This window comes from Arcobacter vandammei (assembly GCF_016106035.1).
In the GTDB taxonomy this organism is placed as follows: Bacteria; Campylobacterota; Campylobacteria; order Campylobacterales; family Arcobacteraceae; genus Aliarcobacter; species Aliarcobacter vandammei.
The window spans coordinates 1-57,045 of sequence record NZ_JADKPZ010000008.1 but is presented as its reverse complement, the minus strand read 5'-3'; the positions used below and the strand labels follow the sequence as shown (position 1 = coordinate 57,045).

General features: G+C 28.3%; 64 protein-coding genes and 1 pseudogene. 47 read left to right on the top strand and 18 right to left on the bottom strand.

Annotated features, from left to right (window positions below; all coding sequences use genetic code 11):
- The first annotated feature begins 52 nt into the window (after positions 1-52).
- From IQC44_RS05800 to IQC44_RS05780, 5 genes are read left to right on the top strand one after another with little or no spacing between them, the layout of a single operon-like run.
- The gene (locus IQC44_RS05800; RefSeq protein ID WP_198305404.1) at positions 53-529 is read left to right on the top strand and encodes a Spy/CpxP family protein refolding chaperone; all 477 of its coding nucleotides are present in this window, start codon (positions 53-55) and stop codon (positions 527-529) included.
- Between the two features lie 15 nt (positions 530-544).
- Positions 545-1,222, top strand: a complete 678-nt coding sequence (locus IQC44_RS05795; protein ID WP_198305403.1) for a response regulator transcription factor — start codon at positions 545-547, stop codon at positions 1,220-1,222.
- Positions 1,219-2,445, top strand: coding sequence for an ArsS family sensor histidine kinase (locus tag IQC44_RS05790; RefSeq protein WP_198305402.1), 1,227 nt, complete (start codon positions 1,219-1,221; stop codon positions 2,443-2,445). The genes IQC44_RS05795 and IQC44_RS05790 overlap by 4 nt, the downstream gene beginning before the upstream one ends.
- 10 nt (positions 2,446-2,455) lie before the next feature.
- Positions 2,456-3,586, top strand: coding sequence for a BaiN/RdsA family NAD(P)/FAD-dependent oxidoreductase (locus tag IQC44_RS05785; RefSeq protein ID WP_257120170.1), 1,131 nt, complete (start codon positions 2,456-2,458; stop codon positions 3,584-3,586).
- Between the two features lie 58 nt (positions 3,587-3,644).
- Complete coding sequence (locus tag IQC44_RS05780; RefSeq protein ID WP_198305400.1) at positions 3,645-4,469, top strand: TIGR00282 family metallophosphoesterase; 825 nt, start codon at positions 3,645-3,647, stop codon at positions 4,467-4,469.
- An 18-nt stretch (positions 4,470-4,487) separates the two neighbouring features.
- Here the strand turns inward: IQC44_RS05780 and IQC44_RS05775 are convergent, their stop codons facing one another.
- The 3 genes from IQC44_RS05775 to IQC44_RS05765 all read right to left on the bottom strand — a co-directional run bounded on the left by IQC44_RS05775 (position 4,488) and on the right by IQC44_RS05765 (position 7,902).
- Positions 4,488-6,359 carry a glycoside hydrolase family 17 protein gene (locus tag IQC44_RS05775; RefSeq protein ID WP_198305399.1) on the bottom strand — a complete coding sequence of 624 codons (1,872 nt, stop codon included), beginning with the start codon at positions 6,357-6,359 and terminating at the stop codon, positions 4,488-4,490.
- An 8-nt stretch (positions 6,360-6,367) separates the two neighbouring features.
- Positions 6,368-7,603 carry a glutamate-5-semialdehyde dehydrogenase gene (locus tag IQC44_RS05770; RefSeq protein ID WP_198305398.1) on the bottom strand — a complete coding sequence of 412 codons (1,236 nt, stop codon included), beginning with the start codon at positions 7,601-7,603 and terminating at the stop codon, positions 6,368-6,370.
- Between the two features lie 65 nt (positions 7,604-7,668).
- Complete coding sequence (locus IQC44_RS05765; RefSeq protein ID WP_198305397.1) at positions 7,669-7,902, bottom strand: XRE family transcriptional regulator; 234 nt, start codon at positions 7,900-7,902, stop codon at positions 7,669-7,671.
- Between the two features lie 279 nt (positions 7,903-8,181).
- On the opposite strand from IQC44_RS05765, the gene IQC44_RS05760 reads away from it, so the two are divergent.
- Both IQC44_RS05760 and IQC44_RS05755 read left to right on the top strand, forming a co-directional pair.
- Complete coding sequence (locus IQC44_RS05760) at positions 8,182-8,496, top strand: hypothetical protein (protein ID WP_198305396.1); 315 nt, start codon at positions 8,182-8,184, stop codon at positions 8,494-8,496.
- Between the two features lie 8 nt (positions 8,497-8,504).
- Positions 8,505-8,897 carry a hypothetical protein gene (locus IQC44_RS05755; protein ID WP_198305395.1) on the top strand — a complete coding sequence of 131 codons (393 nt, stop codon included), beginning with the start codon at positions 8,505-8,507 and terminating at the stop codon, positions 8,895-8,897.
- Positions 8,898-8,920: 23 nt separating this feature from the next.
- Here the strand turns inward: IQC44_RS05755 and IQC44_RS11760 are convergent, their stop codons facing one another.
- Positions 8,921-9,814, bottom strand: coding sequence for an AEC family transporter (locus IQC44_RS11760; protein ID WP_198305394.1), 894 nt, complete (start codon positions 9,812-9,814; stop codon positions 8,921-8,923).
- A gap of 120 nt (positions 9,815-9,934) precedes the next feature.
- Here IQC44_RS11760 and IQC44_RS05745 point away from each other — a divergent pair, with 120 nt between their 5' ends.
- From IQC44_RS05745 to IQC44_RS05630, 24 genes are all read left to right on the top strand, one after another.
- Positions 9,935-10,186, top strand: coding sequence for a hypothetical protein (locus tag IQC44_RS05745; RefSeq protein ID WP_198305393.1), 252 nt, complete (start codon positions 9,935-9,937; stop codon positions 10,184-10,186).
- Positions 10,173-10,457: a type II toxin-antitoxin system RelE/ParE family toxin gene (locus IQC44_RS05740; protein ID WP_198305392.1), complete on the top strand. Its 285-nt coding sequence runs from the start codon at positions 10,173-10,175 to the stop codon at positions 10,455-10,457. Before IQC44_RS05745 ends, IQC44_RS05740 begins: the two co-directional genes overlap by 14 nt.
- A 105-nt stretch (positions 10,458-10,562) precedes the next feature.
- Complete coding sequence (locus IQC44_RS05735; protein WP_198305391.1) at positions 10,563-11,198, top strand: biotin--[acetyl-CoA-carboxylase] ligase; 636 nt, start codon at positions 10,563-10,565, stop codon at positions 11,196-11,198.
- Positions 11,195-11,971: a ParA family protein gene (locus tag IQC44_RS05730; protein WP_198305390.1), complete on the top strand. Its 777-nt coding sequence runs from the start codon at positions 11,195-11,197 to the stop codon at positions 11,969-11,971. Before IQC44_RS05735 ends, IQC44_RS05730 begins: the two co-directional genes overlap by 4 nt.
- 20 nt (positions 11,972-11,991) lie before the next feature.
- Complete coding sequence (locus IQC44_RS05725) at positions 11,992-12,846, top strand: ParB/RepB/Spo0J family partition protein (RefSeq protein WP_198305389.1); 855 nt, start codon at positions 11,992-11,994, stop codon at positions 12,844-12,846.
- A 116-nt stretch (positions 12,847-12,962) separates the two neighbouring features.
- A complete protein-coding gene (locus IQC44_RS05720) occupies positions 12,963-13,385 on the top strand; it encodes a F0F1 ATP synthase subunit B family protein (protein WP_198305388.1) in 423 nt (140 codons plus the stop codon).
- Positions 13,386-13,400: 15 nt separating this feature from the next.
- The gene (locus IQC44_RS05715; protein WP_198305387.1) at positions 13,401-13,916 is read left to right on the top strand and encodes a F0F1 ATP synthase subunit B; all 516 of its coding nucleotides are present in this window, start codon (positions 13,401-13,403) and stop codon (positions 13,914-13,916) included.
- The gene (locus IQC44_RS05710; RefSeq protein WP_198305386.1) at positions 13,916-14,446 is read left to right on the top strand and encodes a F0F1 ATP synthase subunit delta; all 531 of its coding nucleotides are present in this window, start codon (positions 13,916-13,918) and stop codon (positions 14,444-14,446) included. Before IQC44_RS05715 ends, IQC44_RS05710 begins: the two co-directional genes overlap by 1 nt.
- A 22-nt stretch (positions 14,447-14,468) precedes the next feature.
- The gene (gene atpA, locus IQC44_RS05705; protein WP_198305385.1) at positions 14,469-15,986 is read left to right on the top strand and encodes a F0F1 ATP synthase subunit alpha; all 1,518 of its coding nucleotides are present in this window, start codon (positions 14,469-14,471) and stop codon (positions 15,984-15,986) included.
- A gap of 10 nt (positions 15,987-15,996) precedes the next feature.
- Complete coding sequence (gene atpG, locus IQC44_RS05700; RefSeq protein ID WP_198305384.1) at positions 15,997-16,881, top strand: ATP synthase F1 subunit gamma; 885 nt, start codon at positions 15,997-15,999, stop codon at positions 16,879-16,881.
- Between the two features lie 21 nt (positions 16,882-16,902).
- Positions 16,903-18,297, top strand: a complete 1,395-nt coding sequence (gene atpD, locus IQC44_RS05695) for a F0F1 ATP synthase subunit beta (protein ID WP_198305383.1) — start codon at positions 16,903-16,905, stop codon at positions 18,295-18,297.
- Positions 18,298-18,317: 20 nt separating this feature from the next.
- On the top strand, positions 18,318-18,695 hold the full coding sequence (atpC, locus tag IQC44_RS05690) for an ATP synthase F1 subunit epsilon (RefSeq protein WP_198305382.1): 378 nt from the start codon (positions 18,318-18,320) through the stop codon (positions 18,693-18,695).
- Between the two features lie 7 nt (positions 18,696-18,702).
- Complete coding sequence (locus IQC44_RS05685) at positions 18,703-19,266, top strand: MotA/TolQ/ExbB proton channel family protein (RefSeq protein ID WP_198305381.1); 564 nt, start codon at positions 18,703-18,705, stop codon at positions 19,264-19,266.
- A 4-nt stretch (positions 19,267-19,270) separates the two neighbouring features.
- Positions 19,271-19,660 carry a biopolymer transporter ExbD gene (locus tag IQC44_RS05680; RefSeq protein WP_198305380.1) on the top strand — a complete coding sequence of 130 codons (390 nt, stop codon included), beginning with the start codon at positions 19,271-19,273 and terminating at the stop codon, positions 19,658-19,660.
- 98 nt (positions 19,661-19,758) lie between these two features.
- On the top strand, positions 19,759-20,391 hold the full coding sequence (locus IQC44_RS05675; RefSeq protein WP_198305379.1) for a TonB C-terminal domain-containing protein: 633 nt from the start codon (positions 19,759-19,761) through the stop codon (positions 20,389-20,391).
- Between the two features lie 5 nt (positions 20,392-20,396).
- On the top strand, positions 20,397-21,671 hold the full coding sequence (gene tolB / locus IQC44_RS05670) for a Tol-Pal system protein TolB (RefSeq protein ID WP_198305378.1): 1,275 nt from the start codon (positions 20,397-20,399) through the stop codon (positions 21,669-21,671).
- A 167-nt stretch (positions 21,672-21,838) separates the two neighbouring features.
- Entirely contained in the window at positions 21,839-22,381 is a 543-nt protein-coding gene (locus IQC44_RS05665) for an OmpA family protein (RefSeq protein WP_198305377.1), read from the top strand.
- A gap of 4 nt (positions 22,382-22,385) precedes the next feature.
- Entirely contained in the window at positions 22,386-23,366 is a 981-nt protein-coding gene (locus tag IQC44_RS05660; protein WP_198305376.1) for a tetratricopeptide repeat protein, read from the top strand.
- A 22-nt stretch (positions 23,367-23,388) separates the two neighbouring features.
- Entirely contained in the window at positions 23,389-24,030 is a 642-nt protein-coding gene (locus IQC44_RS05655; protein ID WP_198305375.1) for an FKBP-type peptidyl-prolyl cis-trans isomerase, read from the top strand.
- Positions 24,031-24,118: 88 nt separating this feature from the next.
- Positions 24,119-25,048 carry an ACP S-malonyltransferase gene (gene fabD / locus IQC44_RS05650; protein ID WP_198305374.1) on the top strand — a complete coding sequence of 310 codons (930 nt, stop codon included), beginning with the start codon at positions 24,119-24,121 and terminating at the stop codon, positions 25,046-25,048.
- Positions 25,041-25,745 carry a 5'-methylthioadenosine/adenosylhomocysteine nucleosidase gene (locus IQC44_RS05645; protein WP_198305373.1) on the top strand — a complete coding sequence of 235 codons (705 nt, stop codon included), beginning with the start codon at positions 25,041-25,043 and terminating at the stop codon, positions 25,743-25,745. The genes fabD and IQC44_RS05645 overlap by 8 nt, the downstream gene beginning before the upstream one ends.
- Before the next feature lie 61 nt (positions 25,746-25,806).
- On the top strand, positions 25,807-27,213 hold the full coding sequence (aspA, locus tag IQC44_RS05640; protein ID WP_198305372.1) for an aspartate ammonia-lyase: 1,407 nt from the start codon (positions 25,807-25,809) through the stop codon (positions 27,211-27,213).
- Positions 27,200-27,700: an asparaginase domain-containing protein gene (locus IQC44_RS05635; RefSeq protein ID WP_198305371.1), complete on the top strand. Its 501-nt coding sequence runs from the start codon at positions 27,200-27,202 to the stop codon at positions 27,698-27,700. Before aspA ends, IQC44_RS05635 begins: the two co-directional genes overlap by 14 nt.
- 95 nt (positions 27,701-27,795) lie before the next feature.
- Positions 27,796-28,293 carry a hypothetical protein gene (locus tag IQC44_RS05630; protein ID WP_198305370.1) on the top strand — a complete coding sequence of 166 codons (498 nt, stop codon included), beginning with the start codon at positions 27,796-27,798 and terminating at the stop codon, positions 28,291-28,293.
- A gap of 22 nt (positions 28,294-28,315) precedes the next feature.
- On the opposite strand, the gene IQC44_RS05625 is transcribed toward IQC44_RS05630, so the two are convergent.
- Positions 28,316-28,699, bottom strand: a complete 384-nt coding sequence (locus tag IQC44_RS05625) for a hypothetical protein (RefSeq protein ID WP_198305369.1) — start codon at positions 28,697-28,699, stop codon at positions 28,316-28,318.
- A 135-nt stretch (positions 28,700-28,834) separates the two neighbouring features.
- Here IQC44_RS05625 and IQC44_RS05620 point away from each other — a divergent pair, with 135 nt between their 5' ends.
- Both IQC44_RS05620 and IQC44_RS05615 read left to right on the top strand, forming a co-directional pair.
- On the top strand, positions 28,835-29,401 hold the full coding sequence (locus IQC44_RS05620) for a precorrin-2 dehydrogenase/sirohydrochlorin ferrochelatase family protein (protein WP_198305368.1): 567 nt from the start codon (positions 28,835-28,837) through the stop codon (positions 29,399-29,401).
- A gap of 1 nt (position 29,402) precedes the next feature.
- Positions 29,403-29,783, top strand: coding sequence for a hypothetical protein (locus IQC44_RS05615; protein ID WP_198305367.1), 381 nt, complete (start codon positions 29,403-29,405; stop codon positions 29,781-29,783).
- A 56-nt stretch (positions 29,784-29,839) separates the two neighbouring features.
- Here the strand turns inward: IQC44_RS05615 and IQC44_RS05610 are convergent, their stop codons facing one another.
- From IQC44_RS05610 to IQC44_RS05600, 3 genes are all read right to left on the bottom strand, one after another.
- Entirely contained in the window at positions 29,840-30,946 is a 1,107-nt protein-coding gene (locus tag IQC44_RS05610) for a hypothetical protein (RefSeq protein ID WP_198305366.1), read from the bottom strand.
- A gap of 729 nt (positions 30,947-31,675) precedes the next feature.
- Positions 31,676-32,341 carry a hypothetical protein gene (locus IQC44_RS05605; protein ID WP_198305365.1) on the bottom strand — a complete coding sequence of 222 codons (666 nt, stop codon included), beginning with the start codon at positions 32,339-32,341 and terminating at the stop codon, positions 31,676-31,678.
- Positions 32,342-32,364: 23 nt separating this feature from the next.
- Entirely contained in the window at positions 32,365-34,980 is a 2,616-nt protein-coding gene (locus tag IQC44_RS05600) for a valine--tRNA ligase (protein WP_198305364.1), read from the bottom strand.
- A 131-nt stretch (positions 34,981-35,111) separates the two neighbouring features.
- On the opposite strand from IQC44_RS05600, the gene IQC44_RS05595 reads away from it, so the two are divergent.
- A complete protein-coding gene (locus tag IQC44_RS05595) occupies positions 35,112-35,777 on the top strand; it encodes a rhodanese-like domain-containing protein (protein ID WP_198305363.1) in 666 nt (221 codons plus the stop codon).
- A gap of 41 nt (positions 35,778-35,818) precedes the next feature.
- On the opposite strand, the gene IQC44_RS05590 is transcribed toward IQC44_RS05595, so the two are convergent.
- Positions 35,819-36,829: an HD-GYP domain-containing protein gene (locus tag IQC44_RS05590; RefSeq protein WP_198305362.1), complete on the bottom strand. Its 1,011-nt coding sequence runs from the start codon at positions 36,827-36,829 to the stop codon at positions 35,819-35,821.
- Positions 36,830-36,913: 84 nt separating this feature from the next.
- On the opposite strand from IQC44_RS05590, the gene IQC44_RS05585 reads away from it, so the two are divergent.
- Positions 36,914-37,831: an MBL fold metallo-hydrolase gene (locus IQC44_RS05585; RefSeq protein WP_198305361.1), complete on the top strand. Its 918-nt coding sequence runs from the start codon at positions 36,914-36,916 to the stop codon at positions 37,829-37,831.
- A gap of 9 nt (positions 37,832-37,840) precedes the next feature.
- On the opposite strand, the gene IQC44_RS05580 is transcribed toward IQC44_RS05585, so the two are convergent.
- From IQC44_RS05580 to IQC44_RS05565, 4 genes are read right to left on the bottom strand one after another with little or no spacing between them, the layout of a single operon-like run.
- On the bottom strand, positions 37,841-38,596 hold the full coding sequence (locus IQC44_RS05580; RefSeq protein WP_198305360.1) for an ElyC/SanA/YdcF family protein: 756 nt from the start codon (positions 38,594-38,596) through the stop codon (positions 37,841-37,843).
- Positions 38,597-38,626: 30 nt separating this feature from the next.
- On the bottom strand, positions 38,627-40,843 hold the full coding sequence (locus tag IQC44_RS05575; protein WP_198305359.1) for a bifunctional diguanylate cyclase/phosphodiesterase: 2,217 nt from the start codon (positions 40,841-40,843) through the stop codon (positions 38,627-38,629).
- Between the two features lie 13 nt (positions 40,844-40,856).
- Positions 40,857-41,498, bottom strand: coding sequence for a transglutaminase-like cysteine peptidase (locus IQC44_RS05570; RefSeq protein ID WP_198305358.1), 642 nt, complete (start codon positions 41,496-41,498; stop codon positions 40,857-40,859).
- A 30-nt stretch (positions 41,499-41,528) separates the two neighbouring features.
- Positions 41,529-42,839, bottom strand: coding sequence for an MFS transporter (locus IQC44_RS05565; protein WP_198305357.1), 1,311 nt, complete (start codon positions 42,837-42,839; stop codon positions 41,529-41,531).
- Between the two features lie 76 nt (positions 42,840-42,915).
- On the opposite strand from IQC44_RS05565, the gene IQC44_RS05560 reads away from it, so the two are divergent.
- Entirely contained in the window at positions 42,916-43,515 is a 600-nt protein-coding gene (locus IQC44_RS05560) for a non-canonical purine NTP pyrophosphatase (RefSeq protein WP_198305356.1), read from the top strand.
- 9 nt (positions 43,516-43,524) lie between these two features.
- Here IQC44_RS05560 and IQC44_RS05555 read toward each other — a convergent pair whose 3' ends face one another.
- From IQC44_RS05555 to IQC44_RS05540, 4 genes are read right to left on the bottom strand one after another with little or no spacing between them, the layout of a single operon-like run.
- Positions 43,525-43,845 (bottom strand): hypothetical protein, encoded by a 321-nt coding sequence (locus IQC44_RS05555; protein ID WP_198305355.1) that lies wholly within the window; start codon positions 43,843-43,845, stop codon positions 43,525-43,527.
- Positions 43,842-44,183, bottom strand: a complete 342-nt coding sequence (locus IQC44_RS05550) for a hypothetical protein (protein WP_198305354.1) — start codon at positions 44,181-44,183, stop codon at positions 43,842-43,844. The genes IQC44_RS05555 and IQC44_RS05550 overlap by 4 nt, the downstream gene beginning before the upstream one ends.
- Entirely contained in the window at positions 44,173-44,460 is a 288-nt protein-coding gene (locus tag IQC44_RS05545; protein WP_198305353.1) for a hypothetical protein, read from the bottom strand. Before IQC44_RS05545 ends, IQC44_RS05550 begins: the two co-directional genes overlap by 11 nt.
- On the bottom strand, positions 44,447-45,211 hold the full coding sequence (locus IQC44_RS05540) for a pyrroline-5-carboxylate reductase (protein WP_198305352.1): 765 nt from the start codon (positions 45,209-45,211) through the stop codon (positions 44,447-44,449). Before IQC44_RS05540 ends, IQC44_RS05545 begins: the two co-directional genes overlap by 14 nt.
- Before the next feature lie 546 nt (positions 45,212-45,757).
- On the opposite strand from IQC44_RS05540, the gene IQC44_RS05535 reads away from it, so the two are divergent.
- From IQC44_RS05535 to cobA, 9 genes are all read left to right on the top strand, one after another.
- Positions 45,758-46,411, top strand: coding sequence for an outer membrane protein assembly factor BamD (locus IQC44_RS05535; protein WP_198305351.1), 654 nt, complete (start codon positions 45,758-45,760; stop codon positions 46,409-46,411).
- Positions 46,412-46,459: 48 nt separating this feature from the next.
- Positions 46,460-48,877, top strand: coding sequence for an endopeptidase La (gene lon, locus IQC44_RS05530; protein ID WP_198305350.1), 2,418 nt, complete (start codon positions 46,460-46,462; stop codon positions 48,875-48,877).
- The gene (locus IQC44_RS05525) at positions 48,877-49,431 is read left to right on the top strand and encodes a rhomboid family intramembrane serine protease (protein ID WP_198305349.1); all 555 of its coding nucleotides are present in this window, start codon (positions 48,877-48,879) and stop codon (positions 49,429-49,431) included. Before lon ends, IQC44_RS05525 begins: the two co-directional genes overlap by 1 nt.
- A 4-nt stretch (positions 49,432-49,435) precedes the next feature.
- The gene (locus IQC44_RS05520; RefSeq protein WP_338078986.1) at positions 49,436-49,834 is read left to right on the top strand and encodes a low molecular weight protein-tyrosine-phosphatase; all 399 of its coding nucleotides are present in this window, start codon (positions 49,436-49,438) and stop codon (positions 49,832-49,834) included.
- A 206-nt stretch (positions 49,835-50,040) separates the two neighbouring features.
- Positions 50,041-50,370 carry a hypothetical protein gene (locus IQC44_RS05515; protein ID WP_198305348.1) on the top strand — a complete coding sequence of 110 codons (330 nt, stop codon included), beginning with the start codon at positions 50,041-50,043 and terminating at the stop codon, positions 50,368-50,370.
- On the top strand, positions 50,360-51,064 hold the full coding sequence (locus IQC44_RS05510; protein ID WP_228286263.1) for a c-type cytochrome: 705 nt from the start codon (positions 50,360-50,362) through the stop codon (positions 51,062-51,064). Before IQC44_RS05515 ends, IQC44_RS05510 begins: the two co-directional genes overlap by 11 nt.
- Positions 51,054-52,469 carry a cbb3-type cytochrome c oxidase subunit I gene (locus IQC44_RS05505; RefSeq protein ID WP_198305347.1) on the top strand — a complete coding sequence of 472 codons (1,416 nt, stop codon included), beginning with the start codon at positions 51,054-51,056 and terminating at the stop codon, positions 52,467-52,469. The genes IQC44_RS05510 and IQC44_RS05505 overlap by 11 nt, the downstream gene beginning before the upstream one ends.
- A 12-nt stretch (positions 52,470-52,481) precedes the next feature.
- On the top strand, positions 52,482-52,646 hold the full coding sequence (locus IQC44_RS05500; RefSeq protein ID WP_198305346.1) for a hypothetical protein: 165 nt from the start codon (positions 52,482-52,484) through the stop codon (positions 52,644-52,646).
- A 143-nt stretch (positions 52,647-52,789) separates the two neighbouring features.
- Entirely contained in the window at positions 52,790-53,530 is a 741-nt protein-coding gene (gene cobA, locus IQC44_RS05495; protein WP_198305345.1) for a uroporphyrinogen-III C-methyltransferase, read from the top strand.
- Between the two features lie 21 nt (positions 53,531-53,551).
- Here the strand turns inward: cobA and IQC44_RS05490 are convergent, their stop codons facing one another.
- Complete coding sequence (locus IQC44_RS05490) at positions 53,552-55,090, bottom strand: methyl-accepting chemotaxis protein (RefSeq protein ID WP_198305344.1); 1,539 nt, start codon at positions 55,088-55,090, stop codon at positions 53,552-53,554.
- A 140-nt stretch (positions 55,091-55,230) separates the two neighbouring features.
- On the opposite strand from IQC44_RS05490, the gene IQC44_RS05485 reads away from it, so the two are divergent.
- Complete coding sequence (locus tag IQC44_RS05485) at positions 55,231-55,614, top strand: PAS domain-containing protein (RefSeq protein WP_198305343.1); 384 nt, start codon at positions 55,231-55,233, stop codon at positions 55,612-55,614.
- Between the two features lie 382 nt (positions 55,615-55,996).
- A pseudogene (locus IQC44_RS05480) lies at positions 55,997-56,887 on the top strand (methyl-accepting chemotaxis protein); the annotation flags it as partial.
- Positions 56,888-57,045 lie beyond the last annotated feature (158 nt).

Sequence of the window (57,045 nt, the reverse complement as noted above, 5' to 3'; positions counted from 1 at the left end):
AGTGTTAAAATCTACTTGTAATAATTTCATATATCAAAAAAAAGGATAGAAGATGAAAAAAATTATTTCAAGTTTAGCATTTGCTTCAATTTTAGTAAGTGGATTGTATGCACAAGAAGGTAAAAGCTGTGATATTAAAAAAGATAGACAACATTGCGATATAAATAAAAAAGATGGAAATAAACACTCTAAACAAGATAATAAAAGAGGTTCTCATTTTGGTGGTGGATATTTAAGAATGTTTAATGAACTAAATTTAAGTGCAGAACAAAAAACAAAAATCAATGATATTATAAAAGAGAGTAGAAAACAAGAGCTATATTTTGGTGATGCTTTCTCTAAAGATAGCTTTGATAAAGCAAAATTTATAAAAATGATGAAAGATAAAAGAGAAAAAAGAGAAGAGATTCAAGCAGATATTTTGGATAAAACATATAAAGTGTTAGATTCAAAACAAAAAGAGCAATTTAAAGTTTTACTTGATTTAAAAAAAGAGAAGATAAAACAAAGCTTTGAAGATAAAAAATAATAAGAGGAATATACTTTGATAAAAATTGCAATGATAGAAGATGATTTAGAACTAGCAGAGGTTTTAGCACAATATTTAAGACAGTTTAATATTGAAGTAGTAAACTTTGAAGAGCCTTTTTTGGCTCTTTCAAGTATCAAATTACAAAAATTTGATTTGATAATTTTGGATTTGACTTTACCTGGAATGGATGGATTAGATGTTTGCAAAGAGCTTATAAAATATGATATACCTATTATAATATCAAGTGCAAGAAGTGATATTACAGATAAGGTAACGGCCCTAAAACTAGGAGCTGATGACTATTTACCAAAGCCTTATGACCCAAGGGAATTGGAAGTAAGAATAAGAACAATTTTGCGAAGATTTAATAAATCTATACAAACAGATGAGCTAGAACAAAAAAAGAGTTTTGTTTTGGACTCAGATAAAAAAGAGATAAAAAAAGATGGAGTTTATCTCAAACTTACAGCTGCTGAATTTGAGATTTTAAGCCTTTTTATAAAAAGAGAGGGCTTTATTGTAAGCAGAGAAGATATTTTTGAGAATTCTGATATTTTAAATAGTGATTATGAAAATTCTGGTTCACTAGCTGTTATTATAAATAGAATAAGACATAAAATTGAAGATAATCCAAGAGAACCAAAACATCTGCAAACAATAAGAGGAATGGGATATAAATTTATACAATGAATAAAGACTCTATAATATTTTCAAGCACTTTAAACTATTTAATAACAATTTCTTTACTTATAGTTTCTTTTATTTTTCTACTCACTTATGAAAATTTTATAAAAGAAGAACAAATTTCTGACAAATATAAACCACTTACTAAAATAGTATTTAAACAAAGAGGTGAACTAAACTTTGAGTTTTTGGCTATTTTAAAAGAGATGAATTATGAGTTAATTCCTAAAGAAAATATTGAAGAAATTTTGGAAACTAGAGATAAAAAACTACTTTTTGCAAGAGGAAAAGCAAGAGATGGTTTTAAAATATTTGCGATTAAAGATAAAAACTATATTTTATTTGAGCAAGGAAGAGAAATATTACTGATAAAAGATAATGAAAGCCCGAATTTTTCAAGTTTTCTCTATATTTTTCTTGTATTTATTTTACTTTTTATTGCAATTACTTTGCTATACATAAAGACTTTAAAAAAGCTTCTTCCACTAAAGGAGATAAAAGAGAATGTAAGTTTACTTGGAAGTGAGAATTTCGATTTTGAGCTTAAAAATAGTGAAAAAAAAGATGAAATCACACTTTTAGCAAATGAGTTTAAAAATACAGCTTTAAAGTTGAAAAATATAAAAGAGTCAAGAAATATTTTTATACGAAATATTATGCATGAGTTAAAAACTCCAATTACAAAGGGAAAATTCCTTTTACAACTTGAAAATAGTGAAGAGAATATAGAAAAATTAAAGATGGTTTTTAACCGTTTGGAAAACTTAATAAATGAATTTGCTACTATTGAAGAGCTTATTTCTCAAAATAAAGAGTTGGAGAAAAAGAGCTATTTTTTGGAAGATTTACTTGATGAAGCAAAAGATATTTTAATGCTAGATGAAGAGTTTGTAGAAAACTCATACTCTAATATTAGGCTTTTTGTAAATTTTAAACTTTTTTCAATAGCTATAAAAAATTTAATAGATAATGCAATAAAGTATTCAGACAATAAAAAAGTAGAGATTAAAACTATAAATGATGATATTTTATTTATAAATAGTGGTAAAAAACTTGAAGGAAATTTTGAAAAATATCTTGAGCCTTTTTATGGTAAATCTTCAAATGAGTCTTTTGGTTTGGGGCTTTATATAGTTTTTAATATTTTAAAGGCAAATGGATATAATTTGCTTTATAAATATGAAGATAGTAAAAATATATTTACTATAAAAAGGATAGAAAATCTTTGATATAGCGATAATTGGAGCAGGTGCAAGTGGATTGATGTTTGCTTCAAATTTAGATAGAAAAAAGTATAAAAATGTTTGTTTAATAGAATCAAATAGCAAAATAGGTCAAAAAATCAAAGTCTCTGGTGGAGCAAAATGCAATATTACAAATGAGCTTGTAAGTTCAAAAAACTATCTTGGAGATAGAGATTTTGCAAAAAATATTTTAGAAAATTACTCAAAAGATGATTTACTAAAGTTTTTAAATAAAAATAGAGTTTTTCCAAAAATAGAGCCAAAAATCGTAAAAGGAACATATTTTTGCAACTCTAGTCAAGATGTAATAGATATGTTTTCACTTCTTACAACTCACATAAAAAAGTTTATGGAAACTAAGGTTTTGGATATTTCACACAAAGAATTTTTTACAATTCATACAAACAAAGGGCAAATAGAAGCAAAAAAAGTTGTTCTTGCTAGTGGTGGATTATCTTTTGCTACTTTGGGAGCTTCAAGTATCGCTTTTGATGTGGCAAAGAAATTTGGACATACTATAAACAGTCTAAATCCTGCACTTGTGGGTTTTACAGTTCAAAAAGAGCAGTTTTGGTTTAAAGAGCTTTCAGGACTTTCAATTTTTGTAAATATTTTTGTAGAAGATAAAAAAGTAGAAGGAAATTTACTTTTTGCACACAAAGGTTTTAGTGGACCAGCTGTTTTAACAACATCTTTATATTGGAAAAAAGGAAAAATAAAGATAGATTTTTTACCAAACAAAAATTTAGAAAAGCTTTTAGTTGGAAATAAAAATATTAGTACAGCTTTGCCTTTTCCAAAAAGATTTATTCAAGAGTTTTTAAAATCTATTGATTTAGAAGATAAATCTTGTTCAAAATTAACTTTAGATGAGATAGAAAAATTAAAGCTTTTAAAAAATTATGAACTTAGTCCAGCAGGAAATTTTGGATATACAAAAGCAGAAGTTACAAAAGGTGGAATAGAAACAAATGAGATAAATCATAAAACTTTTGAGAGCTTAAGACAAAAAGATTTATATTTTATTGGAGAGTGTTTGGATTTAACAGGAGAACTAGGAGGCTTTAACTTTCAAATAGTTTTTAGTGAAGCTTTTTTATGTGCTTCAAATCTAAATAGAGCTTAAATTTAAAAAATTTTAGTTTAATTCATTATAATAAGAAAAAATTTTAAAAAGAAGTTAGATGAGAATAGCATTTATAGGTGATATAGTAGGTCGTCCTGGAAGAAAAATAATAAAAGATAGTTTAAAAACTTTAAAAAATGAGTTTAATATTGATTTTGTAATAGCAAATGGAGAAAATGCAAGTCACGGTTTTGGGCTTACAGTTGAGAGTGCAAAAGAGCTATTTTCAAGTGGAATTGATTTAATAACTGGTGGAAATCATAGCTTTGATAAGAAAAAAGATGTTCAAGTTCTTCTTCAAGGTGGAAATGTTTTAAGACCGCATAATTATCCAGAAGGAGTTATTGGAACTGGGCTTAAAATTTGTGATGTTAAAGTTGGAGAAAATATTGAGAAATTGGCAGTTTTAAACCTAATGGGACAATACTCAATGCCAATAGTTGATAATCCTTTTAATCTTGCAACAAAAGTTATAAATGAACTTCAAGAACAAAATATAAAAAACATTTTTATAGATTTTCACGGTGAAGCAACAAGTGAAAAAAGAGTTATGCTTATTATGTTTAAGGGAAAAGTTAGTGGAATTTGCGGAACTCATACTCATGTAGGAACAGATGATTTACAAATTTTTGAAAATACAGCATATTTAAGTGATATTGGATTAACAGGATGTTGTGATAATGTAATAGGAATGGAAGCTTATGCTCCAATTCAAAGAGCAACAACTGGTTTGGGAAGTCATTTTGAAGTTCCAAACTCTTGCAAATCAATTCTTCAAATGATGGTTATAGATATAGAAGATGGAATTGCAACAAATAGCTTTAAAATAAAGAAATTTTGTAATAAAAGTGATTTAATAATTACTGAAGCTTTTACTTTATAAAAAGGAAAAAATTCCTTTTTATTTTTTGTATATTAGCTTTGAAATCGAGTAAAGAACAAAGATAAATGATATTGCTCCTAAGAAAGTATTATTTAAAATTGTTGCAAACAGTGCTATAAATAGAGCTAATATTGTGAACTTTTTGTTATTTAAAATCAGATTTAAAATTCCAAAAATCAAAGCAATAACACCTAAATATCCAAAATAGATATAAGTCCACATAGAACTTCTTAAAGCACAAATAAATCCACTTGAATCATTGTTACAAGCTGTTGCTAATTCGTTGTTTGTAATAAATCCACTTTTAAAGAGTGATATTAAAATAGCAAAAACTATTCCATAAAAAATCCACTCTTTAGCTTTTAAAATAGACTCTTTTGAACTAAGTAATATTAAAGCAAATACTAAAGTAATAATAAACCAAATATTTGAGAAAATATTTAAAATAGTCTCATTGTATACTGTAATTACAGCATTTACTAATAAACTTGCACCTAAAAGTTTTTCAAATAGATTAAAGTGTAACTCCTTAAATCTTCCAATTAAAGTATAAATAAATGAGATAGCTAAAAGGATAAAACCGTAAATCTCAAAGTTTTCATATCTTCCATTGTAGGCTAAATTTGTTGAGATAATAAATATTAAAATAGCTGCTAGATAAAAAGGAATTCTAGGAATAATATTATCTTTATTTGTTTGTAAAATCTTAATTAATACAAAATTATACATATATAAACAAAGAGCTATAACAACAAAAGCCCAAGAAATCTCAAGATAATTTCTTGAAATTACATAATATTGCTCAATTTGTAGAGTTAAAAGTGCTGCAAAAATAGTGTTTACAATAGAAAAAATAACCACTCTAGTTTTTGATAATTTTTTCTTTCTAAGCATTGTAGAAAATGCTAAAAGCAATCCCAAAGAAACAAGTGCTAAATATAGATAATTTGGAAAGTTTGAAACATCTCCTGCAAATACATTTTTATCATTTCTATCTGCATCAAAAAGTCCCCAATATCCACCAACAGCACCTTCACTAACTCTTTTCCAAGGTTGATCAAAGGCTTCAATTATATTGTAATTCCAATTTCTTTCATCTGCAAGTTTTACAAAATCTCTTACATATTTAGCTTGATTAATTCTGCTAGGATTTGCATCTTCTCTTGCTCTTCCTTCGCTAGGCCATCCTGTTTCCCCAATTAAAATATCAGAAGTTTCAAGCTCTTTTTCAACTTTTATTCTAACATCAGCTAAATGATTTATTGATTTTTCTATGCTCATTGGTAAATCTTCCCAATAAGGTAAAATATGAATTGTTACAAAATCTGTAACATTTTTCATATTTGGATGTTTAAGCCAAAACTCCCAAACATCTGCATAAGTTACTTTTATATTTGGTAAAGCTTGTTTTACTTCAAGGATATATTCGCTTAGTTTTTTCTCACTTAAATCCCCTCTTAAAAGAACTTCATTTCCAACAATAATAGCTCTTACAACTTCTGGATATTGAGTTGCTAGTTTTTTTAGAGTTTCAATTTCATCATAAGATTGTTTTTCATCTTTACTAACCCAAACTCCCATTAACATTTGAAGGTTAAACTCTTTCGCATATTTAGGAATTGCTTCAAGTCCAACTGTTGAGTAAGTTCTAATACAAGAAGTATATTTTGAAAGAAGTTCTAAATCTTTTTTGATATTCTCCTCTTTTAAAACCAAACCTTTATCAAACAAAAAAGGAGATTCATCTTTTCCAAATGGTGCATAAGATACACATTGTAATTTTGAGAAATTATTTGAATCATCTTTTAAAATAGCTTTTTCCCCAAGAAAAAGCCAAAAAAACATAATAGCCAAAGAGCTAAGAAATGTTAAAAAAAGTCTAGTTGTCATATATTTTCCTATTTTCTAATTTGACCTGAGCCATAAATTTTGTACTTAAATGTTGTTAAATCATTTATTCCCATAGGTCCTCTTGAATGAAGTTTATTTGTAGAAATTCCAACTTCCGCTCCAAGCCCAAATTCTCCACCATCAGTAAATCTTGTACTTGCATTTGCATAAACACAAGCTGCATCAACTTCATTTAAAAATTTATTAATAGCAGTGTAATTTTCACTTAAAATTGCTTCAGAGTGTCCTGAACCGTGATTTTGTATATGAATTATAGCTTCATCAATATTTTTAACAATTTTAATATTTAAAATATTATCTAAATACTCTGTATCAAAATCCTCTTCATTTGCTGGAATTGCTTTTATATATTTTAAAGTTTCGCCACAAGCTTTTATTGTTGTATTTTGCTCTTTCAGTGCTTCATCAAGTCCATTTAAAAGATGAGGAGCTATTTTTTCGTGAATTAATAGAGTCTCCAGTGAGTTACAAGCACTTGGTCTTTGGCATTTTGCATTTATTACAATACTAGCAACTTTTCCAATAGCTGCATCTTGATCAACATAAGTGTGACAAACACCTTTATCGTGTTTAATTACAGGAATAGCAGAGTTTTCACTAATAAATCTAATAAGTGCTTCTCCCCCTCTTGGAACTATTAAATCTACAAACTTATCCTCTTTTATTAGTTTTGCAACACCTTCACGGCTACTATCTGGTAATAGTGAAATTACCTCTTTTGGAAGATTGTTTTTTTCTAATACAGTTTGTAAGATTTTTGCTATTGCTTGATTTGAATTTTCAGCCTCTTTTCCACCTTTTAGTACACAAACATTTCCACTTTTAAAGCAAAGTGCTGCTGTATCACTTGTAACATTTGGACGACTTTCGTAAATAATTCCAATAACTCCAATAGGAATAGATACTTTTTGAATATTTAGATTGTCTTTTGTCATCCAACCATCAAGAACTCTTCCCACAGGCTCTGTTTGAGAAGCAATTTGTTTTATAGCATTTGCCATATCTTGAACTCTTTTTTCATTTAAAAAAAGTCTATCTTGCATAGCAGAACTTAAATTCATCTCTTTTGCTACTTGCATATCAAGAATATTTTTTTCTAAAATAAAAGATGTAGAGTTTATAAGTTCATCTGCCATTTGAATTAGAATATCATTTTTTATTGCTGTTCCCAAAGTTGCGATAATTCGGCTACTTTGTTTAGCTTTTTGTAAAAAATCACGCATAAATTTTCCTATAATAATTTTTAATAATATACAAAAAAAAGCCTTTGTTACGGCTTTTATACAATTTATTTTATATTTAATTCTTCACAAATATTACTATTTTTTAAAAATAATTTTAAGTTATCGTATTCCATATTTAAAATATACAAATGTAACCAAGATTTAACCCAATATGGAACACCTCTATTATTATTCCCCCAAGTATTTACACTTTGATATTTCAATCCTAAAAGCTTTGAAAATGACGATTTTGTAAGCTTTGCTTTTTTTAAAAGGTTTTTAAATTCTTCTTTTTCCATCTTTTTCCTTAAAATATTCAAAAGTATATCATATATTTATAAAAAATATATAAATATATATTAAATTAAGCAAATAATTAGTTTAGTTAATATAAAATAAATTATTATAAAAAGGATTTACTATGAAAATAAAAGCTTTTTTGGAAAGTGGAAGATTTGTATTTTTAAAGGTTTTTTGCTTTGATGAGATACAAGAGTTAGCATCAAAATATAAAAGATGGGAATATCTTTCATAAATATTTATATGCTAAAATCTTTTAAAATTTCAAAGGTTACAAAATGGGAATAAAAGATATTTTAAAGGAGAAATCAAAAGAGCTTGTAAATATTGCAAGTGAAAGCACAACTAAACTCTTTGATTATCCAAAAATAAAAAGTCAGCAATTAAAAGATATGATAAATTTAAAAATCAGGGAAAAAGCAATTATTGCAACAAAAGCTAGATTGGTTGAAAATGGAAAAACAATAAATGATTTTAGTGATGAAGATTTAGAAATCATCATTGCAGATGAAGAGAGAAAAATAGTTGATGATTTAAAGACAAAATCACTGGTTGTTGCTCTTGCAGCTCTTGGAATAAACTTTTTTGTATAAGGTGAAAAATGTTTAAACAAGTTAAATCAGCTGTTTTTTGGTACTACTTATATAAATTTAGAAAAAGAGCAATTTTAATCTTTTTTCTTCTTTTGGTTGCTCTTTTTTCTGGGCTTATTTATGGTGATGTTGTTGAATATTTAAAACTTACACAAAATATTGATTATCTAAAATATGTACTTTTTGCAAAGTGGTTTATCATTCTTTTTAATATTTTATTCTCTATTTATTTAATTTTAACAATCTTTAAAAAAGATGAAGAAGGGAAAAAAACAAATATTAAAAAAGAAGATAAGAAAGAGCCAAAAACTTCAAAAGAGAGAGATTTTACACAAAGAGAAACAGAACTTCTACACAAAAAAAAGCTAAAAACAAAGGCTGATTTGTTACTAGAAAAATAGATATTTTAGCTTAAGATTTATTCTTAAGCTAAATATTGAACGAATAATGTAATTGTAAACAAACTTGCAATTACTCCTAAAACCAATGAGTTTATAGCTATTTTCTCATCCAATCCACCTTTTATTGCCAAAACTGCAGCCATAGTCATAGGTGGCATAGCAACTTCAATAATTGTTACTTTTACCCAAGTTTGATCTATTCCATAAAAATATTTGAAAGTAAAAAGTACAATAATAGGCACAACAATCATCTTTAAAACTACAGCGACACTTACTATATGTAGCCTTGCAAAAATATGTTTTAACTCCAATTTCATTCCAATCGCAATCATAGCAATAGGAACAAGAGTTGAACCTAGATTTTGGCTTGTATAGATTAAAAACTTTGGTATTTCAAAATTTTTTAGAAAAATTGTAAGAAAAAACATAATCATAGGTGGAAATAAAAATATGGATTTTGAAATAGAAGCTAAACTATTTTTCTTTCCACTTCCCCAAGTTATAATAAACATTCCAACAGAAACTAAAAGTAAAAATGAGCCAAAAATATCATAAATCAGACCATAAACTATAAAATCTTGTCCATAAAAAGCATCTATATATGAAAATCCTATAAAAGATGTATTTCCAAAAGTTGCCATAATCATAAAAGTTGCTAAATAGAGCCTATTTAATCTCAATAATTTACCAATTAAATATGATAAAAAAAGATTAAATAAGATAATTCCTATAAACATAAAAATTAGCCCAACAACTCTTGAATCTAAAGTTAAAGGATATATTTTTGAAAATACTATTGCTGGAAGTGAAAAATATATTATAAAATCAACTAACTGTTTTGAGTTATCTTGAAATATAATTTTGAATAAATATCCTAAAAGTAGATAAATTGCTATTGGTAAAACTGGATCTAGCACAAAAACTCCTTAATAAATGAAGCTTAGATTATAATTAATATAATCTAAGCTTTAGCTGTAAAATATTTTAATAAAAAATAAATATGATATAATCAAAGTTCAATTTTAAAAAGGATTTTTATGAAAACTATACAGCTAGAAATAGATGATAATAATTTTGAAACTTTTATGACTATTATTAAAAATCTAAAAAATGGAATGATAAAAAATGTTGAAGTAAAAGATAATAGTTTTGAAGAAAGAAAACTCTATTTTAAAGAGTGTTTAGAAGATATTGAAAACGGTAAAACAGAACTTCTAACACAAGATGAGTATCAAAATAGAATGAACAGTTTTAGAGAAGATTTAAAGCAAAAATATGCAAATAATTAGAGATACAAAATACCTAATAAAAATTCAAAGTATTGTAGAATATATAGCAAAAGATAGTATTTTTAGGGCTTTTGATTTTTTGGATAGCTTAGATGAACAAATAAATAATTTACCAAATATGCCTTTAAAGTGTAGAAAGTCTATCTATTTTGATGATGAAAATATAAGAGATTTAATATTTAAAGGTTATGTAATTCCATATAAAATTGATATAGATAAAAAGCAAATTACTATCATTGGTATAAATAAATATAAAAAAAGCATGTTTTAAGTTTTAAAAATAATTTAACTAATTCTCGATATATGGTTTTTGAATGATACAAAGAATAAAATTTATGTAGTGTTTTAAATAATAAATTAAATAAAATAGGTAAAAATGAAAATTATAAGATTAAATGAAGTTGATTCAACTCAAACTTACCTGAAAAACTATATTGTAGAAAATGGTTACAAAAATCCTTTGTGTATTGTTACAGATTTTCAATCTGCTGGAATTGGTAGCCGTGGAAACTCTTGGACAGGGAAAAAAGGCAATCTTTTTTTCTCTTTTGTTTTAGATAAAAATTTACTTCCAAAAGATTTGCCACTTCAAAGTGCTAGTATCTATTTTACATATATTTTAAAATTAATTTTAAAAAAACAAGGTTCAAAAGTTTGGATAAAATGGCCAAATGATTTTTATATAGAAGATAGAAAAATAGGCGGTACAATCACTACTTTAAGTAAAGATTTATTATATTGTGGAATAGGGCTGAATTTACAAGAAATATCCGATGAATACGGTGCTTTAGATATAAAAATAGAACAAAATATTATACTTGATGATTATTTTAAAGAGATAGAAAAAACTATTTCATGGAAGCAGATTTTTAGTCTATTTAAGATAGAATTCCAAAATAGTAAGAAATACAAAACAACTGTGGATAATCAAAAAATATCATTAAAAAATGCAATATTAAATGATGATGGTTCAATACATATAGAAAATAAAAAGGTATTTAGTTTAAGATGACAGAAATTATTTCAATCGCAAATCAAAAAGGTGGAGTAGGTAAGACTACAACAGCCGTAAATCTTAGTGCTGCTCTTGCACTTGAAGGCAAAAAAGTACTTTTAATAGATGCCGACCCACAAGCAAATGCAACAACTTCTTTAGGTTTTCATAGAGATACTTATGAGTACAATATTTATCATGTGATGCTTGGAACAAAAGAGTTAAGTGAAATTATATTAGATTCTGAAATTGAAAATCTAAAAGTTGCACCTTCAAATATCGGTCTTGTAGGAATAGAAAAAGAGTTCTATAAAAATACAAAAGAGAGAGAACTAGTATTAAAAAGAAAAATTGATACAGTAAAAGCTGATTATGATTATGTAATTATAGATTCACCTCCAGCATTAGGACCAATTACAATAAATACTTTAAGTGCATCAACTTCAGTTTTAATTCCAATTCAATGTGAATTTTTTGCACTTGAAGGTTTAGCACAACTTTTAAATACTATAAAGTTAGTAAAACAAACAATAAACCAAAATCTTCAAATAAGAGGATTTTTACCAACTATGTATAGTTCTCAAAATAACTTATCAAAACAAGTTTTTGCAGATTTAGCTCAACATTTTGAAAATAAGTTATTTAAGGTTGATGATGAATCTTATGTTGTAATTCCAAGAAATATAAAACTAGCAGAGAGTCCTAGTTTTGGTAAACCAATTATGCTTTATGATACAAACTCTGTTGGAACAAAAGCTTATACAAATCTAGCAAGAGCAATTGCTGGATAACTTAAATATTAGGAAAAAATATGGCACTAGGAAGAGGATTAGGAGAACTTTTAGGTGAGGTTGAAACTGCTTATGAAAATTCAACTTCAGGGATTAATCAAGGAATTAGAAAAATTGATGTCTCTTTAATAAAAGCAAACCCAAATCAACCTAGAAAAATATTTGATGAAGAAAAACTTCAAGAGTTAAGTGAATCTATAAAAGAACATGGACTTTTACAACCAATAGTAGTAATTGAAAATGATGATGCAACATTTACACTAATTGCAGGAGAAAGAAGGTTAAGAGCTCATAAATTAGCAAATTTAGAGCAAATAAAGGCAATTGTTGTAAATGAAGATGAGTTAAAATTAAGAGAGTTGGCTCTTATAGAAAATATTCAAAGAGATGATTTAAATGTTATTGAATTGGCATTTTGTTATGCCCAACTTTTAAACGAACATAATATTACACATGAAGAATTGTCAAAAAAAGTCTTCAAAAGTAGAACATCTATTACAAATACTCTAAGACTTTTACAACTATCTCCTTATGTTCAACAATCAATAGCTAGTGAAAAAATTAGTGCAGGTCATGCAAAAGTTATGTTAGGACTTACAAATGATGAGCAAAAAATGGTTTGTGATACAATTATTGGTCAAAAATTATCAGTTAGAGAGACTGAAAAATTAATCAAAGATTTAAAAGATAAAGACCAAGTAAAAGATAAAAAGATAAAAAATTTTACAAAATATGATTTCAACTCTTTAAATAATTTAGTTTCAAAACTAAAAGATGATAAATTGAAAGTAAAATTAGAAAAAAACTATTTTAAAATCGAGTTTAATTCTCAAGAAGATATTGAAAAAATATCTAGCTACTTTAATCTACAATAAAATAAAAAAATCAAAAAATAAGAGTTAAATATTCCTATTTAATAAAAATTTATAGTTAATTTTGCTAAAATATTAGTGTTTTAGTTAAACTAAACTGTAAAAATATGGAGGAATGAATGTTAGACATAAGTCCTGTACTATTGCTTAGCTCTGGTATCATCTTTCTTTTAGTTGTTGCTAGACTAAACAGTTGTCTATTCAAGCCTATATTGAAGCATATGGATGAAAGATCAGCATCTATCAAAAAAGATATGGAAGATGCGAAATCAAATAGTTCTGATGTTGATGGGCTTTTAGCTGAAGCAAATGATATTATTGCTAAAGCTAAAAAAGAGGCTGCTGTTATTAGAGAACAAGCCTACAAAGAAGCGAAAGATAGTGCTGATGTTAAACTTGCAAGTGCTAAATTAAATTTAGAAGCAAAATCTGCTGAATTTGCTAAAAACTTACAAGAAGAGACTAAAGCTCTTAGAGACTCTTTATTATCATCAATGCCTCAATTTAATGAGAGCTTAAAAAATAAGCTTAGCTCAATTTAAGGGGAAATGGTGAATATGAAAAGAGTTTTATTACTAGGGTTGGCGATAGCCCCTGTTGCGATGTTTGCAAGCGAAGGTGCGGATACAAACTATGATATAGTTCAAAGAACCGTTAACTTTATAATATTTGCTGCGATTTTATGGTATTTACTTGCTGATAAAATTAAAGCATTTTTTGCTAGTAGAACTTTAGGAATTCAAGCTGAGCTTGATAAAGTTCAAGATACTTTAAAAGCTTCTCAAGACAAAGTTGCTGATGCACAAAAAAAGCTTGTAGATGCTAAAAAACTAGCTTCTGAAATTATTGATGGTGCGAAAGCAGATGTTGATTCTATTAAACAAAAAGTTTCAGCTGCAATAGATGCTGATATTGCAAACTTAAACAAAAACTTAGAAGAGTCAAATAAAGTTGAAGTTTCAAAAGCTAAAAAACAAGTTGTTGGTGAAGTTCTTAATACGCTATTAAGTTCTGAAAATATTAAACTTTCTCAAAATGAGTTAGTAAATATTATTCTTAAAAAGGTAGCATAATGAAAGATTTAGTAGCAAAACGATATGTAAAAGCTTTAATTGCTGGTAGAAGTAAAGATGAGATTACTCTTATTAGCAGTAATTTAAACCAAATAGCTTCAGCATTTTCTAGTGAAAAATTTAACTCTATTATTACATCTGCTGAAGTAAATAATAGTAAAAAAGTTGAATTAATTCTTTCATTAGCAAGTAATGTTGATAATACATTAAAAAACTTTATTAATCTTCTTGGTGAAAAAAGAAGATTTGAATTATTACCATTTGTTGCAAAAGATTTAACAAATGAAATTGCAAAAATGAATAATAATTATGTTGGAGTTGTATATACAAATGAAGCATTGTCTTCAGATTTTGTATCTTCAATTGAGCAACAATTTAGTAAAAAATTTGATGTTAAATTGTCATTATCACAAAATGTTGGCGATTATGATGGTATTAAAGTAGATATAGATGGACTAGGTGTTGAAATATCTTTTTCTAAAGATAGATTAAAATCTCAGTTAATCGATCATATTTTAAAAGCAGTTTAGAACTTATAAAGGAGAATATTGAATGGGTGCAAAAATTCAAGCAGATGAAATCAGTTCAATTATAAAAGAAAGAATTGATAACTTTGAATTAAATGTAGATGTAAACGAGACAGGTAAGATTGTATCTTATGCTGATGGTATTGCTCAAGTTTATGGTCTTAAAAATGTTATGGCTGGTGAACTTGTAGAGTTTGAAAATGGTGAAAAAGGTTTAGCTTCTAACTTAGAAGAGTCTTCTGTTGGTATCGTTGTTCTTGGAAAAGGTGATGGTCTTAGAGAAGGTACTTCTTGTAAAAGATTAGGTAAACTTCTTGAAGTTCCAGTTGGTGAAGCTTTAGTTGGAAGAGTTGTTAATGCTCTTGGTGAACCAATTGATGGTAAAGGTGCAATTAATTCAACTGAAACAAGATATGTTGAAGAGAAAGCTCCTGGAATTATGTCAAGAAAATCTGTTCATGAGCCATTACAAACTGGTATTAAAGCTATTGATGCATTAGTTCCAATTGGAAGAGGGCAAAGAGAGCTTATTATTGGTGATAGACAAACTGGTAAAACAACTGTTGCTATTGATACAATTCTTAACCAAAAAGGTGAAAATGTTATTTGTATTTATGTTGCAATTGGACAAAAATCATCTTCTGTTGCTTCAGTTGTAAGAACACTTCAAGAAGCTGGAGCTATGGATTATACAATTGTTGTAAATGCAAGTGCTGCTGATTCTTCGACTTTACAATTCCTTGCACCATATACAGGTGTTACTATGGGTGAGTACTTTAGAGATAATGGAAAACATGCACTGATTATTTATGATGATTTATCTAAACATGCTGTTGCATATAGAGAGATGTCATTAATTTTAAGAAGACCTCCAGGAAGAGAAGCATACCCAGGGGATGTATTCTACCTACACTCAAGATTACTTGAGAGAGCTGCTAAAATGAGTGATGAAAAAGGTGCTGGTTCTATGACTGCGTTACCAATTATCGAAACTCAAGCAGGAGATGTTGCTGCATATATTCCAACAAACGTAATTTCTATTACAGATGGACAAATATTCTTAGAAACAAACCTATTTAACTCAGGTATTAGACCTGCAATTAATGTTGGTTTATCAGTTTCAAGAGTTGGTGGAGCTGCACAAATTAAAGCTACAAAACAAGTTGCTGGAACATTAAAACTTTCACTTGCTCAATATAGAGAGCTTGAGGCATTTGCACAATTTGCTTCAGATCTTGATGAGGCAACAAGAAGAGAGTTAGAGCTTGGGCAAAGAATGGTTGAAGTTTTAAAACAAGGTGTTAATAAACCTCTAGTTATTGAAAAACAAGTTGTAATTATTTATGCTGGTACTAAAGGGTACTTAAATGATATTGCAGTTAAAGATGTTGTAAGATTTGAAAATGAATTACATGCATTTATTGAGCAAAAATATTCAAATATTTTAGATGCAATTAAATCAAGTCAAAAAATTGATGACAATACAGAAGCTTCACTAAAAGCTGCATTAGAAGAGTTTAAAACTGTATTTAATGCAAAATAAGGATTAGCAAATGGCTAACTTAAAAGAGATAAAATTAAAAATAGGTAGTGTTAAGAATACAGAGAAAACTACAAAAGCTATGAAGCTTGTATCTTCTGCAAAACTTACTCGTACAAGACAATTGTCTGAACAAGCAAGAAGTTATGCAATTAAGATAAATGAAGTTCTTTCTGATATTGCTGCTAGAGTTAGCAAAGTTCAAGACGAAGGAAATATTGGTAGAGCATTTGTACAAAATGACACTCCAAAAACAGTTGATATTGTTTTTGTTACTGCTGATAAAGGACTTTGCGGTGGTTTTAATATGTCAACAATTAAAACAGTTAGTAAACTTATTGCTGAATATGAAGCAAAAGGTACTAAAGTAAGATTAAGAGCTGCTGGAAGAAAAGGTGTTGATTTCTTTACTTTCCAAGGTAAAAATTTGGAACAAAAAGTAAGTGATTTAAGTTCAGCACCAGATTATGAAAGAGCTTCTAGTTTTATTCATAGTGCAGTTGAAGATTTCAAAAATGAGCTTACAGACAAAGTTATTGTTGTTTATAATGGTTTTTTAAATATGTTAACACAAGAGATTAGAGTAAGAGAACTTTTACCAGTTTCTTTGGAAAAAGTTGAGATTAGTGAATCTTCTTCTATGTTAAATATTGAGCCAGATGATGATGACGAAGTTTTAAGAGAATTAACTGATAAATATATTGATTTCAATATGTATTATGCACTAATAGACTCACTAGCTGCTGAACACAGTGCTAGAATGCAGGCTATGGAAGCTGCTACAAAAAATGCAAAAGAGAAAGTTAATAGTTTAACAGTTGAATACAACAAAGCTAGACAAGCTGCAATTACAACAGAGCTGATAGAGATTATCAGTGGTGTTGAAGCATTAAAATAATTTAATAAGGAGAAGACCTATATGAAAGGTAAAGTTATTCAGGTAATGGGTCCAGTAGTTGATGTTGAATTTGACGGATACTTACCAGAAATTAATGAAGCTATAGATGTTACTTTAGCTGATAAAACTAAAGATAGATTAGTATTAGAAGTTGCTGCTCACATCGGTGATGGAAGAGTTAGAACAATTGCTATGGATATGACAGATGGACTTGTAAGAGGACAAGAGTGTGTTGCTACAGGTGGACCAATTAAAGTTCCAGTTGGAGAAGCTGTTCTTGGAAGAATTTTCAATGTAATTGGTGATCCAGTTGATGAAGGTTCAGCAATTCCAGCTGATGTAGAAAGATGGTCAATTCATAGATCTGCTCCAACATTTGAAGAGCAATCAACAAAAACAGAGATGTTTGAAACAGGTATCAAAGTTGTAGATTTACTTGCTCCTTATTCAAAAGGTGGAAAAGTTGGTTTATTTGGTGGTGCAGGAGTTGGAAAAACAGTTATTATTATGGAATTAATCCATAATGTTGCATTTAAACACTCTGGATACTCTGTATTTGCAGGAGTTGGTGAGAGAACAAGAGAAGGAAATGACCTTTACCATGAGATGAAAGACTCAAATGTTCTTGATAAAGTTGCTCTGTGCTATGGACAAATGAGTGAACCACCAGGTGCAAGAAATAGAATTGCATTAACAGGTCTTACAATGGCTGAGTACTTCAGAGATGAAAAAGGTCTTGATGTACTTATGTTTATTGATAATATCTTTAGATTTGCACAATCAGGTTCTGAGATGTCTGCACTTCTTGGAAGAATTCCATCAGCGGTTGGATACCAACCAACACTTGCAAGTGAGATGGGAAAATTACAAGAGAGAATTACATCAACTTCTAAAGGTTCTATTACTTCTGTTCAAGCAGTTTATGTACCAGCGGATGACTTAACGGATCCAGCACCAGCTTCTGTTTTTGCTCACTTAGATGCAACTACAGTTCTAAACAGAAAAATTGCAGAAAAAGGTATCTACCCAGCAGTTGATCCACTAGATTCTACTTCAAGAATTTTAAGTGCTGATATTATTGGATTAGAACACTATAATACTGCAAGAGGTGTTCAATCTGTATTACAAAAATACAAAGATTTACAAGATATTATTGCAATTCTTGGTATGGATGAGTTATCAGAAGCTGATAAACTTGTTGTAGCAAGAGCTAGAAAAATCGAAAGATTCTTATCTCAACCATTCTTCGTTGCAGAAGTATTTACAGGAAGCCCAGGTAAATATGTTGAATTAAAAGATACTATCGCAGGATTCCAAGGAATTTTAGATGGTAAATATGACAACATTCCAGAAATGGCATTCTATATGGTTGGTGGAATTGACGAGGTTCTAGCTAAAGCTGAGAAAATGAAATAATAGACCAATTAAGGCTTAATATGGATACAATTAAATTATCAATAGTTACACCAAACGGAAAGATATTTAATGGTGATGTAAAATCTGTAACTCTTCCTGGAAAAGAGGGAGAGTTCGGAGTTCTTCCTGGACACTCATCATTAGTATCAACATTAACTGTTGGTGTTATTATTATTGAACTTGAAAATACTACTGAAGCTGTTGCTATAAACTGGGGACATGTTAAGGTAGATGAAAAATCAGTTGATGTTTTAGCAGATGGAGCTATTGCATTAACAAGCGGAAAAGATTCTGAAATTGCTAAAAACATTGAAGCTGCAAAAGAGTTAGTAAATTCTGTAAAAGATTCTAATATCTCTATGGCAGCAGTTGAAGCAAAAATCAACTCATTCGCATAAAAAGAATATGATAAATACATTACTAAATTATTTGGCAAATAGTAGCGCTATAACTTATATAGTTTTAGCGCTATTGTCAATTTATCTAATAGTTACATTTTGGATTTTCTTTTATAGAAATAGTGCAATAAATGCACTGATTAATAATGAAAAAAAATCTTTAGAATCTTTAACTTCAAGAGATACAATATTCTCACCACTATCTGCACTAAATAAGTGTTCAAATAATTCAACTTCAAAAGAGTTACTTCATGCTTGTGAAATTAATATAATTAAAGATGCAAGTGTTGGTATTTCATGGTTGGCAATTATATCTTCAACTTCACCATTTATTGGTTTATTTGGAACGGTTGTAGGAATTCTTGAATCATTTGCAAAATTTGCAAATCAATCAAAAGTTGCATTTTCTATTATAGCACCAGCAATTAGTGAAGCATTAGTTGCAACAGCAGCAGGTATTTTAGTGGCAATATTCGCTTATACATTCCATCAAATTTTATCAAGAAAAATTTATGAATTAAATATTTTCTTAAAAGCACAATCTGAAATTATAATAGCAGCTAAAGGGTAATCAAGTGTATGATATTAATCAAAAACCAGATTTAAATATTACTCCTTTAGTTGATATTATGCTAGTTCTTCTAGCAATTTTAATGGTTACAGCACCTGTAATTGAGTTTGAAGAAACTTTAAATCTTCCAACAGGAAGCAAATCTCAACAAGCACAAGATGTTGCGAAAATAGATATTATTATTACAAAAGATAGAGTTGTAACACTAAATAAAAATAAGGTTGAAATATCAAATTTTGCGGATAATTTTTTACTATTTTCAAAAGGCAAAGATCAAAGTACTCCAATTTATATAAGAGCTGATAAAGATTTAAAATATGATGATATTGTTTTTGTTTTAAAATCAGTTAAAGAAGCTGGTTTCTTTAAAGTTGCATTAGTTACAGATGGGTAAAGATGAGAAATAATTCTTCATTTCTGATTTCTGGAATTATTGCATTTTCTATATATTTTTCTTTCTGTTTTTTGGTGTTATTGTACATATATTCACCAATGAAAGATACTATAAATATTACACCAACATCAACAGCTATAGAACTTGATATGATAGAAGAGATAGCTGATAAAAAAATGGTTGAAAAAAAAGTTGAAAAAATTATAGAAGAGAAACAACCAGAAAAGGCTACATCAAACTCAAATGAAAAAAGACCTGATTTAAAGTCTTTATTTGCAAATGTAAAAGAGACTTCAAATAAGGTTGTTAAAGAAGAGGTTAATAATGTTGAAAAATCTATTGACCCAAAAAGATTTAAATCTAAGTTTGAAAAAGAGAAAAAGTCAAATAATGTTAAAATAGATAAGTTATTAGAAGATGAAAAAACAGCAACTAATACAAAGACTAAAAGTTCATCAAAAGGTGATAAAAATGATGATTATGGTAGCAAAATATATGAAATGCTATATTCAAGAGCACCTATTAGTGAAGATAAAAGTTTAGTTATAACTGTTTTAGTTACAATTTCAGCAAACGGTAACTTTGATTATAAATTTGTTAAGAGATCAAGTAGTGAAGCTTATAATACATCTATAAGATTATATCTTGATGATCAAAAAGATATTGCTTATCCAAAACCACCAAGTGGTCAAGCAGTAAAGTATACAGTTGATTTTAAATTTGAAGGATAGAAATTATGTTAAAAATAGTTTTGTTTATTTCATTGATATTTAGCACAGTTTTTGCAAATGTTGATGGACATATTGATATTGTAAAGAGAACTAACTCAATACCAAAAGTAGCAGTATCAATGGCGAGTGATTCAAGTAGTGATTTCACTTTAAGTAGATTGAAAAAAAGTTTAGAAGATGATTTAAATGTAAGTGGGCATTTTGATTTATTAAATGTTGGTGTTCCACAATCAACATATGATAGTACACCTGATATGTTAGCTCTTTCAAATCAAGGAGTTGCTTTATTTATTAATTTAGCTTCTCAAAGAGAGTCAAATGGTGGATATACTTTAAAAGTAAAACTATTTGATGTAAATCAAAGAGCTTTATTATTGGAGAAAAATTTTACAACTTCTCAATTAGATAGATCAGTATTTCTAGCTCATAAAGCAGCAATATCAATAAATGATTTCTTTAAAGCACCAAGTATTGCTTGGATGGAGAAATTTGTAGTATTTGCTGTTTATAAAGGTGCTGGTAAAGCTGATATTATGATTGGAGATTATACATTAACATATAAACAAACAGTTGTTAGTGGTGGATTAAATATTTTCCCAAAATGGGCTGATAAAGAGCAAAAAAGTATCTATTATACCTCTTATAACTATAAAAAACCAACTTTAGTTAAGTTAAATATTTATAATAGAAGTAAAGATATTATTATGGATTCTGATGGAATGCTTGCTTGTTCAGATGTAAATGCTGATGGAAGTAAGATTTTAGTAACTGCTTCACCAACAGGGCAACCAGATGTTTTTCTATATAATACAAAATCAAGAAGTAAAACTCAAATTACTAAATATGGTGGAATTGATGTTGGTGGTCAATTTATAGAAGATGATTCTAAAATTGTTTTTGTTTCAGATAGATTAGGTAATCCAAATATTTTTTCTCAAAAAATAGGTTCAACAGCAGTTGAAAGAATGGTTTATCATAGTAATAATAACTCATCAGTTACTTCAAATAGAAATAATATAGTTTTCTCTAGTAAAGATTCTGATAATGAACTAGGTGGGAAAAGCTTCAACTTATATTTGATAAATAGTAAAACAGATAATATGACTAGACTCACAAGTAGTGGAGTTAATCAATTTCCTAAATTTTCTCCAGATGGTGAAACTCTTTTATTTATAAAAACTTATGGTGGAGTTAGCTCTTTAGGAATAATAAGATTAGAATTTAATAAATCATTCTTATTCCCATTAAAAGGTGAAAGAATCCAATCTATAGATTGGTAAAATAACCATAAAAAGGCTAAATATTTAGCCTTTTTTCTATTTTTTTAATAAACTCTAAAATATCAAGCAAATTTCATAAAAAAACATCTTTAAAATAAAAAAAACTAAACAATAATTAAGCTTTAATTTAATAATATTTCACAAATATTAAATTTCAAGGATAAAATATGAAAAAATTAGGTCTTTACTCTGTTTTAGTTTCAGCTTTACTATTTACTACAGGTTGTAGTGAAAAAAATGCTGAGTTAGAAACTGATAACTCTGCTGTATCAACAGATAACTCTGCTTATGACAACAGATCAGCTATTGAAGATGGAAGCTTCTCTGCTTTAGAAAAAGCTGCAAATGGTAACTATTATATGATTAATGGTCAAAAAGTTTTAATTGAGCACATCTACTTTGGATTTGACAAATATAACTTAACTGCTGATAACAAAGAAAAAGCAACAAACAATGCTTCTAAATTATCTCCATTAAAAGCTGATACTACTGTAAAAGTATTCGGTAATACAGATGAGTGGGGAAGTGATGAGTATAACTATGCTTTAGGTTTAAAAAGAGCAAACTCTGTTAAAGATGTTTTAGTATCAAATGGTGTATCTGCTAATATCTCTTTAATTTCTTTAGGTGAGAGCAATCCAGTTTGTACTGAAAAAACTAAAGATTGTTGGGCAAAAAACAGAAGAGTTGAACACGAATTAAGTAAATAATTCTATGACTAAATACTTTCTATCTTTATTAGTAGTATCTTCTATTTCCGTAGCTGAAGAAGTTTCAGTTTACGGAAATTCTAGTAGTTCATCATATGGGCTTAGTTCAACTGAGAAACATATTATGAAAAATCAATCAAATATTAGTGATTTATCTTCAAAAGTTGGTGATCTTAAAAGTTTAGTTGATTCAATTAATAATAGATTAGAAGGTTTAGAGTCTACATCTGAGGGTGATTCTAAAAGATTAAATGCAACAAGTAAGAAGGTTGATGATTTAATTAGTAGAGTAAATTCATCATCTTTAGATGTTGATTCATCAAGTTCTTCATCAAACCAAACAGCAGATTCAGATTTAACTGCAACTGTTAATAACTTAAAAGCATCAGTTACTAAACTTACAGCACTTGTAAATAAAATTAATTCAGAATATGTCTCATCAAATGAACTAGAGAAAAATATGAAGCAGTTTATTACAAGAGAGGAGTTTGAAGCTCTAAAAAAGTCATTAGGCGTTAAGACGCAAACTGTAACACCTACAAAATCAAGTGATAAAAAAGATACTGCTGTTCAAACTGATACAACTGTAGTCACTGCAGTTGCTGAGCCTAAAACTGCTGAAGAAAAATCTAAGTTTATGGCTGAAGCTAAAAAGGATTATGATGCAAAAAATTATAATTCTGCACTACCTAAGTATCAAAAACTTGTAGATATAAATTATAAACCAGCTGAAAGTAATTTTTATTTAGCTGAAATGTGGTATGTAAGAAAAAAATATGATGTTGCAATAAATCATTTTAAAAAATCTGCTATGTTAAATGACAAAGCAGCTTATATGCCAACACTATTATTGCACAGTGCTATTTCATTTGAGAATACAAAAGACAATGAGAATGCTAAAAATTTTTATAGTACTTTAATTGATCTTTATCCAAATAGTTCACAAGCGAAAGATGCAAAAACTAGATTATCGAAAATAAAATAAATTTTATAATAAGGAATTTTAAATGTCAAACAAAGTAATTGGAATTGAATATACATTAAAAGATGCAAAAACTGGTGAGCAGTTAGATACAAATGTAGGACAAGCTCCTTTAGAGTTTGTTTCTGGAAAAGGGCAAATTATTCAAGGTTTAGAAGATAAACTTGTAAAAATGTCTGCAAATGAAGAAGCAGATGTTTTAGTTGAACCAAAAGATGGTTATGGTGAGTATAATGACGAAGCTGTTCAAACTTTACCAAAAGAGCAATTTGCTGGAATTGAATTAGTTGAAGGTATGAGTTTATTTGGTTCAGGTGAGCAAGGAGAAACTATTCAAGTAGTTGTAAAATCTTTTACAGATGATGAAGTAACTATTGATTACAATCACCCAATGGCTGGAAGAACTTTAATGTTTACAGTTGCAATTTTAAGTTTAAGAGATGCAACAGATGAAGAAGTTCAAACTGGTGTTGTTGGTGGATTTGCTGCTATGGGTGGTGGATGTTGTGGAGGTGGCGGACATAGTCACTCTCATGGTGGTGGATGTGGAACTGGTGGAGGTTGCGGATGTGCAAGCGGACACGAGGAAGATGACCATGACCATGGACATAGCCACGGTGGTGGATGTGGAACTGGTGGTGGACACGGTGGATGTGGTTGCCACTAATTAGTTTTACTAAATTTTAAGAACTATAAATATTGCCCGAGTGTAGTGATACATTTGGGCAATTTAATTTTAATAAGAGAGGATAAATATGAAAAAAGTAGCTTTTATATTCCCTGGTCAAGGTAGTCAAACAATAGGAATGGGAAAAGATTTTTTTGAAAATAGTGATATTGCAAAAGAGATGATAAAAAAAGCAAGTGAAAGATTAAATATAGATTTCCAAAAGCTTTTATTTGAAGAAAATGAAAATTTAGGAAAAACAGAGTTTACTCAACCAGCTATTTTACTTGTAAGTTGTATTGCCCTTGCAGTTTTTAAAGAGAAGTTTGAAGTTGAACCAGAATTTGTAATGGGACACTCTTTAGGTGAATTTTCAGCTCTTGTATCAGCTGGGGCTATTGATTATTTAGATGCAATAGAACTTGTAAATAAAAGAGGTACTTTTATGGCAGAAGCTTGTGAAGGTGCAAATGCTGGAATGATGGCTCTTGTTGGGATTGATGATACAACTGTTGAAAATATTTGTAAAGAGCAAAGAGAAAAAGGTCTTAAAGTTTGGCCAGCAAATTATAATATGGATGGACAACTAGTACTTGCTGGATTAAAAGCTGATTTAGAAAGCCTTGTTGATGTATTTAAAGGTGCTGGTGCAAAAAGAGCTTTGGTTTTAGATATGAGTGTTGCTTCTCACTGTGAACTTATACAAAGTGCTGTTGAAAACTTAAAACCTTACTTAATAGAATTCTTACAAGATGAGTTCTTACCAGTTGTTGCAAATGTTAGTGCTAGTTCTTACACTTCAAAAGATGAAGCTATTGATTTATTAGCTTCTCAACTAATAAGCCCTGTTAAATATAAACAATCAGTTAAAGCTTATGAAGATAAAGTTGATTATTTTATTGAGTTTGGACAAGGTGCTGTTTTAAAAGGTTTAAATAAAAAAATCACTTCAAAACCTACATTAAATGTTAGTGATATGAAGACATTAAATGAAACAATTGAGGCTTTAAATGCATAAATTAGCAATAATGGGAGCTATGCAAGAGGAGATAAATCCTCTTTTAGCATATTTTAAAGATTATAATATTGTTGAGTATGCAGATAATAAATATTATGAAGTAAGTTATAAAGGTCTTGATATTGTAATAGCTCATTCAAAAATTGGAAAAGTTTTTGCAACTTTAACTGCTTCTACACTTATTCAAAAATTCTCTTGTGATACACTTCTTTTTTCAGGTGTTGCAGGTGCAGTAAATCCAAAACTAAATATAGGTGATTTAGTAATTGCAAATCAACTTTGCCAACACGACCTTGATATTACAGCATTTGGGCATCCTCATGGTTTTGTTCCAGGTGGAAGTGTATTTGTAAATAGTAGTGCAGAATTAAACACTATTGCAAAAACTGTTGCAAATGAGAATAATTTAGAAGTTATTGAAGGGATTATTGCAACTGGAGATCAATTTGTTCACTCAAATGAGAGAAAAGAGTTTATAGAAAAAACTTTCAAAGCTGATGCTCTTGAAATGGAAGGTGCAAGTGTTGCAGTTGTTTGTGATGCACTTAATATTCCATTTTTTATCTTAAGAGCAATAAGTGATAGTGCAAATATGGATGCTGGATTTGATTTTGATGAATTTTTAGAAAATAGTGCAAAAATATCTGCAAATTATTTAATAAAAATTGTTGATAAGCTAATAGAGGAACAAAACTAGTTTAAAGCTATTTTGTGTAGTATTATTCTATACTTCTTTTAAATTATTTAAAAGGATTAATATGGATAATTTACACAGAATTGAAAGAGATTTTTTAGGTGAAAAAGAGATTGAAAACGATAAATATTATGGTATTCAAACTTTAAGAGCAAAAGAGAATTTTAATATTACTACAATTGGAATTTCGATATTTCCAAACTTCATAATATCTTTAGCAAAAGTTAAAAAAGCTTGTGCATTAACAAATTTTGAGCTTGGTGATTTAAGTGAACAACAAAAAAATGCTATTGTTCAAGCTTGTGATAGAATTATAGATGGTGAATTTCACGATCAATTTATAGTAGATCCAATCCAAGGTGGAGCTGGAACTTCTACAAATATGAATGCAAATGAAGTTATAGCAAATATAGCTTTGGAGATTTTGGGAGAGAAAAAAGGTACATATAATATAATTCATCCAAATAATGATGTTAATATGAGCCAATCTACAAATGATGCCTATCCAACGGCAATTAAAATAACACTTTATGAATTGATATTTAAACTTCAAGATAGCCTTAAAATTTTAAGAGATGCTTTTAAAAATAAAGCCTTTGAGTTCAAAGATATTTTAAAAATGGGACGAACACAACTTCAAGATGCTGTTCCTATGACTTTAGGGCAAGAGTTTAAAACATTTGCAACAATGATAGATGATGATATTTTTAGACTTACAACAGCTCAAAATTTATTAAAAGAGGTAAATTTAGGAGCAACTGCTATTGGGACAGGAATTAATACAAAACCTGAATACCAAGAAAGAGTAATTTATCATTTAAAATGTGTTACTGGAACTGATTATTATAAAGCAAATGATATGATTGAAGCTACTCAAGATACAGGTTCTTTTGTTCAGATTTCTGCTATGTTAAAATCTATTGCAATAAAAGTATCAAAAATTTGTAATGATTTAAGGCTTCTTAGTTCTGGTCCTAGAGCTGGATTAAATGAGATAAATCTTCCGCCAATGCAACCAGGTAGTTCAATAATGCCAGGAAAAGTAAACCCAGTTATGCCAGAAGTTGTAAACCAAGTTGCTTTTGATGTTATAGGAGCTGATGCAACTATTTCAATAGCAAGTGAACATGGGCAATTACAATTAAATGTATTTGAACCAATAATTGCTTATAAGCTATTTATATCTATAAATATGATGAGAAGAGCATTTGAAAGTTTGGCTGATAAGTGTATAAAAGGAATTACAGCAAATGAAGAGATTTGTATGAATAATGTTTTAAATTCGGCTACACTTGTAACTTCTTTAAATCCAATTTTAGGATATGAAAAGAGTTCAGCAGTCGCAAAAGAGGCATTACGAATTGGAAAAAGAGTTTATGATATTTTATTAGAGCAAGAACTATTTACAAAAGAAGAACTAGATGAGTTACTTCAGCCAAAAAATATGGTTCATAACTATGACAAAATCTAAAATTACTGTAATAAATACGGGTGGAACTTTTAATAAGATTTATAATCCAATCAATGGAGAACTAGAAGTTTCAAAAGATAATAAAGCTTTAGATGAAATTCTAAGCTTTTGTTATAATATTGATTTTGAAATTATAAATATTATTTCTAAAGATAGTTTAGATATGAATAATCAAGATAGAGAACTTATAGTTAAAACTATAAATACATCTAAGAATAGTCAATTTATTGTAATTCATGGAACTGATACTATGGATTTAAGTGCAGCATTTGTTGATAAAAATGTAAAAGATAAAAAAGTTATTTTTACAGGAGCAATGCTTCCTATATCTATAAATAAAATAGAAGCAACTTTGAATTTTGCAAGTGCTATTGGGTTTTTGAACTATAATATAGAAAATGGTATCTATATATCAATGCATGGAAGTGTAAAAAAATACTTAAATATTCTAAAAAATAGGGAAATAGGGCAGTTTTTAAATTGCTAATTTATAAATAGTTTTATTATTAAATAATTTGCTCTTTTTTATGTTTTGTTTTGATACTATTCGCAAAAAATTTGGCAATTTTCAAAAGGGAATATATGGAAGAAGTTGAAAAAAAGAGTTTTATAGAAAAGGTTTTTATAAGTGTAAATAATATTGATAAAGTCCTTGAAAGTAAGGTAGATACTATACTTTTAAGAGTTATCAATATGCTTAAATATGTTTTCATAGTTATAATGATAACTTATTTAGCTGTTTGTCTTTTTAGTTTGGGACATAAACTTATTTCATTTACTATTGTTCAAGGTGCATTAGATTTTGCCTCTGTGAAGATAATTTTAACTGATGGATTATTTACTTTGATTGTAATTGCAATTGTAAAGACTCTTTTTATTAAAAATGGCTTTGATTACTCTTTAACATTTTTAGAAATTGCCTTTGTTGTGATTATTAGAAAGTTGATTTTACTTGAAACAATACCTAGCGAGACTACTCTTTTAATAGCTTTAGGAATTACATCTTCTACATTTTTTATTTTGATAATTTTTATACATAATCTAAAAAGAAAATGGCTAAAAGAAAATCTACAAAAATAGGCAATTTTTAATTTGCCTATTTCTAATTTTTCATATTCTCAAGCATTTTTACACATCTTGCACTATGAAAACTTTTAAAATATTCTTGATTTGAAAAAACATTGTCTTTTAAATCCCAACCCAATGTATCATTTATCATAATAGAACGAGAAAACTCTTTTTTCGTTCTATTCTCACAAAGTATAGTTTCACCCTTTAAAAATAGTGTTTCAACTTCTAGCATTCTTGAAGTTGTAACTTTATAGTGAATCAAAATAGCGATAGAAAAAAATATGAAGACAAGTGGAAATACTTTTTTAAAGCTATTTTTTGGAGAAAATTCTCTTGTTGTTACAATTGCTGTAACTACTAAAAAAAATATAGCTATCAAAATATATGCAATTTCAAGTTCTAAAAATAGTCTCATTTGCCCCTCTTGAGTATTTTGTTTTTCGGATTATAACTGAATATTCAATGTTAAAGATTGATATTAGTTAAGATTAGATTTTTTAATATACATTAGAATAAAATCCAAATAAAATATTATGAATAAGGATTTTTTATGGTATATTTTCCAGCTTTTTTAAAATTTGATGATAAAAAAATTTTAATAGTTGGTGGTGGAAATATAGCTCTTGAAAAGCTAGAACATCTTTTAAATTTCTCTTCAAATATTACTTTGATTTCTAAAAAATTTAATGTACAAATAAAAGATTTAATAGAAAAGAACTCTTTAAAATGTTTTCATAAATTCTATGAAAAAGGTGATTGTAAGAGTTTTGACATAGTTATTGCAGCTATTGATGATCTTTCTTTACAAGAGCAAATATATGTTGAAACAAGAGATTATAATATACTTTGTAATTGTGTTGATTTACAAAAATATTGTGATTTTATCTTTCCTGCATATATAAAAAAAGGTGATTTAACAGTAGCAATTTCTACAAGTGGAAGTTCTCCCGCATTTGCAAAAAATTTTAAAGAGTACTTAAAGAATATAATTCCTAGTGGAATAGAAGATTTTTTAAAAGAGCTAAAAGAGTTGCGAAGTACTCTTCCAAAAGGGAAAGAAAGAATGCAGTTTTTAGATAAAAAGGTTAAAGATTATATAAAAAGTTGGGAGAAATAGTATGGGAAAATATACCAAAAATATTGTACTTATAGGACTTGTTGCCATATTTTTCGTTGTTGGGTTTATTGGTTTTAAAGACTCTTTACCAGAAGAGAAAAATGCTAGAGTTTACTCTATTTTACAAGAATATTTACCTTATACAATTGAAAAAAGAACAGGTGGATTAGCAATAGTTTATAAAGATGGAAGAGAGAAAGAAAAACCAAAAAATTCTGAAATTTTTCATATAACTGATAAATTAGATAAAGATTGGGGTAAAGAGTATTTAAGACTTGAAAGTAATATTCTTATTGTTTTGGATAAAGATAAAAAAGAGCTAAGAAAAATTGAATTAAATAGCAATGAAATTTTATGGGTAAAGAGTTTTTTTGGGATTTAAAAATTTGGATGAGTTATAAACCTTCCATATTTTTTATTATCTATATTTATACCTATTTAAACCAAAATATCTATCGAATTCACAACTCCAAGCCCAGTTCCATCCTCTTTTATAAAAATCCCGTTGCTTTGTGAACTTGCCAAAGTGCTATTTATTCCATCAATATATTTAAATCCACTTTGAACATCACCTAAATATATAGCTCCAACATTTGCATCAAGAAGTGAGATTAAAGAACTATTTCCCTTCTCATCAAAACTCCAAATTTTAAGCTTTGAAAAAACTTCATCAGCTTCATCTATAAAACCGTTTTTATCGCCATCATAAAGGGCAAGTTCTTTAAATCCATTTCCACTATTTGGTCCAAAAAGTTCATTTCCATTATCTATTTTTCCATTTTCATTTTTATCCAAAACTAAATATCCAGCACCTGCTTTTAGATATGGTATCATCTCAGTTGCTCCGTCGTTATCCAAATCAAAAGCAAATTTTAGACTGCTTAGATTATCAAATGGATTTACATCCTCACCAAAATTTACAACCAATGGATCTGTAAAAATATCTTCTCCAACTACAACTCTAAGGCTACTTTTTTCATAAAACTCTTTTGAAAATGATATATCCAAACTCATATCATAGCTTTTGTTTGGAGTATTAAATTTTATTTTTGCACCAAAATCAATACTCTCTTTTTGATAATACTCATTTTTTGTCTCAAAAATAATCCCTTTTAGCTCTTGCTGTGTTTGATTTTGGTTTGAGTTTGCATTTATATATGGGTTTAAGACAAATCTTTGTGCTGAACTTTCAGCCTTAACCTCTTTAAAATTAAACTCAAAACTGCTACTTTGGTTTGTTGTAGATTTTGGGTACAAAGATACACTTTTATTTGTAAGCCTTTCTAAAAGCCTTTCAATAATCAGCTTTTTTATCCTATCTTCTGGACTTAACATATCTTCTGAATTTACAACTGCTCTTGATGATTGTGTACTTTGGCTATGTGAATATTGAAAATTTAAACTAAAAGCTTCCGATTTTGTCTCTGCTCTTGCAAAAGGGTCCTCTTTTGCTCCATAGTGTTTTTGCACACTTTCAGTGTATGAGTGTTTTGATATTGATTGAGATTGTGAATAAAGTTCTACTTGTGAATTTTGTATAATCATCTTATATCCTTTTTATCTAATATTAAGAATTGTAAGAGAAAAAAGGAATAATGTCAAGCTTTACTATTTTATCAAAGGAGTGTGGGAAAATAATTCGGGAATTTATAAAAATATTACCGTTAGGCAATTTCATAGCATAAAAAGATTTTTACTTTTTTTCAAGCTTCTCTTACTTTTCTTTTCCGAAAGAAAAGTAACAAAAGAACTCGTTTGCTCGTTCCAAAATAGCTAAAAAATTCATAACAAGCCTAAAAACTCAAAACTTGCAAACTAAAGTTTGCTTCAAACAGTTGAGTTTTCTTTACGGCTTTTATATAAATTTTGCTTAACACTATTTTGAAAATGCAAACTTTTTTCTGTAAGACAATTTTGATTTTGCTAATTTATAAAAATATGGTTGTAATTTTCGGAACTAAGAACTTGTTCTTAGCTAAAAAGTAAATCTTCTCAAATAAATTTTTTACTAAGGATAAATCCTTAGTTCCAAAGAAAGTCAAAATTTTATTGCCGTTAGGCAATACCACTGCTTTAGCAAGGGACACTTTGTTTTTTTAGGATAAAGATTTTTGAGATAAATTTCGTAAAAAAAACTCAACTGTTTGAACGAAGTGAGTTTTGAGTTTTTAGAAATTTATTGAGAAAATCCCTAAAAAAGCAACTCGTGTCCCGATTTTCTTTTGTTACTTTTCTTTGTAAAAAGAAAAGTAAGAATAGTCTGTAAAAATATATTTATATTTTTTCTTTACAATCAAAGAATTCACAAGCCTTACTACCAACATACCAAGTTAATCCTTTATTAGCTGAAAAACCTATAATTACACCTACTCCAAATGGAATAGATTTTTCTAAAGCTTTTCTAGTAAAGATAATTCCTAATTTCTTGAATATTTCTTTTACTGCTTGAAGGGTCGCTCCTTTTAAATATTGATTAACTAAATTAGTAAAAGCTTTTGTACCTATTGACTTTGCACCACTTTTAGTTGCTTCATTTATAGCACCAAGTCCAGCAATTAGAAAGCAAAGTCTTTTTTCTTCTTCAATCAATATATCATAATCATAAACAGTTGCTAATGCCATTGTCATCTCAACTTGAAATTTAATACTCGCAACTGCATCAGCACTAGCTCCTCCTGCAATAGCGACAGCTGTACCAATACCAGGAATAACCCCTGTTAAAGCTGTTGTAGCACCAGTAAAAGCAGAATAATAACTATAGTTTGATATTATTTTTTTGGCAACAAGACTACGAATATCTTTTTCATTTTTTTTTGGATACTCTTTTTTAAAATTTTCCAAAACTTGTAATGTTTCTTTTTTTATATCTTCTGGCTTAGCTAATATTAATTCCACAGCCTTTAAAAAATTTGGTTTTTCAGTTTCAACGATTTGTCCCATAATAATTCCTTTTCTTCTAAATCTTAATCCAAACTTTTAAGTTCAGCCTCAATTTTTTCAAGTCTAGTTTTTACTTCATCAAGAGCTTTTTTGTTCTCTTCTATTACATTTGCAGGTGCATTTGCCACAAATCTTTCATTTGATAACATACCATTTAATTTATCAAACTCTTTTTGTGCTTTCTCTTTTTGTTTTTCAAGCTTATAAATAATTGGTTGTAAATCTATCTCAAGTCGTGGAAGATAAACTTCAAGATTATTTGAAACATCTGTTATAGAGTTCTCAACTTTTGCACTTACAAACTCAATATTTTCAACTTTTGCTAGTTTTTCAATAAATGGTTTTGCTACATCTGTATCTATTTGCTTATCTAGTTTTATATAAGCTTTTTCGATTTTTGAGTTCCCCATATCAATAACAACTTTTGCTCTTCTTATAGATACAATAGCCTCTTCAATAATATCAAACATATTTTCTATATTTTCATTTTCAACTATATCTTTTGGAAAAGATAGAACCATCAAAGAAGATTCAGTTTCTAAAGTTGTACCACTAAGTTTATGATACAGATAATCAGAAATAAACGGCATAAAAGGGCTTACCATTTTAAGTGTCTCTTTAAAAATAGCTCCAAGCTCTTTAATACTCTCTTTTGAAGCTTTACTATACTCAATTCCCCAATCACAAAACTCAGTCCAAACAAATCTATAAAGAGTACTTGCAGCTTCATTAAACTTATATGTTTCAAGAGAGTTTCTTACCTCTTTTACAGCTTTTGCTAAACGGCTTTGCATATAAAGCCCAAGTGGTGTAGAGATTGTTATATCTTTTAAATCATCAAATTTACTCTCATTTAGTTGTAGGAAATTACTTGCATTATAAAGCTTATTTGTGAAGTTTCTAAACTGCTCTAGGTTTTTCTCTCCTAGCTTTATATCTCTTCCTTGAACAGCCAAATATGCTAGTGTAAATCTTATAATATCGGCACTATGAGTTTCAACCATATCAAGAGGATCTATCACATTTCCTTTACTTTTAGACATTTTTGCACCATGTTCATCTCGTACAAGAGCGTGCATATAAATATCTTTAAAAGGCAATTGTCCCATAAAATGCTCACCCATCATCATCATTCTAGCAACCCAGAAAAACATAATATCAAAACCAGTAATAAGCAAAGAGTTTGGATAGAAATCTTTTAAATCATCTTTTGTAAATGTATTTTCCATTTGCCCTGCATTTCCCCAACCAAGTGGTGAAAATGCCCATAAAGCACTACTAAACCAAGTATCAAGTACATCTGGATCTTGATGAAGCTTTGCACTTTTACACTTTGGACACTCTTTTGGCTCATCTTCTTTTGTAGCCCATTGGTGGTTGCACTCATCACAATAAAAAACAGGTATTCTATGCCCCCACCAAAGTTGCCTTGAAATACACCAATCTCTTAGCTCGTCCATCCAAGCTCTATATGAGTTTAGCCAATGTGGTGGGTGGAATTTTGCTTCACCAGCATAAGTTTTTTCTATTGATTTTTTTGCCACTTCTTTGCTTACAAACCACTGTTTAGAAATATATGGCTCAACTATATTTTTACATCTATAACAATGCCCTACTTGATGATTATGCTCTTCGATTTTTACTAAATGCCCTGTTTCTTGAAGTTTTTGCACTATTATTTCTCTGGCTTTTAGTCTTTCTAAACCTTCAAATTCCCCACATTGCTGATTTAAAATACCTTTTTCATCAAAGCACTTTATAAACTCTAAATTGTGTCTTTTCCCCACTTCATAGTCGTTTGTATCGTGTGCTGGAGTTACTTTTACAACTCCTGTTCCAAACTCCATATCAACATGAGAATCTGCAATAATTTTTATTTTTCTATCAATTAAAGGTAAAAGAACCTCTTTCCCAATCAAACTTTGGTATCTAGTATCATCTGGATGAACCATAACTGCACTATCTCCAAAATATGTTTCAGGTCTTGTAGTTGCAACCGTTACAAACCCTGAACCATCAGCAAAATGGTAGTTCATATGATAAAATTTACCATTTACCTCTTCGTGTTCAACTTCAATATCACTTAAAGCTCCATCGTGAGTACACCAATTTACCATATAGTTATTTTGAGTTATCATTCCCTCGTCATATAGCTTTACAAAGGCTTCTTTTACGGCTTCTTTTAAGCCCTCATCCATAGTAAATCTCTCTCTACTCCAAGCAGGACTTACTCCTAGTTTTCGCATTTGATGAACGATTGTACCACCACTAAACTCTTTCCATTTCCAAACTCTTTCTAAAAAAGCTTCTCGTCCTAGCTCCTCTTTTGTTGTACCTTCACTTAAAAGTTGTTTTTCTACAACATTTTGAGTTGCAATTCCTGCATGGTCCGTTCCTGGTTGCCAAAGAGTTTTAAAGCCATCCATTCTTTTGTATCTTGTAATAATATCTTGCAAAGTAAATGTCAAAGCATGTCCTATATGTAAGCTTCCTGTTACATTTGGTGGTGGCATCATAATTGCAAAATTCTTATTTGGCTCTTGAATAGCCTTATTTCCGTCTATTTCAAAATAGCCTCTTTCTTCCCAAATTTTATAAAAACTATCTTCTACTTTTCTTGGTTCATATTTTTCACTCATAAAAATGTCCTAATTGTGTTACTAAAATAGGCTAGATTTTATCCAAATTTTACTTAAGTCCCCAATAACTTGCTCTTTTGGAAACTTTTAGTTAAAATCATTTTTATATATTTTAAAATTAAGGAGAGAAAATGTTTAAGATATTTTTAGGAAGTATGGTTGTTGCAAGTTCTATATTTGCAGCTGATTTACAAACAACAGGTGTTGAAGTAACTTTAGATGACGGTAAAAAAGCAACTATAAAAAGAGAAGCTAAACCAAAAGAGTGTGAGAGTGTGGCTTTTGATCCAAAAGATATTTTTGGAGGAGTAAATCAAGCAGCAGCAACTGTAGATGAAAATTGTAAAAGAAGTTTTGTTACATATTTTGGAAAAATTTCTCCAATTAAAGCAGCAGAAAATATTGAAACTTATGGAGAATTAGAAGTTTTAGAGTTTATTGAAAAAGCAAAATCAGATAAAAATCTACTTTTAGTAGATAGTAGAACTGAAAACTGGTATAACCACCAAACTATTGCAACTGCTGTAAATGTTCCATATATTTATACAAAAAAATCTCAATATCCAGATGAGTTTAAAGAGGCTTTAGATACTTTTGGAGTTGTAGAAAAAGATGGAAAATATGACTTTACAAATGCAAAAACTATATTAATGTTTTGTAATGCAGTTTGGTGTGGACAAAGTCCTGAAGCTATGAAAGAGCTAATTGCTATTGGTTATCCACAAGAAAAAATGAAATGGTATAGAGGTGGAATGCAATCTTGGTTAAGTGTTGGACTATCAACAGTTAAACCATAATATTAATACAAGCTTTTAGCTTGTATTAAATTTTTTCTATATTACTTAGCTTTTAAAACCTTATCAAAAATATCAACTAAACTTTCATCAATTTTTCCAAGACTTGCCTCTTCACTCATAATTTTTATTGCTTCTTCATGAGAATACTCATCTCTATAAGCTCTTTTTTCTCTTAAAGCACTATAAATCAAAAGAGTGCCTAATAATCTATCTTTAAAGCTTAAATCTTTTGCAAATAGTCCTTGAAAATATCCACTTCCATCAACTCTTTCTTGAACTTTTATACAAAGTTTTGCAATATCATCAAACTGCATTATCTGTTTTAAAACTCTATTTGTATGGTATGGATATGATTTTATAATCTCTTTTTCAGTAGCAGTTAAACTCTCTTTTTTCTCTAAAATATCTTTACAAATATATAATTTCCCAATATTTTGTAAGCTTGAAGCAATCTTAAAAATCTCTTTGTCTTTATGCTCAAACTCAAAAAAATCAGCCATTTTTTCTGCATATTCAAGAAGTTTAGAGTTTTTGTTTTCAAAATAGTGAAGCTCTTTTGTCATATCAAAAATATCTTCAAATTTTAAAACTGTTGTAAAATCTTGTAAATTTGAGTAGATGAAAAACACTATCTCATCACTGTTTTCTAAATCTAAAAAGAATTTTAGATTTTTACAAAGCTCTAAATAGGCACTTTTTATGCTATCTTTATATGAACTATTTTTCACAAACTCTATTGATTTTGACCTATTTTCAATGCTGTTTTTTACAAAATCAAACTCTTTTAAAATCTCGTTTGAGAAATTTAAAATATCTAAAATCTCTTTATCTTCTAAACAAGATTTATCTACAAAAACAAATTTTTCTAAAGATTGAAATCCTAAATCAAAACCAAGTGCTAAAGATGTAATATCTGCTAATTTTTTATCTTCAAGCTTTAGCTCTTTTGCAATATTTAAAGATAGATAAGCTCTTTTTTTACTATTTAAAGCTTCACTAAAAGCTAATAAAAAACTGTTTAAATTAAAAATCATCTCTCTTTTTTTATCCATTTTATGCCCTTTATATCGTTGTTACATATTTGAAAGTGATATTACTATATAATAAATTTTTATTATATTAAAGGAGAGATTTATATGTTTAAAAAAATTGCTGTTTCAGTAGCACTTTGTAGTTCGCTTTTTGCATTTGATTATAATTTAGAACCTGTAAAAGTAAATGACTCAACTTGGTGTTTTTTTGGAAAAACTGAAGTTCCATCTAAAGAAAATGGTGGATTTATGGCAAACTCTTGCTATATTGATGCAAAAGACTCGTATGTTTTAATAGATAGTGGAACTAGCTATAATTTCGCTTCACAAGCTTATGAAGCTATGAAAAAAATCAAAGATTTAAAAGTAAGTGATATTATAGTAACTCACGAACACGACGACCACTGGATGGGAAACAGTTTTTATAAAGATAAATTCAACTCAAAAATCTATGCTCCAAAATCTATAAATGAAAACTATGATGAGAGTTCAAAACCTAGAATTTTTGAGATTTTAGATAGTAAAGAGATGGAAAATACAAAGATTATCAAAGCTGATGTAGTTATAAGTGAAGATACAAAAATAAATATTGGGAATAAGACAATTAATATTATTGCTCTTCCACACAAAGCTCACACAAGCGATGATTTAATGGTATTTGTAGATGAAAGTAAAACTATGTTTACAGGCGATATTATAATGAATGAAAGAATCACTTCAAATAGAGATGGTTCAGTTGTAGGAACTCTAAAAGCTATTGATTTAATCAAAACTTATCCTTTTGAAAATTTAGTTGCAGGGCATGGAATTAATACTGGAAAAACTGCACTTGAACATACAGAAAAATATTTCACACTTTTAAAAACTAGAGTGCTTGATGCAATTGAAGATGGGCAAACTGCTTCAACTATTTCAAAAGTTGTAACGATGGATGATTTTAAAGATATTGCTATGTTTGATGAATTAAACAGTAGAAATGTTTTTGATGCTTTTACAGAGTTAGAGTTTTATGATGAAGATTAAAAAGGGGAGTTAAATCTCCCCTTTTATTTTGGAATATAAAATTCCTAAATATTCATGAATTGCTAGTTCAACTTTTTTTATATTGTTTGAATTAAAATAGGAGCTGGGATAACTTGTATGATAGGCTTTATGCTCTGTTGGACTAGGGATTATATTTAAGCCATTCTTTTCAAATATCATTGAAGCTCTTTTCATATGACTAGCACTTGTTACTAAAATTATTTTTTCATTATTTACTATTTTCTTTGTTTCAATAGCTTCATCAAAAGTATCTTTTGGAGTATCAAGAGTTATAATATCATTTTCATTTACACCTAAACTTATAGCTAATAATTTTTGCATTTGTGCATGTGAATTTGGGTCATCAAAACTATAACCTGACACTATTAATTTTGCTTTTTTATTATTCATTTCTAAATTTTTGTAGTGTCTTAATCCTTCTATTAGTCTATTTACTGCTGTTGCTTTTACTTGTGAAGTTATACTTAAATTATCATCACTTTTATGTGCATTTCCTAAAACTAAAATATAGTTTACATTTGGTGTATCTATTAAACTTGGATATATATTTTCAAGAGGAGCTAAAATCATATTTGAAATAGTTTGATTTGATATTAAAATAAACCATAAAATAGCTATAAAAAGTAATATTTTAGCTTTTTTATAAGAGTTTCTTAGTAAAAATACAAAACTTATAATAAGTAAAAAAAGTCCAATAGGAATAGGTAGAATAAATGCAGAGATAATTTTTTTTAAAATAAACATAATATTTTAAATCAAGTCAAAAGACTTGATTTACCTACTTGCAGCAAAAAGATTTAAGTTTTTAATATATTTAAAATCTTCATCTTTTTGTACATTTTCTGCTAAAACTTTAATATTTAAAAGATTTGAAATTTCAGCAATAGACTCTATGAAGCTTTGTTTAGAAAAATCTACACAAACATCATTTGTATATTCTCTAGCTAATCTTAAATAGTCTAAATTTAGCTCTTTTATATCATTTAGTGAAATAAATCTTGTTTCATATCTTTTTATTATAACTTTAGCTCCCAATGATTGCATTTCACTAGCAAAGAATTTGAATTTTTCTATATTTTTTGCAACAGCATAAGCTGTAACAGAGAAAACAAGTTTAGAAACAATATTTTTATTCTCTTTTAGTTTTTGCTCAAGCCAAGCTATAAATGCAGTGTTATTTATAGATTCTAAAGATAAATTTATTGCAATATCATATTTTGTATCATTTACCAAAATATAATTTATTACTTTTTCAATTACCTTTTTATCAAAATCCATAATTTTTTCATATTTTTCAGCAATTGATACAAATGTTCCAATTGGAATATCGTTATTATCTTTGTCTTTTATAGAAGTAAATGCTTCTTGCATAATTATCTCTTCACTATTACATTTTGTAAAGTTTCCAATATATTTAACTGTGAAATTTGAGTTTTCTATTGTATCATTTACAAACTCTCTCCAACTTTCCATATCTTTTACAAGTTCATTCTCTTCGCTTATAAAAATCTCATTTTGTCCAATAATTGTCGCTTTTTCATAGGCTTGATTTGCACTTTGTAAAATTTGTGCTGTTGTGCTAAATGGATTAAAAATTGCAGCTCCTATATGTGCAACATCTTTTTTATCAAATTGAGTTCCTAGTTTTTCAAATTTAGATTTTAAAATATTTGCAAAACTTTTTATATCTTCAGAAGTAAAATCTTTTGCGATTAAAGCAAATTCTGAACCAAAAAATCTATATGCTAAAGTTTTTTTATTTTCATTTAGTGTTGTATTTTGTAAGATTAAAGCAAACTCTTTTATAAAATTATTTACTTCACTTGAAGTATGAGATTTTGCAAAATCTCCTAAGTTATCTATTTTTATTGTTAAAATATAAGCCTTTGCTTTGTCTATAAAAAGCTGTTTCATATCTGTTTCAAAAGTTTGTCTAAGTGGAAGATTTGTTAATTCATCTTTTGATAATTTTTTAGACATATTCTCAATATTTGTGTTTAATCTCTCTATTGTAGCTTCTATTTTGCTTGACATATCATTAAAAGCAGATGATAAATTTGCAATTTCTGTTGTACTTGAAGAAGATTTTATTTTTGCAAACTTACCTTCTGCTATTGCATTTGCAGAGTTTTCCAACTCTTTTAGTGGTTTTAAAAGATATTGAACAAATAGATATAAAATTATAATAGATACAATAAATGCAAGAAAAGAGTATAAAATAGCACTTTTTACTTGACTGTATAGTTTATTATATGCTTCTCCAGGATTTGCACTTACAAATAAAATAGCACTAGTTTTCCAACCATCACTAATTTCTGTATATTGCTCTTTTAAATCAATAGGAATTAAGTTTATAAACCATTGTGGAACTGAGTCAAATTTTATATCTCTATTTACTTGAACTAAAATTTTGTTTAAATTTAAATTTGCATTTGTATTTACAATAATTCCCTCTTGATTTGTAGCTTTGAACTTAATATCCAAAGAGATTGAGCTAGTATTTGTTGATTTTGGAACAAAAGTATAAATATCTTCGCTAGGAGTTATATTTTTATTATCTTCATTTGGAGTTGAACCGTTTAAAGTGATTAACTCTTGCATAAAATCATCACTTTGAGTTAAAGTATCAATAGTTCCAATATTTGGGTCTATTTCTATATCTGAAACTTGCCAAATTGAGTTATTTAAATCTTTTGAAGCTTTTATTAAATCACTCTCTTTTATTGTAAAAAGTGCATCTTCAAGTCTTATTTCTTTGTAAAAACCACTATTTGAAACAGCATTTATAGTTGCTTCTATCTCGGGATTACTTTTATTATTAATCAGAGTTTTTAGATTAAATCCCAAAGTTGTGGCTGTATCTTGTGCCTTTGAAATAGATTCAGTTTCTAAATACTCTTTTGTATTTTTAACACTAATGATGAAATTACCCGCAAATATCATAAAAAATATAAATGATATTATTAGGTAAAGTTGTTTTGATAAAGACATATTTTGCTCCTAATTAAAATCTACTCATTAAATCTTTCCAAGATTTAAGATTATTTTCTCCAGCCCTTGTCTCTCCTACTGTTTGAGATTGCCAAAGACCACTTGCATTAAAACTATAAACTGGTTTTAAATCAGTTCTTTTTGAAGCTACTTGCAAAGTTTTATTGATATTATCTAAAATTACAGGTTCTGCTCCAGCTTTATGATAGTAAGATAGTACCATATGAGCTTGCTCAAAATTACTATTTCTTTTAGAATAACTAACATAGGTAATTCTAAGTTTACTATCAGGAACTCCTAGTTTTATTAGTGAAAAATATTTTGCAATTGCATAATCTTCACAATCTCCACCATTTGTTCCCATAAATTCAATAGGTGTTGCCCAGTAATCTTTTTTCTTCCAATGTGCCATATCTGTTTTATATGGAATTTTATTAAAAAAATCATTTACCATTTGAAGCTGATTTAAAATAGATTGGTTTTTTGCCGCCTCAATCATAGAGTCCCAAGACTCTACTCTTTCTCTAGCAGAAGTTCCATATTTTTGCTCAATTTTTACTAAATCTGAACTACTTATATGGAAGCTTTTTTGAGCATTTGAGTATAGAGATAAAAGAATAAAAAGAGTAATTTGAACTATAAATAATTTTTTCACTCTTTATTCCTTTTTATATTATTTTGCATTTTATTTTAGAAATGATTTTATTTCATCTTCAGTGATATTTTTTTCATCAAACTTAATTGCAACTATATTTTCTGTGTTATTAATATACCATTCATCAATTTTTGAATTATCATTTAAGGCATTTTTATTTAATTTGTATTCATTTAAATCTAAATATATTGTTTTTGTTTTAGATGGATTTGGCATAGTTATAATTAAAATTAACCATAAAACACAAATAACTGCAATAATAATAGCAAATGATGATAAATCAAGAGTATCAAGCATAATTCCACCTAAAACTCCACCAACAAATGTTCCTAAATAACCAAAAGAGTTAAATACTCCTAAAACACTCCCTCTTTGATGAACTTTCGCAAATTTTGAAGTAAGTGATTGCATAATTGGTTCGTGCATATTAAAACCAACAAAGAAAATAACAACACCAATAGAAAATACTAAAGCACTAGAGCTAAATCCAATTATTAAATATGAGATAAGGAAAAAGATAATTCCTAAAGATAAAATTTCTCTAAATTTTCCTTTTTTCTCTGCAATAATAGCTGCAGGTGCCATTGATAAAAGCCCAAAAATCATAGCAGGAAGATATACATACCAAAGCTCACTTTTATCCCAATTGTAAGTTTTTGTAAGAATAATTGGAATTACTAAAAATGCGAATGTCATTAAAGCTTTTTGAAAAAAGTTTGTTATGTGCATTCTATTTATATTTGCATTTCCTAAAACATCTTTTAGATTTAACTTTTCATTGTAAGTATGTGTTATTTGTGGAGGATTTGGAACTTTTTTTACTAAAATATAAATAGAAGCTAAAGCTAAAATCATAGTTATATAAAATAGTGTTGGAACTCCAATAAATCCACCAATTAAAGGACCAGCTATCATAGCAACTGCAAAAGCAAGACCTATAAACATTCCCATCATAGCCATAGCTTTTGGTCTTTCGTGTTCTTTTACAACATCACTAATCATAGCTGTAACAACAGCTCCAATAGCTCCTGCTCCTTGTAAAAGACGACCTAGCATTAAAGTAAAAATATCTGTTGCAACTGCACAAATTAGTGAACCAATAGCAAAAAGAAAAAGACCCATAATAATAGTTCCTTTTCTTCCCAATTTATCACTCATAATACCAAAAGGTGTTTGGAAAATAACTTGAGTTAAAGCATAACCACCAACAACGATTCCAACTAAAGTAGAGTTTGCACCTTCAAGACTTAGTGCATAAACAGATAAAACTGGAAGAACAATAAAAAGCCCAAAAAACCTAAGAGCAATAATAAAGCTCAAAGGCATAACTGATTTAATCATACATAATCCTAAATATATTATAATTTTGGCTTGATTATATTTAAAATTCTATAATAAGCGAATAAAAGGATAAAAATTGAGAATAGTTTTGGCATCAAATAACCAAGGAAAAATAAAAGAGTTTAAAAAGCTTTTACCAAATGATGAGGTTTTGGCTTTTGGAGAAATTTTAGGAAAATTTGAGATAGAGGAAGATAAAGATACATTTAAAGGAAATGCAATAAAAAAAGCACAAACAATTTATGATGAACTTCAAAAAATTGGTTTTGGTGAAGCTTTAGTAATCTCTGATGATAGCGGTATTAGTGTTCCAGCTTTAAATAATGCTCCAGGAGTTTATAGTGCTAGATATGCAGGGCTTAATGCAAGTGATAAAGAGAATAATCTAAAATTAATATCTGAATTAAATAAACTAAATTTAGAGAAAACACCTGCATTTTATACAGCTTGTATAACAATAGTTTATAAAAATGAAGTTTACACTGTTCATGGTTTTATGTATGGAGAGGTTTTAAATAAAGAGTTTGGAGAAAATGGTTTTGGTTATGATCCTCTTTTTATTCCAAAAGGTTTTTCTAAGACTTTGGGAGAGCTTGAATTTGAAGTAAAACAAGAGTTTTCACATAGAAATAATGCTTTAAAACTAGCAAAAAAAGTTTTAGATGTTATTTTATAATCATAAAATTTACTCTATATTTATAATTTTTGTAACTCTTATATCATAATCAAAGGCTTTTACATATAAATTCATATTTTTATTATCCTTTGATTTGATAGCTTTTATCTCAAAAAAATCATCATCTATTTCTAGTGATTCAATATCTTTTAAATCTAAACTTTTTAAATATTCTTCCAAAAAGTTTAGATGATTTTTTGCTTGAATATATAAAAATTGATTTTTTAAATTCTGGCTTTTTATAGCTTTTGTTTGTAAAATTTGAAGTGATACATAACTAAAAGTAGAAAGAAGAATAATTGTAAGAAATAGGGTATAGGCTTTTTTCATAGTGAAAAACTCCAGTTTTGAGATATTTTATTATCATAATTTATAAAAATCTCTATACTTTTTCCATTTTTTGATATTTGAAAATCTTCAACTTTTGTAAGTAAAATTTCATTATCAAAATATAAAATAGTATTTGAAAATGATAATTTATCTATATCTTTTATGTTTTTCTCTATAAAAATTTTAGTACTTCTTAAATCAATTTTTGTTTTTTCATTTGTTTGGATATTTTTATTTTCTATAAAAATCTCTTTTAGATATTTGCTTGAAAAAATTATTATTACACTTGAAATTATTAAACTTAGGATTAATTCAAAGAGAGAAAAACTATTTTTCATATTTAAAAAGTTTTATATTTTCATCTTTGTAAGAGTAGATATTTAGCTCTACTTTTTCAACAATATTACCATTTTTTGTAATTTCAACTTGTTTTGAACTTTTATTGAAATTTGTGTAATTTTTACTATTAAAACTATTTTCCAAACTATTTAAAAGCATATAAATTTTATCTTCATTTAAATTATCTTTTGAAATTTGATGAAATATTGTTACAGAAATTAGTAAAATTGTAATACTAATTACTGTTTCAAATAGAGTAAAACTATTTTTTTGCAAGTTCACAAGCTTTATTATAAGCTTCTTCAATAGCTTTAATCATAGCATTTCTAACTCCATACTCTTCAAGTGCTGCATATCCAGCTGCTGTTGTTCCGCCTGGACTCATAACAGAGTCTTTTATAAATGATGGATGAGAGTGTTTTAAAAGAGCTGAAGTTCCACTAAATAGACCTTGAACCAATTGAGTACTTAAATGTCTATCAAGTCCAGCTTTAACAGCTCCATCAGCTAATGCCTCAGCAACCAAAGATAAAAATGCTGGTCCACTTCCTGCAACCGCTGTTGCAATATCTAGTTGATACTCTGTATGAACCCAAACACATTGACCTGTAGTTGAGAAAATTTTCATAGCTAAATCTTTTGTCTCAATATCGCCTGTTATTGTAGTCATTGACTGTAAAACACTAGCCGCAATATTTGGCATAGCTCTTGTATAAGTTTTTGCTTTTACCTGTTTTTTTAAGAAATCAAGTCTTGTTCCTGCTAAGATAGATATTAAAATATTTGCAGTTCCTGTAAGTCTTACAGCTACACTTTCAAGTGCAAAGGGTTTAACACAAAAAAGTATATTTTTACCACTAATATCCTCTTTATCTTCAAGTTGTTTTATCTCTATTTGAGGGATTTTCTCTTTTATAGCTTTTAGTTTATTTATATCTCTTCCAATCATTTCAACTTCATAGCTTTTTATTAAACCTATGGCTAAAGATTGAGCCATAACACCATTTCCAATAATTGTTAATTTCATAGTTTGCCTTAATTAATTTTTCAAAGATTATAGCAAATCTAAGTTTGATTTAGTACTTATTGTTAAAAGTTAAATAATAAAATTTATATAAGCATTTTAATATATTTTCTTACTTAACAAAACTAAAATCAACTGAATAATAAAGAAATAAATAAATTAGGGATAATTTAAAACACATAGCAAGAGTGCCTAATTCTTGCTATGCAAAGTCAAGTTTACGACTATTTAAACAGCACTTTTTAATCTCTTCTTTAAAGAAAATCAATAAAGTGGAGCAAATAGTGATAAAAATTGTTAAAAAATCCATCACGGACTCCTTGTTTTGGTAGAGTCCCTTTCCGACTCCGTGCAACAAAAAAGCCCCAGTCTAAAAGACCAAGGCTTAATCCTCTACCACAAGGAAACTTAACTTTATCTAAGCATAGGCTTTAGCTTAGGTTATTAAAATTTTAACAGATAAATATTAAATATTTCTTTAATTCCTAATTTAAAAATAAAGTATTTTTTAGATAACATATTGCTTTTATGATATTTAAGGAAGATAAAATGGTAAAACACCTAAAAATAAAAAATATTTTGTTAATACTAAGTGCTACACTTGTATTTAGTGCTTGTTCTTCAAAAAGTGAACAAGAGTACAATAAACCAGCACTTTATTGGTACAATAAAATGATGAAGCAAATCGGAATGAATGATTTAGATGAGGCTGATGATACTTATACATCACTTGAGAGTGAACATAGAAACTCTCCATATATCCCAACAGCTCTTTTAATCTTGGTAAATGCTCATATGGATGAAGAAGAGTATGCTTTAGCAAACTTCTATTTGGATGAGTATATAAAAAGATTTAGCTTGAGTAAAGATATTGATTATGTAAGATATTTGAAAATAAAAGCAAACTTTATGGGATTTAAAAATCAACATAGAAATCAACAACTTTTAGATGATACTATTGTTCAAATAGAGGAGTTTAAGAATAAATATAAAAACTCTCCATATATGCCACTTGTTGATACAATAAATGCAAGAATTTATATGGCAAAAGCCTCAATAGATAAAGAGATAGCAGATTTATACGAAAGAAGAGGGAAAACAGAAGCTTCAAAAATTTATCAACAAAAAGTTGAAGAATCTTGGGTTGAACATAGCGAGATAGAAAAAGTAGATGTACCATTTTATAGGTCTTTATTTGAATAAAATTTATATATTTTAAAAGTATGAATATATTTTAGGAGTTAATAAGATATGCAATTAGAAAATTACGATAATTTTCCACAAACAATACCATTAATCATAGAAGATGAGTTGTTTTTATACCCTTTTATGATTGCACCAATTTTTTTAAGTGATGAACAAAATATAAAAGCAGTTGAAAATGCAATAGAGTTTAATAAGCTTGTAATAGTAGCTGTTTCAAAAAAATCAAATGAAAAAGATAGAGAAAAAGACTCTTTTTATGATATTGGTGTTATTGGAAATATTATGAGAAAAGTATCTTTACCTGATGGTAAAATAAAGGTACTTTTTCAAGGTTTAGCAAAAGGGAAAATTGTAGATTTTAATATTTCTAAGCCTTTAGTGGCAACTGTTGAAAAGATTGAAAATGAGCCTTTTAAAGAGGAGAGTGTTAAATCTTTAATTGAAGTTGTGCTTGAAAGTGTTAAAAAATTATCAAGATTAAATAGCAAATTTCCAATGGATTTAATAAAAACAATTGAAGAAAATGATGATGCTTCAAGAGTTGCTGATTTAATATCATCTGTTTTAAATCTAAAAAAAGATGAAGCTTTCAAACTATTTTCACAAACAAATTTAGAACAAAGACTTTTAGATATTGTTGAGGTTATAAATAAAGAGATTGAATCATATAAAATTCAAAAAGAGATAACTCAAAAAGTAAACTCAAAAATAGAGAAAACTCATAAAGATTACTTCTTAAAAGAGCAGATTAAGGCTATTCAAAAAGAGTTAGGAGCTGATAATCAAAAAGAAGAAGATATAAAATCTTATAAAAAGAGATTAAAAGCTAAAAAATGTTTTATGGGACAAGATGCTTATAAAGAGACAAAAAGACAAATTGAAAAATTAAGCAGAATGAACCCTGATTCTCCTGATGCTTCACTACTTCAAACTTATGTAGAGTTGGTTTTAGATATTCCATTTGGAGAGTATTCAAATGATAAAATTTCAGTTGCAAGTGTTGAAAAACAGTTAAATAAAGACCACTATTCACTCGATAAAGCAAAAGAGAGAATTTCTGAATATTTTGCGGTAAAACAACTTCTTGAACAAAGAAATATTAAAGATTTGAAATCAAAAGGTACTGTTCTATGTTTTGTAGGACCTCCAGGTGTTGGAAAAACATCACTTGCAAACTCTATTTCCCAAGCACTAAAAAGACCACTTATAAGAGTTGCACTGGGTGGAATGGAAGATGTAAATGAGCTAAGAGGTCATAGAAGAACTTATGTAGGAGCAATGCCAGGACGACTTATAAAAGGATTAATTGATGCTAAAAAGATGAATCCTGTTATGGTTTTAGATGAGATTGATAAACTAGGAACTAGTCATAGAGGAGATCCAACTGCTGTTATGCTTGAAGTTTTAGACCCAGAGCAAAATCACGAATTTAGAGATTTATATCTTAATTTCCCAGTTGATTTATCGCAAGTTATTTTTGTATCAACAGCAAATGATATTAGAAATATTCCAGCACCACTTAGAGATAGAATGGAGTTTATTGAGATTAGCTCATATACTCCAAATGAGAAATATCATATTGCAAAAGATTATTTAATTCCTCAAGAGCTTGAAAAACACGGACTTTCTAAAAATGAAGTAAGTATAAATAAAGCAACAATTGAGACAATTATTTCTAAATATACAAGAGAAGCAGGAGTTAGAAATCTAAGAAGAGTTTTCTCAAAACTATTTAGAAAAGTTGTAAAACAGCTTTTAGGAGATGAGAGCTTACAAAAAGTAACAATTTCTCAAAAAGATTTAAAAGCTTATCTTGATAATCCTATTTTTGAAATAGACCCTGCTGATAAAGAGAATTTTGTTGGAATTACAAATGGTTTAGCATGGACTAGTGTTGGTGGAGATATTTTAAAAATTGAAGCAATAAAATTAAAAGGGAAGGGGGACTTAAAAGTAACAGGAAGTTTAGGTGATGTTATGAAAGAGTCTTCAACTATCTCTTACTCTGTTGTAAAACTTTTAATTGATGAAGGTACTTTAAAAATTGATGAAAATTTAATTCCAAGAACATTTAAAGAAAAAGATGAAAATACAAAACTTGATATTAGTGAAATATATAAAAGATATGATATTCATCTTCATGTTCCTGCAGGTGCAACACCAAAAGATGGACCAAGTGCTGGAATAACGATGGCACTTGCAATTGCTTCAATTTTAAGTAATCGAAAAATAAAAGCTGATATTGCAATGACAGGAGAGCTTACTTTAAGTGGAAAAGTTCTTCCAATTGGTGGTTTAAAAGAGAAATTAATTGCAGCATTTAAAGCAAAAATGACAAAAGTTTTAATTCCAAGAAAGAATTTTGAGCGAGATTTAGATGATTTACCACAAGAGGTAAAAGATGCTTTAGAGATAAAAGCAGTTGATAGAATCGAAGAAGTTTTAAAAGAGGCATTAATTTAATGATGAAATTTTCAAAAAGTGATTTTACAGCTACAAATATTATTATTTTTATTACTGTATTAGCCTATATTGTTCAGATAAATATCTCTCAAGGCTCACTTTTTATGGGATTAAATCTATACTTTTTGGTTGGTGGTTTTTATTGGCAACCATTAACTTCAATGTTTTCTCACGGTGGAATTGCACATCTTGGAATGAATATGTTTGTTCTTTGGCAATTTGGAAATCTAATCGAAAAGGCAAGAGGAAGTAAAAGTTTTGTTACTTTATATTTAGTAACAGGAATTATTACTTCTTTATTATCTTTTTTATATATCTTTTATGTTGATATGCATGTAAATTTGGTTGGTGCAAGTGGAGCTATTTGTGCAGTTTTAGGTTATATTGCATATTTTGATAAAGCTCAAAGAAGTGGAATAATAACTTGGATTTTACTAATCTCTGTTGCACCACTTCTAATTGGACTTCCAATAGCTTGGTATGCTCACTTTATAGGTTTATTTGTCGGATTTATTTATGCAATTATTGACAAAGCTATATTTCTAAAAAGATAAAAAGATGAAAAAATCTATTCTTTTTGTATGTTTAGGAAATATTTGTCGCTCTCCTTTAGCTCATGGAATTGCACAAGATTATATAAATAAAAATAAGCTTGATATTGTTGTTGATAGTGCAGGAACTGGCTCTTGGCACATAGGAGAAGCTCCTTGTGAAAAATCAATAAAAGTAGCACTTCTAAATGGAGTTGATATATCAAAACAACGAGCAAGGCAAGTAACAAAAGAAGATTTTAATAAGTTTTATTTGATAGTTGCTCTTGATGATAATAACTTACAAGATTTAAAAAAACTTGGCTGTACAAATTTAGTAAAGCTTGGAGATTTTGGATATGAAGGTTCTTGTATTCCTGATCCATACTACTTTAAAGAGTTTGAAGAATTTAAAAATGTGGCTTAATGAAAAAAATGTATATATTATGATAGAAACTTGTGTTAAAAATCTAATTAAAGATAAAATTTAACTATAATCTTCTTTTTTACTTTTTAAATATCTGCTTAATCAATAATTCTATTAACTTTTCATTGATTTTATTGATATTAATCAATCTTAACTTTTTTCAATCTTATATAATATCAAGAGATAAAAGTATAAAGGAGTCACAAGTGTTGGACGAAGTTATAAGAACTAGACCTGAAATTGCATTAGATGATTTTTTACCTATATTTTTATCATCATCTTTAGTACTTGTATTTGGTGCTTTTTTTGTAGGTATTTATACCTTAGTGAAAATGGGTTATTTAAAAAGATTTTATATGCCTTTTGCATATATTTTTTGGATACTTCAGGCTTACTGTATGTATTTTATGGCTACAAAACTTCAAGTAGGACCATTTGTAGGAAAGGTATTAGTAATTATTATGATTGCATATTTTACTTTACCTCATTTGTATTACTATTTAACAAGTAAAGCAGAAGAAGAGTATGAGAAATAATAAAAAAAGGGGGAAAGTAGCAATGTCTAAAAAAGTGTCTGTATGGACAGATAATCGTTTTTGGCAAAGGTCAGCTGCTTGGGTTACTGGTATGGCAGCAATTCTCTTGATTTGGCTAACATTTGACACAATGAGTCAAATTCAAATGGGAACACAAGCAGATTTAGATAGTGGTATAACAAAAAGAGTTCCATCTCCTACAGTAATTAACCATAAAATATCTTATGAGATGAGTGATAAAAGAGGCCATGAAGTACCAGTAGTTGGTGAAAAAGAGAAGTTTTTTGGTAGAGACGATTATAGTGAAGAAGAGGCTATGGCTCTTCTTAATTTAGGTAAATTAGCTTCTCAAGCAAAAAACTGTATGAATTGCCATACTTTACTTGGAAATGGTGCATATTATGCTCCTGATTTAACTAAAGCTTGGTTAGACCCAAAATGGGATTCATATATGGCTAGAATGGATAAACAAACTAAAGAGGAAGCTATTGCTGAATTTTTACAATATCCATCTGATAATCCATCAAATGCTAGAATGATGCCAAATTTAGGTATTACAGCAGATGAAGCAAAAGCTTTAGTAGCATTTTTGAAACATATGTCATCAATAGATACAAATGGTTTCCCAAGAAACTTTGGAAGAATGACTGAAAACAAAGATGGGAAGATAGAAGGAGGAATCCATGGTAGATAATATAAAATCTCAATCAAAACAGTTAGGAAAAATGTATTTTATAGTTGCAGCTATTTTATTTGGTGCACAAATATTATTTGGATTAATTGCTGGAATTCAGTTTGTATATGATGGATTCTTATTTGAAATTTTAGATTTCAATGTTGCTAGAATGGTACATATTAATGCACTTGTCGTATGGCTTTTATATGCAATGATTGGTTCAGTTTACTATTTACTTCCTGATGAGACAAAAATAGAAACAGTTGGAATTGGTTTAGGAAAACTAGGATTTTATGTATTAACTTTAGCTGTTACAGTTGTAGTTTTAGTTTATATTTTAGTTCAAGTAGGACCAGCAAATGAGACTACTATTTGGTTTATTAATGAAGGAAGAGAGTATATTGAAGCTCCAAGATGGGCTGATATTGGAATAGTTGTTGTTGTATTAATCTTTTTAGCAAATGTTTATTTAACAGCAATTAAAGGTGAAAGAACAGGAATTATTACAGTTTTAATGGCTGACTTACTAGCTCTTGCTGGATTATATTTAGCAGGAATGTTCTATACAAATAATATCTCAATTGACCAATACTGGTGGTGGTGGGTAATTCACCTATGGGTTGAAGCTACTTGGGAAGTTTTTGTTGCAGCTGTTATTGGTTGGGCATTAATTAAAGTTATTGGTGCAAATAGACAAATTGTTGAAATGTGGTTATGGATTGAAGTAGCAATGCTATTTGGTTCAGGAATTTTAGGAATTGGACACCACTATTTCTGGATTGGAACACCTGAGTATTGGTGGGAAATTGGAGCTTTATTCTCTGCACTTGAACCAGTACCTCTAGTTGCTATGTTTGTGCATGTTATGTATGATTGGGGTAAAGAAAAAGGTTTCCAAGAAGGAAAAGGCGAAAAAGCTCAAATGAACAACACTCCAGCATTCCTTTGGTTTTGTGCAAGTGCATTTGGTAACTTCTTAGGTGCTGGTATTTGGGGGTTCTTCCACACTTTACCACAAATGAATATTTATACTCACGGTACGCAATTTACTTCAGCACACGGGCATTTAGCTTTCTTTGGAGCATTTGCAATGGCGATGATTGCAATGTTTTATATGGGAGTTCAAGGAAGTAAAAAAGAGTTAAAAATGACAAAACTTACGAAATATGGTTTTGCATTAATTACTATTGGTGTTGTTGGTATGACTGTAGCTTTAACAATAGCTGGATATGGTCAAGTTATGATAGAAAGAGCACAATTTGGTGCTACTTGGGATGCATATTTTATAGGACAAAGTAGTCCTTGGTATATTCAAGCTATGGGTTGGAGACTTGTTATGGGTCTTGTTACTTTTGTAGGATTTATATGTTTAGTAGCTGATTTACTAACAATAAAAAATGCAAAAATAAATCAAGAAGCATAAAAGGAGGTTATTATGTTTACAGAATTTACAGATATAGTGCCTAGTTTCTTTGGTTGGTTAAATCAAGGACCTATGACTTTGACACTATTTTTACACTCAGCTATAGTTTTACCTATGTTTTTTATCTATAAACAAGAGAAAAAACGATTAGAAGACGAGTCAAAAAAAGATAAATAATTTATAGTGGCTTTTATGCCACTATAAAACTTCTCAATAAAACACTACAAAAAATCAAAAAATATTTTCTTAAGCACTATTTTGATAAAAGACTAAATTAAAAAATATTTATAATATTTATAACTTTTAGTTAAGGAATTTTTTTGAAAAAGGTATATTTAACAGGAGCTGGTCCTGGAGATATTGAACTATTAACACTTAAAGCCGCAAGAGTAATAGCCCAAGCAGATGTAATAATATATGATAAATTAGCAAATCCAGAAATTCTAAAGATGGCAAAAATTGGGTGTTGTTTTATTTTTGTTGGAAAAGAGTTTAAGAAACATTTAATTCCACAAGATGAGATAAATGAGATAATTTATCAAGCTTCTTTGAAATATGAAAATGTTGTGAGATTAAAAGGTGGAGACCCTTTTGTATTTGGAAGAGGTGGAGAAGAGGCACTTTATTTAAAACAAAGAGGGGTAAAGTTTGAGATAATTCCTGGAGTTACTTCAAGTATAAGTGTTCCTGCATATGCAGGAATTCCAGTAACAAATAGAGGTATTACTTGCTCTTTTAGAGTTGTAACAGGTCATGAATCTTCAAATAAAATATATAGTCAAATAAATTGGGAGAGTTTTATTGCTGATGAAACAATAGTTTTTTTGATGGGAATACATAATATGGAGTATATCTCTTCTCAACTAATAAAAATTGGAAAACCTTCTACTACACCTTGTGCAGTTATTTCAAAAGGAACTACAAAAGAACAACTTGTTATTGTTGGGACTTTGCAAGATATTGCCAAAAAAGCAAAAGATATTCCAACTCCAGCAATAATTGTAGTTGGGGAAGTTGTAAATTTAAGAGAAGATTTAAAGTGGTTTGAAGAGTTGCAATAAATTTACAACTCTTTGAATTTTTTATTTTAGATTTTTTAAAGTATCAATTAATTTATTTGATATATTTATTAAATCATTTGAACTACTTTTTGTAATTTCAGCCTCTTTTTGAGTCTCTTTTGCTGAATTTGAAACTTTTTGCATAGTCTGTGAAAGTTCAGTTAAATTTGAATAGCTATTTTTTGCACTATTAGATAGCTCAAAAGAGATATTTTTTTGTTCATTCATAGAAGATGAAATATCTTTTGACATACTATTTATTTTCTCAATCGTATCATCAATACTATGAATTGAATCAAGAGACTCTTTTACCAAAGATTGAATAAATTCAATTACACTATTTATATTTTTTGCAGCTTCATTTGACCTTGTTGCAAGGTTTCTAACTTCACCAGCAACAACAGCAAAACCTTTTCCAGCTTCACCAGCAGTTGCTGCTTCAACGGCTGCATTTAAAGAAAGGATATTTGTTTGAAATGCAATTTGAGAAATAGTATCTATTGTTTGACTAATCTTTGTAGACTCTTCGTGCAATTTAACCATAGCTTTGGCACTCTCTTTAGATTGTTCTTGTGCTTTTATAGCTATCTCTTCACTTTTTTCTGTATTTTTTGATATTGTTGTTATTGATTTTAGCATCTCATCTATTTTGTTGCTTAAATCTAATATTACACCATTTAAATTTTGGCTGTTTTCTGTAACTACACAAGAGTTTTGCATAGTGAAATTTGACTCTTCAAGCATTGTACTTGAAGCACTTGAGAGTTGATTTAGAGATGAATTAAGTTCCTTTATCTCTTTTTCAATATCAAACATTATATTTTTTTTACTTGTAATATCAGTAGCATATTTTACAACTTTAAAAGGGTCTCCTTCAAGATCTAAAATAGGGTTATAACTAGCTTGTATCCAAACTCTTTTGCCATTTTTGCCTATTCTTAAATACTCTCCACTATCAAACTCTCCACTATTTAATTTTTTCCAAAACTCTTTGTAGTCATTTGAATTTTTATAATCTTCTTCGCAAAAAATTGAGTGGTGTTTACCTACTATTTCATCTTTGCTATAACCAATAGTTTTTAAAAAGTTTTCGTTTGCATCTAAAATATTTCCACTCATATCAAATTCAACAACGGCATTTGATTTATTTATAGCTTTTACTTGCCCAATATAATATAGATTTCTCAATCTATTTTTTGTAATATCTTGTGCTAGTTTTATAACTTTTGTAACTTTTCCATTTTCAATAACTGGCATATAAGATGCTCTTAAAAAGATAAAATCTCCATCTTTTTTTACTCTTTGGAATTCTGCTGTTATAGTTTTTCCTGCTCTTAAATTTTCCCAACTATCTTTGTACTCTTTTGTGTTACTAAATCTCTTTTCACAAAACATACTATGATTTTTTGTTACAATTTCACCCAAACTGTAACCCATTGCATCTAAAAATATTTTATTTGCTGTAACAATTGTACCATCAGGCTTAAATTCAATCATTGCATAGTTATTATTTATTACTTCTTTTAAAAGTTTATCATCTTTATTTGAGCCAAAAAACATAGAAACTCCTTTTTTGTAGTATATTATTATAATTTATTTTTCTTTAATAAAGATTATTATTTTAATTAGTTTTCAATCTTGGTAGAAAATTTAAGTAAATAATTGATAGATTATAAGAAAATTTTATTTTGGGGGTTTCATTGGATAAAGAAGTCTATTTAAAACAAGATACAATTATTGTATCTCAAACAAATGAAAAAGGTATTATTACTTTTGCAAATGAGGATTTTTGCAAAATTGCTGGTTTTACACTTGATGAGTTAGTTGGTAATCCACACAATATAGTAAGACATAAAGATATGCCAAAGTGGGCATTTGAAGATTTATGGAATACTATAAAAGCTGGTAAAACTTGGAAAGGTATAGTAAAAAATAGAACAAAAGATGGAGATTTTTACTGGGTAAATGCCACAGCTTTTCCTTCAAAAAATATAGATGGAACTACAAGATATATCTCTGTTAGAGTAAAACCAACAAAAGAAGAGATAGAAAATGCAAAGAAATCATATAAGTTGGGACTATAAAATGTTTTTTAATAAAAATAAGAACCAAGATATTTTAGATACTCTTACAAATATTGAAAAATATTTAAACAATGAAATCAATTATATAGATGTAAAAAATTTAAATAATAGCTCTCAAATAAATCAAAAGTTACAAAGTATTTGTAATATCTTAAATAGAAAAAATGATGAAGAACTTCAGATATTTGGTGAAATTATGTTAATTTCTGAAAAACTTGCAAGTGGAATTGTAGGTGATAGAATTAGTTATACAAATAGCTCAAATTTTAAATTAAACTATATAGCAAAAACTATAAATAGTTTGGCTAGTGATTTGGAAAAAATAATAAGTCTTATAAAAGATACACTTTTGATGTATGGAGAGTATAACTATTTAAATAAATTAGATACTACTTTAGTTAAAAATGATTTTAGAGTTTTATTTGAGGAGATAAATCATTTAAGAGATACTATTACAAGTATGTTAGTTGAGAATAAATTAAATGGTCTAACTTTACAAAATAGCTCAAAAATTCTTTTAAATAATGTTGATAGTTTAAATATATCTTCTTCAAAAGCAGCTTCAAGCCTTGAAGAGACAGCAGCTGCATTGGAAGAGGTTACAACAAATATAAGAAGTAATACAAATAATGTTTCAAAAGTAGTAAAACTATCTTCTGATATAAGTTCTCAAGCTCATAAAGGTGAAGAGTTAGCAACAAGAACTTCAAACTCTATGCAAGAAATAGCAAAAGAGGTTAATTTTGTGAACGATGCAATTTCTGTAATTGACCAAATAGCATTTCAAACAAATATTCTTTCACTAAATGCTGCCGTTGAAGCAGCAACTGCTGGTGAAGCTGGAAAAGGTTTTGCTGTTGTTGCTGGTGAAGTTAGAAATTTAGCAAGTAGAAGTGCCGAGGCTGCAAAAGAGATTAAAAATATAGTTGAAAGTGCTACAAAAAAAGCAAATGATGGAAAAGATATAGCAAGTCATATGATAGAAGGATATAAAGAGCTATACTCTAGTATAAATGAATCTATGGGGCTTATAAATGATGTTCAGAACTCTAGCGAAGAGCAATTAAAAGCAGTTGAACAGATAAATAGTGCTATTTCAATAATAGACCAACAAACACAAGAAAATGCCTCTGTTGCTGCACAATCACACGATGTAGCAGTAACAACAGATACAATTTCAACTCTAATAGTAAAAAATACAAATGCAAAAGAGTTTGAAGGGAAAGATGGTGTTAAGGTTAAAAATATAGGAAATAATACTTTTAAAGCTTGAAAATTTTTTAATAGCTTTATTTTATAGTGAGACTTTAAATTTAAAGTTAGTATAAAATTAACTGTGTAAACCTAAAAATATTAATTTATTAGATAGAATTTAAAAATCTATCTAGTAAATTTTTCATTTAAGGATTTACAAATGAATATATTAAATAA

What these genes read in the sequence shown, in the direction of transcription:
- IQC44_RS05580 (WP_198305360.1), bottom strand. Translation starts at nt 38,596, where the DNA reads ATGTTTATTTTAAAAAAAATTATCTCTGCATTTATTCTACCTATTCCT.
- IQC44_RS05745 (WP_198305393.1), top strand. Translation starts at nt 9,935, where the DNA reads ATGAAAACTATACAGCTAGAAATAGATGATAATAATTTTGAAACTTTT.
- IQC44_RS05790 (WP_198305402.1), top strand. Translation starts at nt 1,219, where the DNA reads ATGAATAAAGACTCTATAATATTTTCAAGCACTTTAAACTATTTAATA.
- atpG (WP_198305384.1), top strand. Translation starts at nt 15,997, where the DNA reads ATGGCTAACTTAAAAGAGATAAAATTAAAAATAGGTAGTGTTAAGAAT.
- tolB (WP_198305378.1), top strand. Translation starts at nt 20,397, where the DNA reads ATGTTAAAAATAGTTTTGTTTATTTCATTGATATTTAGCACAGTTTTT.
- IQC44_RS05725 (WP_198305389.1), top strand. Translation starts at nt 11,992, where the DNA reads ATGGCACTAGGAAGAGGATTAGGAGAACTTTTAGGTGAGGTTGAAACT.
- IQC44_RS05740 (WP_198305392.1), top strand. Translation starts at nt 10,173, where the DNA reads ATGCAAATAATTAGAGATACAAAATACCTAATAAAAATTCAAAGTATT.
- atpC (WP_198305382.1), top strand. Translation starts at nt 18,318, where the DNA reads ATGGATACAATTAAATTATCAATAGTTACACCAAACGGAAAGATATTT.
- IQC44_RS05505 (WP_198305347.1), top strand. Translation starts at nt 51,054, where the DNA reads ATGGTAGATAATATAAAATCTCAATCAAAACAGTTAGGAAAAATGTAT.
- fabD (WP_198305374.1), top strand. Translation starts at nt 24,119, where the DNA reads ATGAAAAAAGTAGCTTTTATATTCCCTGGTCAAGGTAGTCAAACAATA.
- IQC44_RS05520 (WP_338078986.1), top strand. Translation starts at nt 49,436, where the DNA reads ATGAAAAAATCTATTCTTTTTGTATGTTTAGGAAATATTTGTCGCTCT.
- IQC44_RS05675 (WP_198305379.1), top strand. Translation starts at nt 19,759, where the DNA reads ATGAAAGATACTATAAATATTACACCAACATCAACAGCTATAGAACTT.
- IQC44_RS05800 (WP_198305404.1), top strand. Translation starts at nt 53, where the DNA reads ATGAAAAAAATTATTTCAAGTTTAGCATTTGCTTCAATTTTAGTAAGT.
- IQC44_RS05585 (WP_198305361.1), top strand. Translation starts at nt 36,914, where the DNA reads ATGTTTAAAAAAATTGCTGTTTCAGTAGCACTTTGTAGTTCGCTTTTT.
- atpA (WP_198305385.1), top strand. Translation starts at nt 14,469, where the DNA reads ATGGGTGCAAAAATTCAAGCAGATGAAATCAGTTCAATTATAAAAGAA.
- atpD (WP_198305383.1), top strand. Translation starts at nt 16,903, where the DNA reads ATGAAAGGTAAAGTTATTCAGGTAATGGGTCCAGTAGTTGATGTTGAA.
- IQC44_RS05770 (WP_198305398.1), bottom strand. Translation starts at nt 7,603, where the DNA reads ATGCGTGATTTTTTACAAAAAGCTAAACAAAGTAGCCGAATTATCGCA.
- IQC44_RS05490 (WP_198305344.1), bottom strand. Translation starts at nt 55,090, where the DNA reads ATGTTTTTTGGCTCAAATAAAGATGATAAACTTTTAAAAGAAGTAATA.
- IQC44_RS05730 (WP_198305390.1), top strand. Translation starts at nt 11,195, where the DNA reads ATGACAGAAATTATTTCAATCGCAAATCAAAAAGGTGGAGTAGGTAAG.
- IQC44_RS05590 (WP_198305362.1), bottom strand. Translation starts at nt 36,829, where the DNA reads ATGGATAAAAAAAGAGAGATGATTTTTAATTTAAACAGTTTTTTATTA.
- IQC44_RS05765 (WP_198305397.1), bottom strand. Translation starts at nt 7,902, where the DNA reads ATGGAAAAAGAAGAATTTAAAAACCTTTTAAAAAAAGCAAAGCTTACA.
- IQC44_RS05755 (WP_198305395.1), top strand. Translation starts at nt 8,505, where the DNA reads ATGTTTAAACAAGTTAAATCAGCTGTTTTTTGGTACTACTTATATAAA.
- IQC44_RS05600 (WP_198305364.1), bottom strand. Translation starts at nt 34,980, where the DNA reads ATGAGTGAAAAATATGAACCAAGAAAAGTAGAAGATAGTTTTTATAAA.
- IQC44_RS05735 (WP_198305391.1), top strand. Translation starts at nt 10,563, where the DNA reads ATGAAAATTATAAGATTAAATGAAGTTGATTCAACTCAAACTTACCTG.
- IQC44_RS05595 (WP_198305363.1), top strand. Translation starts at nt 35,112, where the DNA reads ATGTTTAAGATATTTTTAGGAAGTATGGTTGTTGCAAGTTCTATATTT.
- IQC44_RS05555 (WP_198305355.1), bottom strand. Translation starts at nt 43,845, where the DNA reads ATGAAAAAAGCCTATACCCTATTTCTTACAATTATTCTTCTTTCTACT.
- IQC44_RS05645 (WP_198305373.1), top strand. Translation starts at nt 25,041, where the DNA reads ATGCATAAATTAGCAATAATGGGAGCTATGCAAGAGGAGATAAATCCT.
- IQC44_RS05540 (WP_198305352.1), bottom strand. Translation starts at nt 45,211, where the DNA reads ATGAAATTAACAATTATTGGAAATGGTGTTATGGCTCAATCTTTAGCC.
- IQC44_RS05630 (WP_198305370.1), top strand. Translation starts at nt 27,796, where the DNA reads ATGGAAGAAGTTGAAAAAAAGAGTTTTATAGAAAAGGTTTTTATAAGT.
- IQC44_RS05720 (WP_198305388.1), top strand. Translation starts at nt 12,963, where the DNA reads ATGTTAGACATAAGTCCTGTACTATTGCTTAGCTCTGGTATCATCTTT.
- IQC44_RS05550 (WP_198305354.1), bottom strand. Translation starts at nt 44,183, where the DNA reads ATGAAAAATAGTTTTTCTCTCTTTGAATTAATCCTAAGTTTAATAATT.
- IQC44_RS05635 (WP_198305371.1), top strand. Translation starts at nt 27,200, where the DNA reads ATGACAAAATCTAAAATTACTGTAATAAATACGGGTGGAACTTTTAAT.
- IQC44_RS05655 (WP_198305375.1), top strand. Translation starts at nt 23,389, where the DNA reads ATGTCAAACAAAGTAATTGGAATTGAATATACATTAAAAGATGCAAAA.
- IQC44_RS05610 (WP_198305366.1), bottom strand. Translation starts at nt 30,946, where the DNA reads ATGATTATACAAAATTCACAAGTAGAACTTTATTCACAATCTCAATCA.
- IQC44_RS05535 (WP_198305351.1), top strand. Translation starts at nt 45,758, where the DNA reads ATGGTAAAACACCTAAAAATAAAAAATATTTTGTTAATACTAAGTGCT.
- IQC44_RS05620 (WP_198305368.1), top strand. Translation starts at nt 28,835, where the DNA reads ATGGTATATTTTCCAGCTTTTTTAAAATTTGATGATAAAAAAATTTTA.
- aspA (WP_198305372.1), top strand. Translation starts at nt 25,807, where the DNA reads ATGGATAATTTACACAGAATTGAAAGAGATTTTTTAGGTGAAAAAGAG.
- IQC44_RS05500 (WP_198305346.1), top strand. Translation starts at nt 52,482, where the DNA reads ATGTTTACAGAATTTACAGATATAGTGCCTAGTTTCTTTGGTTGGTTA.
- IQC44_RS05625 (WP_198305369.1), bottom strand. Translation starts at nt 28,699, where the DNA reads ATGAGACTATTTTTAGAACTTGAAATTGCATATATTTTGATAGCTATA.
- IQC44_RS05510 (WP_228286263.1), top strand. Translation starts at nt 50,360, where the DNA reads ATGAGAAATAATAAAAAAAGGGGGAAAGTAGCAATGTCTAAAAAAGTG.
- IQC44_RS05685 (WP_198305381.1), top strand. Translation starts at nt 18,703, where the DNA reads ATGATAAATACATTACTAAATTATTTGGCAAATAGTAGCGCTATAACT.
- IQC44_RS05565 (WP_198305357.1), bottom strand. Translation starts at nt 42,839, where the DNA reads ATGATTAAATCAGTTATGCCTTTGAGCTTTATTATTGCTCTTAGGTTT.
- IQC44_RS05605 (WP_198305365.1), bottom strand. Translation starts at nt 32,341, where the DNA reads ATGGGACAAATCGTTGAAACTGAAAAACCAAATTTTTTAAAGGCTGTG.
- IQC44_RS05525 (WP_198305349.1), top strand. Translation starts at nt 48,877, where the DNA reads ATGATGAAATTTTCAAAAAGTGATTTTACAGCTACAAATATTATTATT.
- IQC44_RS05665 (WP_198305377.1), top strand. Translation starts at nt 21,839, where the DNA reads ATGAAAAAATTAGGTCTTTACTCTGTTTTAGTTTCAGCTTTACTATTT.
- IQC44_RS05660 (WP_198305376.1), top strand. Translation starts at nt 22,386, where the DNA reads ATGACTAAATACTTTCTATCTTTATTAGTAGTATCTTCTATTTCCGTA.
- IQC44_RS05715 (WP_198305387.1), top strand. Translation starts at nt 13,401, where the DNA reads ATGAAAAGAGTTTTATTACTAGGGTTGGCGATAGCCCCTGTTGCGATG.
- IQC44_RS05575 (WP_198305359.1), bottom strand. Translation starts at nt 40,843, where the DNA reads ATGTCTTTATCAAAACAACTTTACCTAATAATATCATTTATATTTTTT.
- IQC44_RS05780 (WP_198305400.1), top strand. Translation starts at nt 3,645, where the DNA reads ATGAGAATAGCATTTATAGGTGATATAGTAGGTCGTCCTGGAAGAAAA.
- IQC44_RS05760 (WP_198305396.1), top strand. Translation starts at nt 8,182, where the DNA reads ATGGGAATAAAAGATATTTTAAAGGAGAAATCAAAAGAGCTTGTAAAT.
- IQC44_RS05710 (WP_198305386.1), top strand. Translation starts at nt 13,916, where the DNA reads ATGAAAGATTTAGTAGCAAAACGATATGTAAAAGCTTTAATTGCTGGT.
- IQC44_RS05775 (WP_198305399.1), bottom strand. Translation starts at nt 6,359, where the DNA reads ATGACAACTAGACTTTTTTTAACATTTCTTAGCTCTTTGGCTATTATG.
- IQC44_RS05615 (WP_198305367.1), top strand. Translation starts at nt 29,403, where the DNA reads ATGGGAAAATATACCAAAAATATTGTACTTATAGGACTTGTTGCCATA.
- lon (WP_198305350.1), top strand. Translation starts at nt 46,460, where the DNA reads ATGCAATTAGAAAATTACGATAATTTTCCACAAACAATACCATTAATC.